This window comes from Petrocella sp., from assembly GCF_059865615.1.
The window spans coordinates 1-57,671 of sequence record NZ_JCBCDA010000075.1 but is presented as its reverse complement, the minus strand read 5'-3'; the positions used below and the strand labels follow the sequence as shown (position 1 = coordinate 57,671).

The following is a 57,671-nucleotide window of genomic DNA, read 5'->3' as shown; positions in this document are numbered from 1 at the left end:
ATTGTTCTTTTTCACATTTTTCTAGTTTGTGAAAATACAAAAACTCAAAAATTGTTGGATGCTTAACAAAATACTATATATATGTACTAAAAACGGCTGTTACATCCTGAATGTTCTGAATGTCTTCTGGGCAATTGGTTAACATGTAGTCCCCAATTTCCTGAATCATCTGGCTTCGAGTAACCCATAATAAAGCATCTACGTTTTTATAATGATTGTATATGGTACCAAGTGAATAACCAGCTTCATCTGCAACTTTTCGAACAGAGACACTTTGAATACTATTTTTATGTATCATTTTTCCAGCTATTTCGGCAAAATATTGTTGAATCATATGTTCTTTTTTTGTTTTTTGCTTGTTGTCATTGATAACACTCTTTCTTAAATAATGATATCGTCTCTATCATTAGCATATTTTCTAGTGGTGTAAAGTTTGCTATTCAAATGCATTTTCCACTGCTTTTTTTATTAATTGACTACTTAGGGTCACTCCTGAAATATCATCAGCCTCCAACGTCTGCTCTTGAATAATGTCTTCTACAATATAGGTTATTCGTAACTTTTTGGTTCATGATTGGCTCCTTATTTTTGTCTTGGTGGTTATGTCTAAATCTCGTTGGTTTTTGATGATGGATTATATTAATTAGTTATACAAATTAACTCTACTCTGAAAATATAACACTGTTATATTTGTTAATGCTTTAATTTGAACAACGTTAATCTATCAATTTTTGCAGATAAGAAAAACCATAAAAGTGCCAAACTTGTGTCTTATACAAGCAAAAAATAAAAAGAATCACAGTTTAGTTAACTGTAATTCTTTTTATTTTTTGAGTGAATGACCACAATCCTTTATGGTAAGGGGTAGTTCACTCATAATGTGTCCACATTCTTAAGACTTTAACGATTTGCTCTTGTTCGTTCACTGTATAAACCAACCTATGTTGAATATTTATTCTTCGTGAATACATACCATCCAGATTACCAACTAATTTCTCATAACTTGGTGGTGTTGTATATGGGTTTATTTTAAGTAAATCAATCAACAAATGTGTTTTATCCGACAGCCCTGCCGACTTTAAATTTTTAATATCTTTTAAAGCTTTTTTAGACAATAAAACTTTATACATTACCAATCAACCTCATCAGCATTAATAAATTCATCATCCGGTGCATTTTTCATTTCAATCAAGCTTTCTTTCATGCCTGGTATTGATGAAATATGAAGCGTTTCAATGAGGCTATTATAATCATTTTCACTTATAATAACTGCATTTCCTTCTTTAGCATTTACATGAACGGGTTCATCGAATTTAATCGTTTGATTTATGATATTATACAAATCTTTTCTAAGATTTGAGACACTTAACGTTAACATGTACTTCACCTCCTATAAATAGTATAGCGTACTTCATTACGTACGTCAATGGGTTTTATACTTAACTCATTATAAAAGATCACGCTATTAACAAAATAATTAATAGCGTAAGAAAAACACCTTTCGTTGTATATTTTGGTTTCTCACAAAACTTATAATATCACAACTTGGTGTTTTTCTTTTATCTTTCTTTATCTGACACTATCTTTAAGCTAACAATAGATTTTACAAATGAGAAAAGTAAATTAATTGTCACAACTGGACTATTCTAACAAAGTAACCCTCAGCTCTTGACTTTTTATGATGGGAATCAGTATCTGTTCCCCTGCTTGGATGGTAGTATCCTTCAAATGATTCATATTTATAACTTCTTTAATATACGATTCATGATCATAATAATCACGATTCATATACGCACTTGCAATCGACCATAAACTATCATCTTTTTCAATTTGGATGACGATGTAAGCCTTATCTTCTACATAAATATCACCTTGTACGCTATTTGATCCAAAGCTTACTTGAACAAGATATAAGAGTAATACCGCTGCAATTATAATACCGGCAATTGTTTTTATAAATTCATAGTTTTGGTAATTTCTGTATTGTCTACATTTTGCTATCGACTTCATCTCATCACTCCCGAACGTTTGTTTGTATTTCAATTATATACGAACGTGCGTTCTGTGTCAATGCTTTTTATAAAAAGCGAACAAATGTTTGATGTTTTTATAAAGCTATGCTATACTTATTTCATTAGAACATACATTCTAATATGATTATAAAAGGTAAATATATGAATGGGGTGAGCTTCGTGTCAAATGATTTAGGAGAAAAACAACAATTGATTTTAGATTTTTTAAAACAAGAGATATTAAGTAAAGGCTATCCGCCGTCTGTCAGAGAAATCGGTGAAGCTGTTGGATTGAAATCCACATCAACGGTACATGGCCATTTGGAACGTTTAGAGAAAAAAGGCGTCATTCGCAGAGATCCTACTAAACCAAGAGCTATTGAGATTCTAGATGATGAGTTTAATGTTCAAAGACGTGAAATACTAAATGTACCCATAGTGGGACGTGTCGCCGCAGGAGAGCCTCTTCTGGCTGTAGAAAATATTGAAGAATACTTTCCCCTACCGGTTGATTATGCGCCCAATCAAGAGCTATTTATGCTTCGTGTCAAAGGTGATAGCATGATCAACGTCGGCATATTTGAAGGCGACTTAATTATCGTTCAAAAGCAATCCACAGCAACAAACGGTGACATCGTCGTTGCCCTACTTGAAGATTCTGTAACCGTCAAGACCTATTACCGCGAAAGCGATCACATTCGTCTGCAACCGGAAAACGATCAACTAGAACCCATACGTGTCTACGATGATTCCATCTTAATCGAAGGTAAAGTCATCAGTTTGTTTAGACAATACATCTAAACTGAATGCTTCTACCTTGTTTCACTATAATTATATATACAAAAAATAGGTCTGCCTCAGAATAAAAATCTGATTCAGGCCATTTTTATGGAAAGAAATTATTTTTCTAAATGCGGAACCGAATGAGGAAAGAAAAAGTGCTGATCCATCACAGTTCTACATGGATGTAGAATATTGCTTAAATCCTGTAGGTTTTGGATTGTTTTGCTGCCTAGCTTTTTTCTTTATATCAATTAAGCCAACATCGACCGTGAAGTTCCTAGAAGCAGTGTGTGTGACTAGGCTCATAAGAAAGTAACCTCATGCATCATGTCAAGCTACAAGACATGATGCTAAAATAAAAACTTTCTTATGAAATTTGCTAGACAGCAGGAAGCTGTCCGTCGACTTTTGGTGCAGAACGCACCAACCGGAGGCCGTAGTCATACATACTGTGGAAGGGTTTTCATGGGACCCACCATTAAAATCCCGTTTATTCTATCCCCAGCTTGTATTAAGGCGTAAAAAAAACATCTAACTTCATTTAAAAAAGTCCCTAAGCTTTTTTCACTTAGAGACTTGGTTGACCCATTAATATAGGGATTACCCCAAGATTTGACAAAGAGCCTTAAAACCTTGCTACTATTTCACTAAAACGATTTAACATCCTCAATTATCTTCCCATCCGCCCAAATACGTTCTAAATCATAGAAGGAACGGTTTTCTTTATCAAAAATATGGACAATAATATCTTTAAAATCAAGAAGTACCCAACTCCCATTATGATTACCTTCAATGTTTTTGGTATCGAAACCGGCTTTGTTTAATTTCTCTTCAGTAAAATCCATTAAGGTTCTTACATGATTGGGGTTGTTACCATGCGCTATGATGAAATAATCTGCCATAACACTGATGCCTGAAATATCAATGATACGAATATCTTCACCTTGCTTGTCATCTAATGCATCGTATGCAATTTTTACCATTTCTTTAATAATTGACATAGTTATTCCCTTCTTAATTTCTTATAATAGTTATAAGTTTCTTTTGTTAATGGATCTATAGTTACCTTTTTGTGGTATAAATACTCCAGTGAGTCTTCTAGAATATAGAGCATAGCTTGGTCCAAGTCCTGATAAGCAATTCTACGAATCAAATCAAGTCGACCGCCATGTTTTCGTCCCGGTTCAATATAGTCACTTATGTAAACAATTTTTTCAAGCAAGTTCATACTAGGACGTCCTGTTGTATGGTATGTTATGGCATTAAGAATATCCGGATCTTCTATATGATATTTTTCTTTGGCAATAAAGGCACCAACCTTTGCATGTAACAAATCACCATTCATTTCTTCAGCCTTGCTTTTTGATATATGATATCTTTCACAAAGATCAAGTAGTTTCTCATTTGAATAGTGCTTGGCACAATCATGTAATAGTCCTGCAAGTGCGGCTTTATTGGGACTATAATGATGTACCCTTCCCAGTTCATAAGCAACTTTTGTAACATTAAGGGTATGCTCATACCTTTTAGGAGAAAGCTTTTTCTTAAGTTTGCGTGTGATTTTTTGGTCTGTAATAAGAACTTCAATGGATTTCATGATCATCACCTAGGTGTATAGTTTATGCTTATTAATATAATCACTGACAACGTCAGGTACGAAGTGGTTAATGGACTTGCCCTCAGCGATGCGTTTTCGAATTAATGTGCTTGACACTTCTATTTGAGGCATATGTACATTCATAAAAGAGGTGTTATAACATTCTCTCAGTCTGGCTTGTTGCTCCAAAGACTCTTCCTCATCATAGCCACTACGATGGACAATAACAAAATCACCGATTTTAAGTAGCTTCTTATGATTATACCATTTTTCAAGATTAAAAAGCGAGTCTGTACCTATAATTAACCAATACCTGTTGTCGGGAAATTCTTTTTGAAGCATTGCAAAAGTATCGACTGAATAAACCTTACCATTTCTGTTTATCTCATAATCCGAAATTCGAAAAGTAGGGTTGTTTTTAATCGCTAAACGACACATTTCCATACGATGGGCCACATCAATAATCATCTTGTTTTCTTTATGAGGTGGATTACCTGAAGGCATAAACCATATCTCTTCAAATAAATGATGATCGTTCGTACATTGGGCTGCTATTAAATGACCGATATGTATGGGGTTAAATGTCCCCCCCATGATAGCAATGTTGTTCATAACAGTCTCCTTCATAATTATTTGCTTTTATTTAGGTAAAATTATTTTAGGCTCATCTTTAGAAGGTCTATAAAGTACAAACTTGCGTCCTATGACTTGAACCACTTGGGCATGGGTTCTTTCACCAATCATTTCGGCAATATCTTTCACTTCATAAATACAATTTTTTAGTACATTGACTTTAATGAGCTCTCGTTTTTCAAGAGCCTCATTTATGCCCTCTGTTAGTTCCGGAGAAGCACCGCCTTTTCCAACTTGAAAAATCGGTTCTAAAGGGTTCGCCAATTTCTTCAAATATGCTCTTTGTTTAGAATTCATATATTTCTCCTTCAAGCTTATTTATAATAGTCAAATTGTAGATAATAGATTTTTACAGTGTCTCCTTCTTCTATACCCAAAGATTCAAGTTCTTTTAGAATGCCTTCTGTTTCAAGAAAATTCTGAAAGAAAATAAATCCTTTTTCATCTTCAAGGTTGGTATAGCCAAGCATACGTTCCACTCTACTACCTTCAACTGTAAAAACACCATCGGCGTCTTTAGAAACTATGATAGGTTCTTTCGGATCTTCGATATTTTTAATAAAAAACTCCTGTTCATATATTAAGTGCTCCTGTGGCATCGCTTTTAATATGCCATCAAGATGATACAGAAGCTCATTTAATCCTTTTCTTGCTACAGCAGAGATTGGAAATACTTTTATGCCTTCTTTTTCAAAGGTCTCTCTTAGTCGATCAAGAGCTTCATTTTCAAATAAGGCGTCAATTTTGTTGGCTGCAATAATCTGTGGTTTATTCAACAATTCAGGATTAAACTGTTCTAATTCATATTGCATTTTGCGTATGTCTTCTACAGGGTCTCTACCCTCAGTCGAAGCAACATCTACCACATGGAGTAAAACCTTCGTTCTTTCAACATGCTTCAAGAATTCATAACCAAGGCCGATACCCTCTGATGCACCTTCAATGAGACCAGGAATATCCGCAATAACAAATCCATCTCCATTAATATCGACGACTCCTAAATTTGGGTTTAATGTAGTAAAATGATAGTTTGCTATTTTGGGTTTTGCATTCGACACAACAGATAATAATGTGGATTTACCTACATTTGGATAGCCCACCAAACCAACATCTGCTATGGATTTGAGTTCAAGGATAATTTCTATTTCCTTATTTTCTTGACCCGGCTGTGCATATTTGGGTATTTGCATGGTAGGTGTCGCATAATGTTGATTGCCTTTACCACCTTTACCACCATTTAGCAGTTTATATACTTCATCTGAAGCAGAAAGGTCTTTTATAACTTTTCCGGTATTGGCTTCTTTAATAATGGTTCCTTTGGGGACTTTGATGATAAGATCATCCGCATCCTTGCCATGGCAATTACTGCCCATACCCATTTGACCGCTTCCTGCTTTAAAAACCCGAGCATGTCTAAAGGGATAAAGTGTATTTAAATTAGGATCAACGACAAAAACAACATCCCCGCCGCGTCCACCATCACCACCATCCGGTCCACCGTTTGGTACATATTTTTCACGTCTGAAGCTGACACAACCGTCTCCACCTCGTCCGGATTTTACTTTTAGTCTTACTTGATCTACAAAAATCATAACTTGCACCTTTTTTCCCTTGCTTAGCAACAAATCAACCGTTCTTTTTTATTATAACATAATGATACATATGCAACGCACACCATTAAATAAAAAAGTTTCAATAGCCTAAACCATTGAAACTTAAATAATTCTTATTGAGCTTTTGGATAAACAGATACTTGTTTTTTGTCTCTGCCTTTTCTTTCAAACTTAACAACACCATCTACCAATGCAAAAAGCGTATCGTCGCCGCCTCTTCCTACATTGTTACCAGGATGAATCTTAGTTCCACGTTGTCTAAATAGTATATTACCTGCTAACACAAATTGTCCGTCCGCTCTTTTTGCACCCAGTCTTTTGGATTCGGAATCTCTACCATTTTTGGTAGAACCAACACCCTTTTTATGTGCAAATAATTGAAGGTTCATTCTTAACATGGTTACACCTCCTCGATTTTAATATTTATATAATCATGTCCATATTCTTCATAAATCGATGTCATACCCAATTCAAATGTGTCAAGTAGTACTTGACTCGTGGGAGACATAGTTGTCTTCATAAGCATATCAATTTTTCCATCTTCATCATATTGAAGAGAAAATCGATCGTCTGTAAAAGACTTAATGGCATTGACTGTATTAATAGCAAGGACTGATACACTTGCACATACAATGTCTTTACCTTTTGTTTCATAACCTGCATGACCACTTACACAAAAACCAACATTACCGGCTTCTCTTTTATAAAGAATGATTGCGATCATACTTATAAAGTAATCGTGTCGATTTTAACTGCAGTGAAAGGTTGTCTATGACCTTGTTTTCTTTTATAACCATTGTTCTTAGGCTTATATTTGAAAACAGTGATCTTTTTGCTTTTACCTTCAGCCGTAACAGTTCCTGTTACTTTTGCAGTTGTTATAGTAGGATTTCCAAGGGTTACATCCCCTTCATTTGAAACCAACATAACTTGATCAAAAACCACAGCATCACCTTCAGCTAATCCGAGCTTTTCAACTCTTACGACATCACCTTCAGCTACTTTGTATTGTTTTCCACCTGTTGCTATAATTGCATACATTCTGGCACCTCCTCGTTTTTTAAGACTCGCCGGTTTTGGCGTCCAAAGACTTATAACCTGACCGTGCGGCATACCATGGTATAGATTATCACAGTTAGCAAACTATGTCAAGGTCTTTTGGTAAATCACTGTACTGCCTTTCATCAATATAACAACTGTTTCCAGAAATGTCTTTCTTTGCTATAATAAGAACAGTGAAATCATGTATTTGGAGGTATTATGAAAGAATTAAAAGTAACTTACGACAAAAAACTTGATAAGTACCATACCCTTTATCATCATCATGAAAATATGACAGCCTTCCGATTGGATATATACCGAAAACTGTCACAGAGAGAAGATCTATTCATAATGATTGAAACCCATCTTGGATCAATAAATCAACCCATCCCCCTAGAGTATGTTATGAGCATTGAAAAAAGTCTAAACCGCTTTAATCTACAACATCAAATAAGACCGATTCAGGTACGACATGGAAAATCTATACTAGGCATATTAAGTAAAGGTAAACCTATAGAGGATTTTGCAATAGCCTTTTTATTGCCAAAAGAACAGTTTAACCATGCTATTTTTGAGACCTTCTTCTGTGAATATGATCTAAAAATAAGTTATGGTATAAAAACAGACCCTACAAGTTTATTTGAAGACTATAGAAAAGGTTATGTGAAGTCTTTTGATGACCCCAACTATTTTACCCATCATCTTTTTGATTCAAGGATTTTTAACAAATTTCTTTCCACAGAAGTGCTGACACCTAAACTTAATTAGAAAAACTCAATATCTTCACTACTAATCAGTTCAGCAAACCAACTGGCCATGATCCTATGATGATGGTCAATAATCTGTTGTGCTGTGAGTGGAATGGAGTCAAATGTAGAATGGGCATCTTTGGCTAAGATATTATGATATCCAAGAGAAAAAGCTTGTCTGCAAGTCGTATCAATGCTACCTTCCGTCTGAACCCCTGTAATGACCAGATATTTAATATCTTCCCTTGTTAATAAATCATGCAATTTTGTTTTGTAAAATGCGTTTGGAGTATGATTCTCAATAACGTAATCCTTCTCCATCGGCTGAATATCTGGATGAATTTCCCATTCTTTTGTACCCTTAATAAAGCCTGAGTCTTCATCCGAATGTTGCAAATATATAACCATAGCACCTTCTTCATGAGCTCGGTCGATTAGTTTTCTGATGTTTTTTAGTAATGCCTCTTCTTTATATAATCTAAACTTCTCTTTATCAAAAAGACCTTGTTGAACTTCAAGTATCAATAATGCTGTCTTGTTATCCACGTGAAGCCCTCCTTTCACATGTTTCAATTCTAGTATAACATATGTGTCAAAATAAGTTTTATTGATACGATAGTTTTCCCTAGAGTACTAGAAACAGAAATCTGAGCTTTACAACTTATAGTCCAGTAATTGATTGAATTTTGGGAAATCTTCTTTTAAAATGTGAATATAATAAGCATTTCTTGATGATGCTGTTCTATCTTTTTTATGTCCTGTTAGAATTTTGTATTTGTATTTTATGCCGTTTTGATCAAGCAATCCAATTACACGGTTAAACTCATTTTCTAAAGTTGTAATGTATACTTCTTGCCAGTTACCGAAAAAAAAGTCTTTTAATTTCTTAAAAGTCGACATATGTCACCACCCTCATTTTAATACTCTCATTTTAACAAATATATATTATAAATTCAACAATTAAATTATGGTATCTAAATATCCCATAATTCAGATAGGGGCTGTTTGATTTTCTTTCTTGTCACCTCAACAAGACCGAGTGCTGTCATATCAATCACCGTTGTCTTTATTCTGTCAAAACTTGTTAGATATCTTAATCTTTGCATAAGCTTATTCTTATCTTCTAAATCTGACATATCAATAAAATCAATAATAATAATTCCGGATATGTTTCGAGCACGTAATTGATAGACAATTTCTTCAGCTGCTTCCATATTTGTGTTAAAAATCGTTTCTTTTACCTGTTTTTTACTTAATGTTTTCTCCGTATTAACATCAATAACCGTTAATGCTTCGGTAGGTTCAATTATAATAGATGCGCCAGACTTTAACCATACTTTTTTATGTAAAAGTTTGTCGATTTTACTTTGGACATTAAAATAATTGTACAAAGATATCTCTTGCTCTACCAGCATGAGTTTATGAAGGATTTCCGGATGATTTTCACATAAAAACTTTTCCACTTCATGATATAGGTTTTCATCATCATAGATATAATCGGTTACTTCATCTTCATGAAAATCTTTGAGCAAAGTCATATAAGGTGATCCTTGGGTATAAATACGCTGACCCGTACTTCTATAGGTTAAGGTGTTTAATATTTTGTCATATAACTGAATCAATTTTTGAACTTCATCAATCACCAGTTCATCTAGAACAAAACTACAATTGGTTCGAACAATAAAACCATACGACTTTGAAACATAATTCTTTATAAGGTTTTTAAGCCTTAACCGTTCATCATCCTCTGTAATCTTTGACGATATAAACACGGAAGATTTATCCGTTGTCAAAACAACATAACGACCTGTCAAACAAAAATCAGTTATGGCTTTTGCTAGTTTGGTTTTATGGGCATCCTTCTGAATCTGAATTAGAACCTCATCTCCCGGAACAAGTGCTTGGCCTTTTCCGACCTTTTTTGCATAATAAACATTTTTGGATTCTTGTAAAGATAAAAAAACATTGTCACTTTTACCTATGTCTACAAAAGCGGATAGAATGTTTTTTTTGACAGTCTTTACCGTACCCACATAGATATTGCCGATGTCTGTTTCAACTTCTCCGGAAAAAAGATGAACCTCAAGTACACGTTCCTTCTCATCCAAAAGAGCGCATAATATATTTTCATTGTAACGGGTAGTTACTAGTTTTTTACTCATTTCATCACAATCCTAACTTAACCTCTAACAAAGGCCGTAAACCATTATGGTCATGGTAGATTTCAACACGATGGAATCGATAATCACAACGCACATAGTTCAAATTGTTTAAAGCCAAGAGTTTTTCCAGCACCATTTCCGGCTTGATGTTAAAATGACTTCCATTGGCTACGGTCATTATAAGGTGTTTGTCTTTTAACAAGATATTTATAATACCCGGTCTCAAGTCAAAATCATTGATTTTTCCCTTTTTATTCTTCTTTCTTATAATCAGTGTTTCTTGAGACATCATCTCCGATAACATATCTTCTGTAATAATCGAATTTAAAACCTCTATCCTATAAGTGGCTGCTACAACTGAAGCCATGGCGGAGGTTTCTTTATTGTCTATTTCAACACCATCTAAAAAGAAGATACCATCAGGGGCTTTTAAATTAATAGCTTCAATCAACACATTAATGGCAACATCCTCAGTCAGCTTAACATCCATATACTCGCTTTCACTGCTTACACCAACAGCCAGTGCACTGGCAAAAGAAAATATCTGATGAGGATTAAAACCCTCAGAGTATGCAATAGGAATACCTGCCCTAGTGAACATTTTTTGAAAGGTCCGCATCATATCCAGATGACCAACAAATCGAATCGGTCCTTCTTTTTTGAACTTAAGCCTTACGAGCATAACAAATACCTCCTTCAAAACACATCGCACCACAGTTGGTACATCCCTCCATACAATTTACTGTGGTTTTTCCTTCCTTTGCGAGCAAAAACTCATCATATAAAAATGATTTTTTTACACCGATATCGATAAAATCCCAGGGAAGAATTTCTTCTAGTTCACGCCTTCTTTCATTGTAAAAGGCTGAATCCATATTTAATTCACCAAAGGCTTCGTTCCATAATGCTACATTAAAATGCTCTGACCATGCATCATAGCGAGCGCCTTTTTGATACACTTTCAAGATGACCTCGTTAAGCTTTCGATCACCACGGGCCAAAACGCCTTCTATTCGACTGGTGTCTGCATCATGGCTGTTATACTTGATGTTCTTCTTATTAATGTTCATATTAATGAGTTTAGCTTTTTCTAAAAAAGCATCGCTACTTGCTTGTCCCATCCATTGAAAAGGTGTAAATGGCTTTGGTATGAAGAACGAGGTGCTAAGTACAATCTGAAGCCTTTGCTTACGCATATCCCCTGGCAAGGTAAACCACTTATTTACAATATCCTGTCCCAGTTTAGGAATAGCTAAGACATCCTCTTCTGTCTCCGTCGGTAGACCAAGCATAAAATACATCTTAACCCTATTCCAACCGCCCATAAAAGCCTCGTAGGCACCTTGAAGAATATCTTCTTCGCTTATGTTCTTATTAATCACATCTCGCATTCTTTGAGAACCGGCTTCCGGGGCAAAAGTAAGACTGCTTTTTCGTACATCTTGTACTTTTCGCATCAGTTCTATTGAAAAGTCATCAATTCGTAGTGAGGGCAAGGACAAGTTCACATGGGCCAATTCTGGTGCTTCTATCAGATAAGATGCCAAAGTATTTAATTGAGAATAGTCACTGGAGCTTAAGGAAATAAGAGATATTTCATCATGCCCTGTATTTTTAACAATCTCTATGGCTTGTTCTTTTAATATTTCCAGATTTTTTTCACGTACGGGACGGTAAATGATACCCGCTTGACAAAAACGACAGCCTCTAGCACAACCTCTGAAAAGTTCAAGAACAACGCGATCATGCACGGTTTGGATATAAGGAACGATTGGTTGCATGGGATATCTTGACTTTGTCATATCCATCATGATGACTTTTCTAATTTGTGGCTTCGCCTTTGGATGATTAGGCACAAAACTTTCTATAGTACCGTCTTCATAATAAGAAACATTATAGAATGATGGCACATAAATGCCTTCTAATGTAGCGGCTATTTCAAGAAAAGCTTTTTTAGTCCCGCCATTTTCTCTGTGAAGTTTATAAGCATCCATTAAAGCATCTAGTTGAACTTCCCCTTCTCCTATATAGAAGAAATCAATAAAGTCACTAATGGGTTCAGGGTTGTAGACACAAGGTCCTCCTGCACAAACAAGAGGATGGTCTTCTGTTCGATCTTTACTTAGTAAAGGTATCTGAGCTAGATCCAGTATTCTTAAAATATTGGTATAGCACATTTCATATTGAATGGTAATCCCTATAAAATCAAACGTCTTAATGGGCTCTTGGCTCTCAAGAGCAAAAAGCGGAATGTTCTCTTCTTCCATAATACGATCTAAATCCACCCACGGCGAAAAAACACGTTCACACCAGAGATCATCCCGTTGGTTCAAAAGATTATAAAGTATGGAAAGGCCCAGATGACTCATACCAATGTCATAAACATCCGGAAAACATAAAGCAAAACGAATGGCTACTTCCTCGTCATTCTTATAGATGGCATTAACCTCGTTACCAATGTATCTAGCAGGCTTTTCTACTTGCAGTAAAATCCTGTCTTCTAAAAACAATTTATCCATAAAGTCTCCTTGTATTAAAAACTGAGTATATAGCTATTTGAGCTCTTATTTCCTTAAACTAGATGAGAGAGATTTAATTAAAGATTCTACCTCAACAGTAAATATTACATGATTCTAATGAAATAGTCAAACATTGAATCACACTTCTTATCTCCAGTCCTTCTCTTCAATAATATATAAATACATTTCAACCTTGATGAACTACGGCAATTGTGATATAACTATAGCTAGAGTCTTTTTATAAGTCTTAAATTAATAAGTAGAATTAAAGCTATTATAAAAGAATAACTTTGCTTCACAAGTTCATAGATATTTTATGTGAAGGTTCAATAATAATTTAGTACCTTAACGCGTTATTCTACAAAAATAAATATACTCAGGAGGTTATACATGAGAAGTGCATACGATGTTTTACTTGAGAGAGGTTTTATTGCTCAAGCTACCCACGAAGAAGAGATCAAAGAATTACTATCAAAAGAAAAGATAAGCTTTTATATTGGTTTTGATGCAACGGCGAACAGCTTAACCGCCGGACATTTTTTGACCATTATGGCAATGGCCCATATGCAACGTGCTGGTCATAGGCCTATAGCGCTTATTGGTGGTGGCACCACGCGCATAGGCGATCCATCCGGAAAAAGTGATATGCGTCAAATGCTTACTTCTGAGCAGATTGATGCTAATGCCGCTAATTTTAAGGTTCAACTTTCTAATCTTATTGATTTTTCTGATGGAAAAGCCATTATGGTTGATAATGCAGACTGGTTACTCAAGTTAAACTATGTAGATTTCATCCGTGAAATCGGAGTTCATTTTTCTGTCAATCGTATGTTAACAGCTGAGTGTTACAAATCAAGACTTGAAAAAGGCTTATCCTTTTTGGAGTTTAATTATATGCTTCTTCAATCTTATGATTTCCTTGAACTTAATCAGCGATATGATTGTGTTATGCAAATGGGTGGAAATGATCAATGGTCCAACATCTTAGGTGGTGTTGAACTCATTCGACGTAAAGAACAAAAACCAGCTTTTGGTCTCACCTTCAATCTACTAACAACCAGTGAAGGTGTTAAAATGGGAAAAACGGAAAAAGGTGCACTTTGGCTGGATAAAGAGCGTACTTCTCCCTATGAGTTCTTCCAGTATTGGCGTAATATTGAAGATGTTAAGGTAAAAGAATGTCTTGCCCTTCTGACTTTCTTACCTATGGAAGAAGTTAATCGTCTTGGCGCTTTAGAAGGGGCAGAGATTAATCAGGCAAAAGAAGTGCTTGCCTACGAGATAACCGCACTTATTCATGGTAAAGAAGAGGCCCAAAAAGCATTAGAAGCTACCAAAGCTCTATTTGGTGGTGGTTCCAAATTAGAAAATGTGCCACAAACTCAGATGGATAAAACATTATTTGAAACAGGAATGAATCTGTTGGATTTACTTCTAGAGGCTCAACTTATTCCAAGTAAATCTGAAGGTAGAAGAAATGTTCAACAAGGCGGCGTTCGTGTTAATGATGTACAAATTACAGATGTGGAATACCATATTACAAAAAAAGATTTTAACGAAGATGGTGAATTGATGATTCGAAAAGGAAAAAAAGTACATCATATGATAAAAATCTAATGACTTAATTTCATGGTTAAGGCGTCAAAACTATATAGTTGAACTTTCACATACCATCTATAGTTACGAATTTTTGACCCTATAACCTTTCATATTATTATTTCAAAGAAAGAGGCATAAATCCGTATTTTGGGATTATGCCTCTTTTTATATAAAATGACCCATTTTAATGGCTTATTTCAGTGCTTTAAGTAAAGCTTTCAAAAATTCCCAAGTTCTCATTGTAGACTCTATATGTAGGCGTTCGTTAGGTGAATGCACTTCTTCCATATCCGGCCCAAAAGATATAGCATCTAAATGAGGTAATTTTTCCAAAAAAGCACCCGGTTCTAAGCCGGCATGTATAGCTTTAACCAACGGCTTTTTATGGAACATATCCTCATAAACCAAGGCTGCCTTGTCCAGCAATCTAGAATCCGGTTTAAATTCCCATTCAGGGTAATCGGCCGTTGGTGTTAATGTTCCACCGATTTGCTTAGCAAACCACTCCAGTTGTGTCGTCATATGGTATTTTAAAGATCTTATGTTACTTCTAATGGCAAACAACATGACGACCTCATCACCCTCTACGGCACATTTGCCAAGATTCAGAGAACTTTCAACCATGCCTTCAAGATCCGCACTCATCGTTTGAATCCCTTTTGGGACATTAATAAGCGTATAGATTAACTGATCCGTTGTTTTTCTAGAAAAAACTTTCAACCCTTTCTTGTAGGGTAAAGTCGTAACTTCTACGGTTAACATCGGTTCAATGGTACGGTTTTCTTTTTTTATCTGTGCTGTGACCGCTGCATAAAGTGTCTCAAAGCTTGAATGTTCAGAACGTTCATATACTATCGTTGCTTTAGCCTCTCTGGGTATAACATTATCTTTTGACCCACCTGAAAAATCAACAATTCTAAAAGAACATCCTTTTCTCAAATGACTTAAGATACGTCCCATGAGATGATCCGCGTTGGCTCTATTTTTATCAATGTCAACACCAGAGTGACCACCTTTTAGATTCTTTATTTCTACGGTTTGAACCATTGCTTCTTCAAAAACCTTGACCGTATATACGATAGGCAATCTTAAAGTGGCCTTTAACCCTCCGGCACAGCCAACAGTAAACTCCCCTTCTTCTTCTGAATCTAGATTTATGAAGTAGGATCCTTTTAATAGGCTTTTATCCATTTTTAAAGCACCTGTTAAGCCCACTTCTTCATCGGTTGTCATAACCACTTCAAGAGGCGGGTGCAAAATATCCTCAGCATCTAATAAAGCCATAGCATAAGCAATAGCTATCCCATTGTCAGCACCAAGTGTCGTCCCTTTTGCGGTCAACCACACATCTTCAACTACCAGATCAATAGGATCTTTCTCAAAGTCATGATGCGTCCCTTCGTTTTTCTCACATACCATATCCAAGTGTCCTTGAATAATAGTAATCGGAGCATTTTCATACCCAATGGTTCCAGGCTTCTTAATGATAACATTAAGGTATTCATCTTGAATCACTTCTAGATTTCTTTCCTTTGCAAAAACAACCATATAATCACTAAGTTGTTTTTCATGACCAGAGCGTCTGGGTATTTGACTGATGGCTTCAAAAAATTGAAACACCTTTTTAGGTTTTAGACCTTCTAGCTTATTTGTCATATTCACACATCCTTTTATTCTGATGGTTTTATGTTTCCTAATTCTTAAAGCTGTGAATCGGAGCCGGTATTTTACCGCCACGATTGATGAACTTGGAACAATCAAAATTATTAACAGGCATAATGGGTGCATAGCCAAGCAAACCACCAAACTCTACAATATCACCAACATCTTTTCCTATAACAGGAATAATTCTAACCGCTGTGGTTTTTTGGTTAATCATACCTATAGCCATTTCATCTGCGATAATACCGGCTATTGTGCTTGCTTTGGTTGAACCTGGTATGGCAATCATATCTAAACCAACGGAACAAACACAAGTCATCGCTTCTAACTTTTCAATGCTAAGAGCACCCATTTTTACAGCATTAATCATGCCCTGGTCTTCGCTGACAGGTATAAATGCACCACTTAAACCGCCAACATTAGATGAGGCCATAGCACCACCCTTTTTTACAGAATCATTTAGCATAGCTAGGGCCGCTGTTGTTCCCGGAGCACCAACATATTCAAGTCCCATTTCACATAAAATATCTGCAATACTGTCACCTATTGCCGGCGTTGGTGCCAAAGAAAGATCTATAATGCCAAAAGGTACATTCAGTCTTCTAGCCGCTTCTTTAGCCACCATCTGTCCGACTCGAGTAATCTTAAAAGCCACCTTTTTAATGGTCTCGCTTAATACTTCCAAGCTTTCACCACGGCATTTCTCCACGGCCCGAAGAACAGCACCGGGACCACTAACGCCTACATTAATGACCACATCTGCTTCTGTTACACCATGAAAAGCACCAGCCATAAACGGGTTGTCATCCGGTGCGTTGGTAAATACCACAAACTTTGCACAGCCAATAGAATCCGCCTCTTTTGTTGCTTCTGCTGTCTCTAATATAATTTCGCCAATTAATTTAACGGCATCCATATTTACACCTGAGCGTGTTGATCCCACATTAACTGAACTACAAACATGTTTGGTTGAAGCCAATGCTTCAGGGATAGATCGAATTAACATTTCATCACTTGGTGTCATGCCTTTACTCACCAGCGCCGAAAAACCACCAATAAAGTTCACGCCCACCGTCTCAGCTGCCCTATCAAGTGTTTTTGCAATGCTGACATAGTCTTTGGTTTTACAACTGCTAGCTACCAGTGCAATCGGTGTGACCGATATTCTTTTATTGACAATCGGAACCCCATATTCTTTGGAAATACTTTCACCTACTTTAACCAAATCTTTGGCATAAGTGGTGATTTTATTATATATTTTTTCATTAAAAGTGTTCACATTTTCATCGGCACAGTCCATAAGATTAATACCCATCGTAATGGTACGAACATCCAAATTCTCCGATTCTATCATATCTTTTGTTTCATACACTTCAAAAAAATTAATCATATTACCACCTATATTCTATGCATTTCATTAAAAATGTCTTCAAGTTGCAACTTAATGATGACGCCTATGGATTCACCTAGTTTAGCTAGATTGTCCACATGAGCCTCTATGGATTCCAGATTGCTTGTTAAGTCAACAATCATCATCATGTTAAAGTAATCTTCAACGATGGTTTGTGAAATATCCAGAATATTAATATTATGATCAGCAAGATATGTACAGGTCTTTGCTATAATACCTACCGTATCTTTGCCAATTACCGTTATAATGCCCTTTTTCATGTTAATCCTCCTATATAATGTTTTATTTATTTTAGATATGCTACAAAATTATAAGTTCAGAATTAGAACACCTATTTGCTACGACTAGTTTAAGATTTTCTCTTAAATGCTTTAATGTATTTTTTAATTCAAATTCAATTGAAGCATATGCCACATCTGGCATATTATTTTCTTCACTAAGATGTCCAAGTACCACATGGCTCATGCCCTGATGATAGAGTTCACAAATCAGCTGAGCTGAACGATCATTGGACAAATGTCCCAAATCACTTAAAATCCGTTGCTTTAGAAAAAATGGATATGGTCCGACCTCAAGCATACGTATATCATGGTTCGCCTCAATAAAAAGCAAATTCGAATTGGAAAGATGCATCTTAACGTAGTCGTTATATGTACCTAAGTCTGTTGCTACACTGATTTTTTTTCCTTCTGAAATGAAGGTATATCCGATAGGGTCTACCGCATCATGAAAAGATCTGAAAGCGGTTACCTGAATGTCACCAATTAAAAAGGGCACATCCTCTACGACTGGGCGGAACAACATGGGGTCAACAACACCCAAAGAAGACTTATTTATAATGGCTTCAAAGGTACTTAGTTTTGTATGAATCGGTATGTGGTATTTTCTAGCAAGTACGCCAAGACCTTTTATATGATCTGAGTGCTCATGGGTGATGAGTATGGCTTGTATTTGTTCCATGGTTACACCCAGAAGGCTAAGGCCTTCTCTTGCTTTCTTACCACTTATCCCCGCATCAATCAATATATGGGTATCTTTACTGCTTATATAAATACAATTGCCACTACTGCCACTTGCAAGACTACAAATTCTCATTTTATGACCTCAACTTTCAACACCCATAAGATCAACCTTAAAAAGGTTAAAATGAATGATACTATACTATCACAAGCCTTAGCAAAAAGCCATATGAACATATAAAACCACCTCATCACAAAGAGGAAAATCTGATTCACGTAAAGATTATAGACTATCTAATAAATTCTCATGATCTACAATCAATCGACCTCGTCCATGATTTTTGGAATAGTACATAGCATTATCAGCTCGGTGCAGAAGACTTTCAACATCTTTGGCAACCGTAGGCAATGCGGACAATCCAATCGATGCATCTACCTTAACCTTTGTACTTCCTTTATATATAATCTCAAGTGCCTTAATTTCTTCATGGAGAGTGGTTACTATGGCTTCTGCTTCTTTAAGATTTTTCTTCGGTAGAACAACTAAAAATTCTTCGCCACCATAACGACCAGCGTGACCATCATGTTCATTTGCTATTCGTTGAATGATCTTTGAGACTGCCTTAATGACCTCATCACCAAAAAGATGGCCATAGGTGTCATTAATTTTCTTAAACCAATCAATATCTAATAAAGCCAATGAAAGAACGTCATCATTTTCAATATGATTAATAGCTTCAATTATTATGCTCTGAATATGTTCTCTATTATACATTCCAGTTAACCCATCTCTTATGGCAATTTCTTCCATTTTACTGTATAAATTGGCATTGTTAATGACTATATTAATCTGGCTGATAATACTCTTGAAAAAGTGCATGCTGTTATGATCAAACATATCTTTAGTATGATGCTCAGCAATCAATAAACCGTATGCGTTGTCCGACTTAACCAGTGGAACAATAATGAGCGACCCAACTTCCCTATGTTGAATAAAAGGGTATTCATGTATGTCTACATTTGAATCCATGAAAGGCTTTCCATTCTCATAGAATCGACTGTAAACGCCTTTTTCAATATCTGTTTTAAAAGATTCCAGAAAATCATATTCAATGACAGTATTTACCTTATAGAATTTTTCATTGGTTCCTTCATCTAAAACATAAAGCATACACGTATCAACACCAATGGCCCCAATAATCGAATCCGCTACCAACCCTATTAGTTCGTCAATATCCAATACAGAACTAATATATCTAAAAAGTTCAGACTGGGTGTACATTTCCGAACTAACACGGTTTAATTCAATATTTTTTTTCTCTATTTCCTGTTTTTGCGTCAATAAGACATGATGAAGCTTTTTGTATTTAATTTTTTCAATCTCTAGCGACTCTTTTTCGACTTTATTCTTCTGAATCTCAATGTTTAGATTTGCGAAGATTTTCTTTTGCTCATAAACATAGTCCGCAAATGAATTTAAGACAAAATAGAGTACCACCCATAAGATACACCAGTAAATGATGATTTCAATAGTCAATGCGGTAAGAATTATTGAAATAAAACCACTTATAACGAGAGGGAGTGCACCCATCCAAAGTAGGTTACTTTTTTCACTAGGTGTTTCCGGCTCCAAAATGACAATGAGTTCAATAAAATTAACAAAGAAAAGAAGGATGCTTAACCCTTGTACTATAAATCGTTCATCATGTAGATAATATGCATATAATGTCATATATAATAGATTGGCTACTTTATATATGGCTAGTTGGTGACCATAGTTAATTTTTATCAAGATTAAGCGACTGATTGTTATTGTAATAAAAATAATCATACCCCAAAAAGGAATAACAAGTTCCCTTTTATCAAAATAGCAAAAGAAAACATAAAACAATAGAATAATGATTAGGAGTGTATGACGTTTTAAGATTTTATGTTCATAATTTAGAATACGGTCCATGATTGATTTTCCACCTTAATCTTAGGATATTTGTTCCCAGTAAACCTCCAAATGATCACCATCATGTATTTCACCCATATAGGAAGCAGTGGCGTTGTTAATTTTACAAACCACATTACCTTGAGGCTTAGATAAGTCAAAAGGATACACATCAAAAATATCTACAAAGACATAGTTCGACTTACCTTCAAGTTTTATCGGCGTTTCATTGACGGATACATAAATACACTTCCCAGTTGTTTCAACCTCATCGGATTCATTTTCTCTATTATTTTGAGATTTTTTCTCTCTTCTTGTTATATGGTCAAGATCTGCAAGACAACTCTTTTCGTCTGACCGTTGACCATTAATATAATACTCGTATTGAAAATCGTCTAAATCATGCTTACGTAAAAAACTGATGAGAGATGGCAACTTCAACCTTATGACATCATTGTTTTTTATGTCATGGTTCATGGTCATTAAGCTTTCATTAACATATATTTCCGGAACCAAAGAATAGACTTTCTCATCAAAATAAACTTTAAGGTCTAATGTCTTCACCAATTGGTAAGTGGATAAATTGGCATCCTTCCCATTTTTTGCTTCAATAACCGTGATATAATCATGCATCTTTATTTTAGTGGTAAGATTCACCTCTTCATTATTCATTAGAATTTTGGCTGGAGTCCCTGGTTCACCTGTAATTCTCCTTTGATTTTGATTTACTTCAAACTCAAGTGCCTGTCCTTTTTTTGCTATGAATTTTTTAGGCTCTATACCTTTGTAAGCGACCACATCCATAATCGTTAAACGATTGTTGTCGTATATCTTTATGGGTTCATCATTTAAATAAACTTGGATAAAATCATGTTTATTATTTTCAAGTCCTGTTAGACAAATGCCAATTGGCGTAATCAGTTCTGGACCTTTCTTTATTTTGCTTTCACCAAAATCAACAATATCAAGTACTTCTTTGCCTCTTATTGCAACACGCTCTGGGCTGAGTCCCATAGACTGACTTAAAACTTTTGTAAAATACTTGACTTGTCCACCACCACCTACAATAAAGACCGCATTGGTTGCTTTGCCGTTGTTCAGCTCAATAATTCGATTTGCAATTTCAAAGGCAAGTTGTTGTGATACACCCTCTAATATTTGATTGATTTCATCCGTATCTACAGTATGTTTCATACCTATGACATCTTTAAAAGTTACTGTTTTTGCCTTTGTAGAAGCTTTTATTTTAATCTTCTCTGCTGTATTAAAGTCTACCAGATAATGGTGAACGATAGCTTCTGTCAGTTCATCGCCTGCCATAGGAATCATACCATAGGCAACAATACCACCCTCTTTGGTGATGGCAATATCAGATGTACCTGCTCCAATATCTACCAATGCAATGTTAAGCAATCTGAATTCTTCAGGTATTGCAACATGAATAGCTGCAATAGGCTCTAATGTAAGACTATAGACTTCCATATCAGCATTTTTGACAACGCTATATAAGCTCTCAATAACTTCTTGCGGTAAAAACGTGGCTAAGACGTCTGCACTTATTTTTTTACTTTTATGGTCTTTAAGTGAAGTTATTTCATAATCATTTAAATAGTATTTTGATACGGTATAACCTACGCAGTGATAACCCATTTCTTCCTCATCAAGATTTGTATTAACTTGCTGAAGGGCTTTTTCCATACCCAATAATTCAAGGGTGTTAATATGATGATCATCTATGATGATAGTTGGATCTATCTCTTGGTTTACATGAATTAAGGCAGTTTTAAGTACACGTCCTGCAGCTGCTATACAAGCTTTGTGTAAAGTAACACCTAGTTGTTTTTCTAGGTTCTTTTTAACTTGCAGTATGGTTTCAGTTGCTTTTCCTATATCATGAATCTGACCGTCTATCATAGCTCTTGTATCATGCTCTACCATAGCATAAGCCATCACTTTAAAATGGATTCCAGTTCTGTAACCAACAACGCCGACTACAGACCTGGTCCCAATATCTAATCCGAAAACATAATTATCATTTAGCTTGTTATTGTTTTTAGCCATAAAACACCTCGATTATATAGTTTTGACACCTTAACCATGGTTAAAAATCTAAGTATAAGTTTTCAATCCCGTGAAACATCCATTCTGTATTAGGATGAATCGTACCATAAACTTTTTTTCCACTCATAACCGCACCATCTAAGAAATATAAAGATATATAAGGCACTTCTTCAATCATATAGGCTTCGAAGTTATTTACGGATGCCTTTAACTGGTCCATTGTATAGGCAAAGGTGATACTGTTAATCAATTGATCCATGGTTTCTGATCTATAACGGATATGATTTTGTTGACCGTTGCTTGAAAACAATGAGCCAAAATCAGGAACTTGAGACATCTTCCATCCACCATATAGTAAGTCAAATTCTCCATTAACCACTTTTTCATAATATTGAGTTGGTTCAGCAATGTCCAAGTTAATCTTGAAACCTAAAGCTTCAAAGTCTTTTTTTATAATATCGGCAGTATGGACACGTAAGCTATTTTCTTTATTGACCAGCATGGTAAGCTCTATAGAAGTTTGCTTCGCTTCATCAGCATAATCAAAAAAACCATCTCCATCAAAATCAACATATTTACTTTCCACAAGACGTTTAGCAACATCCAAATCATACTTGTAGTATGGTTCGTGTTCGGTAGCATACCAGCTACCAGGTATGATGGGCGCATTCACCATCTTGCCGTGATTTATAAAACGGTCATATAATATAAATTCTCGATTGACAGCGTAAGCAAAAGCCTGTCGTGTTTCCTTATCTAAAAATAATGGACGATCAAAATTAAAGCCAATAAAGTCATAGTAACTCGAAGTATAACTTGTAATATTTTGTTCTTCATTACTTGAGTATTTCAACCAGTTGAACTTACTTGGATTCATGATATCGATTAGTTTTTGATCAAACAAGGTTTCCATGGCCTGGCTGTCATTCATAATAATACCTTTAATGTTCTCAATGTAAGGGCCATCACCATGCCAATCCAAGTAAGCTGTTAAATCAAAATTCTGCATTTGTTGATAATTAACAAATTGATAGGGTCCTGTACCTATTGGATACATTTCATCATACTCTGCAGATGATACATATTGCCTCGAAATAATTGGAAAAGTCAAATCACTTAATGCAAAAGCATATCCTTGTTCAAAGTAAATCTTTAACGTAAGCGCATCAACAAGAGTCATGTTCTTAATCGTTTTAACTTGATTTTTATAACCGGTAATGTTAGAATCCTTGATTTTATTAATGGTGTAGACAACATCGGTAGATGTTAATTGCACACCATTATGAAACAACACATTGTCTTTTAGTTTAATGATTAGTGTTGCACCTTCATTTTCAAAACTATAAGAATCAACAAGTACAGGTATTGGCATCAGTGTCTCATCTAAAACAAAAAGCGGCTCATAAATCAAACCAAGAACCTGAATTACACTTTGTTGATCATTTCTTAAAGGATCAAATGTCTTCGGTGCGTAGCTTGCAATTCTAAGTGTACCCCCAAAAGCAGGTTCAATAGTCTTGATAGTATCTCCATCTGTTGCTTCATCAGAATCTGTTTGGGCCTCTTGAGATTCATTTGTCGTTACATCGACTTGTGTGTTTTGCTGATCATCGATTCCAAAGCAACCGGTTAAAACCATCACAAGTCCAGCTACCCATAACAGTTTAGTGATTTTTTTCATATTCTGCCTCCCTAATCTCGTTTATCATTTTTTCTAGATCATCCTTAATACTTTCTATTCCTTCAGATGTGTCAACAATATAATCTGCATAATCTGCATAGTCATTTCTTTGTGACTTAAGAATATTTTCTGCCATTCTTAAGTCAATGGACCTGACATTTATGAGTCGATCAAGCCGCAAGTTTTTATCGGCTTTTAAACAGACCATGGTATGGACAAGCCTTGAAAAACCCGCCTCAATCATAACCGCAGCTTCAAGTATAATAAATTTTTTATCTGTTGTCTTAACTTTTTTTTCAATCATTTTAAACATAGCACCATGCATGATTTGGTTTAGTTCCAATAAGGATTGTTTATCCGTAAATACGATTTTTCCAAGTTTTGAACGGTTGATTTCTCCATTTTCAATGACATCGCAACCAAATTTTTCGGATATACTATTAATAATCTCTTGGTCCTTTAATAATTCATGGGCTACTTGGTCCCCTTCTATGAACTTTGCATCTAGTTTTTCAACCAAGTACCTGCTCATATGAGTCTTCCCTGTTCCTGCGCCACCAATGACGCCTATAACATAATTATTTTGATTCATACCAGTTTTTTCCTATATGGGCATCTACGGTTAAAGGCACACTGATTAATACAGCCTGTTCCATTTCTTCAACCAATAGTGATTGAATATATTCTTGATCTTCTATCGGTGCTTCAATCAAAAGTTCATCATGCACTTGAAGAATCAATCTTGCTTTACTTTTTTCTTTTACAAGTCTCTTTTCTACATTAATCATTGCAATCTTAATCACATCGGCTGCACTTCCTTGTATCGGCGTGTTCATTGCAACTCTCTCTCCAAATGATCTTTGAACATAATTACTTGATGCAAGTTCAGGTACAGGGCGAATACGGTTATACATGGTTTTTACATAACCATCATTTTTTGCTTGGTTGATGCATCCATCCAAAAAACTTTTTACTTTTGGATACTTTTCAAAATACTGGTCAATATAGGCGCCCGCTTCTTTTACACCTATATTCAAATCTCGACTTAAACCAAAAGCACTAATACCATAGACAATCCCAAAATTAACAGCTTTTGCGTTACGTCTTTGAAGGTCTGTTACTTCTTCAAAGGGTATGTGAAATACTTGAGAAGCTGTCATTCTATGAATATCCAGTTCTTCTCTAAACGCTTTTATAAAAGAAGCATCTTCAGAAAGATGAGCCAGTAACCTTAACTCTATTTGAGAGTAGTCTGCATCAATAAATATAAAGCCGTCTTGTGGCACAAATACTTTTCTTATTTCCCTTCCCAATTCCAATCGTATAGGGATATTTTGCAAGTTAGGATCCTGACTACTGATTCGACCGGTAGAAGCGACTTTTTGGTTAAAAGTTGAATGTATACGCCCATCTTCCTGTATATACTCAAACAGCCCATCTGCATAGGTTGATTTTAATTTTGTCAGTTGCCTATACGATATAATCGCCTCAACAATAGGATGGAAAGGCTTAATTCTTTCTAAAATATCCACAGAAGTTGCATACCCTGTTTTAGTCTTTTTAGCAAAAGGTAAGGCCATTTTTTCAAAAAGAATAACTCCCAATTGCTTAGGAGATGAGATATTAAAAGATTCTCCAGCCATCTCAAATATTTCTTTTTCCAATATTTCAATACTATGCATAAGCCTTTTTGCAAAAGCTTTTAATTGTTCACCATCTACTTTTATGCCTCGCTTCTCCATACGATATAAAACATATAACAATGGTAATTCAATGGTGTTGTATAAGCCCATCAGATTTTTTTCATCTACCTCTTTAACAATCTTAGGGTAGGCTTGTTTGATTGCGTGTATTGCCAAGACACTTCGATTTATGAGATCATCTTCATCGATATCTATTAATGACTTAAGGGATTTTCCTTTACCTAAAAATCCGTCATCCCCAATATAAGATATGCCCCCATATTCTGTAGCAATTTTATCGATTTCATAATGACTTGAAACAGGATTAATCAAATACATCATCAAGGATAAATCGGTCATGGATTTTGCACATAGGCTCATCGGCGCATCAATCTGATGTAACTGAAGTTTAAAATCATAAGTAATCTTTTTAATTGCTTCATTTAGGATTAAATCATTAATCGCTTTATCAATATGGCTTTTATCTATAAGTCTACTATCCGTATAATAATAGGTTGACTGATCACAAATAAAAGCTAGGGCCGTAAGGCTGTTGTCAAAAACAAGGTGATAATAACACGCTTTGGCTTCACTTAAGAGTCGGTCCAAGTTAACCGAATCACTGATTTTTTCAACTTTCATATCTGGTTCTTTTTCCATTTTCATTGCCGTAAACTTACCTAGTAGCGAATTCATGTTCAATTTAACAAAATAATCATAAGCCTCTTTTGTATAAATCTCGCCAATCTCACTATGATCAATACTAAAGTCTAGAGCCACATCAGTAATGATTGAAGCCAGTTTGCGACTTAACACCGCTTGATCAATATAATCTGATATTTTGCCTTTTAAACCTTTAGCAAAGCTTTCTCGGTCCTCATAAGCTGCTTCTATCGTATGATACTTGGAAATAAGTTTTAATGCTGTTTTCTCGCCAACACCAGGAATGCCAGGAATATTATCAGATGCATCGCCCATAAGTCCTTTTACATCGATGAACTCTGTAGGGGTTACACCATATTTATCCATTACATCCCGATCAAAATACTGCTCATAGGTAGTTGTACCGCTCTTGGTTTTTGGTATAATGATTTTTGTACGCTCTGTAGCCAACTGCAACATATCTTTGTCTCCTGATAATAGGGCCACTTCATAACCACTCTGTTCTCCGGAATATGCTAATGTTCCAAGTACATCGTCTGCTTCATAGCCTTGGATTTCACATATAGATATCTCCATGGCTTTAAGCACTTCTTTAACAAGCTTCATTTGTGGACGCAGTTCTTCCGGCATGCTTTTTCGTGTACCTTTATAATCCGGATAAATTTCATTTCTAAATGTTGGTCCTTTTAAGTCAAAAGCGATGACCACATGACTGGCTTTTTCATCTTCTAATATTTTTGTCACAATATTAATAAAACCATAAACAGCATTGGTAAATACCCCTTCACTGTTGCTTAATAATGGTATACCGTAAAAAGCTCGGTTCATAATACTATTTCCATCCACCAGTAAAAGTTTTTTCATACTCTCCCCCGATTTCTAAATGTACAAGGCTGTCAAGTTACCATGAGTCCCTTAGTATTATAACAAACATCTTTCTTATTCACCACAACAAAGTGGCCTATAAATAATAAAAGTGCGTTTATAAAAGGATTTTAACTATTGACTTTGTGTAAAACCGCGTTTTTTCCAATAAAAAAGATGCCTTCTCATAGAAAACATCTTTAGAGTTAAAAATTTAATTTGATATATCCAATAAGCAATCCAATGGTTAGAAAGCCACCAACCATAACGATAATCCAACCTGTATCTTTTTGGATACCATATAATGGTTTGTCTTCCTGATTACGGTCCTCTTGGAGCAAATTATCACTTGTGGCTTTTTGACTGCGCTCGTTTTCATTCGATGCTCTTGACAAAGAGGCATCTTCAAATTCACTTGCATCCATAGCCACACTAATTTCACCGGAATCTTCACTCATTTCAGATATGGACAGCATTTCCTCAGAGGCTTCATCATTATTGAAACTTTTGTTTTGATTAAGTTTGTTAATGCCAATCAAACCAAATACTAAGACAAACACCACAACAGCAGCAATATTAAGTTGCTTAATAAAATAAATGTTTTGTTTCTTTTTAGGGCGTTTTTCTATTTTTTTCATTAAAGTTTCATGAAAATCAGAAGGCAACTCAACTTCACCTGTTGATTGAAGTACTTGATGGATAGACATGAGAACTTCATACTCTTTACTACAAACATCACAATTTTCAATATGAGTCATCAATAGTGCTTCATCACTACGATTCAAACTTCTGTCTATGTATAGATGTATCCATTCTTGAACTTTTATACACACCATCATCTCGCCTCCTTTCACTATTTTAGACGCTTTAACTGGCAGTTTGTTCCCGTTTTTTAATAATTATATCTTTTAAAGCTTGTCTTGCTCTAGAAATCCTTGATTTGGTCGTACCCAGATTACATTCCAACATCTTTGCAATCTCATCATAACTATAACCGTACATGTCTCGATAGATAATTAAGATCTTTTGTTCTTCTTTAAGCTGATTCATGGCATTGCGAACTTCCATGACCGTTTCATTCTGCAGAAGTTCTTGTTCAGGCGTCAAGTTGGGGTCTACAAACTGCCTTGTAATATTTTCATCTTCTGAACCTACCCTAACTTCCATTGTGGTGGTGTGTTCCAAGTGGCGCTTTCGTTTTCGATACTCGTCAATACAGGTGTTCATAGCCAATCTATGTAGCCAAGTACTAAAGGCTGATTCAAATTTGAATTTATCAAGGTTATTATATACTTTGATGAGCACCTCCTGAGAGGCATCGTAGGCATCTTGTTCATTCTTAAACATTTGTATCGCAATGTTGTATACTTTCTTCTCATACGGAAGGATGAGCTTCTCAAATGCCTTAGAATCACCATTTACAGCATTCTTTATTAACTTGTATTCGGATTTGTTTGACACTTGATCACCTTCTTTTTAATATACCTACACATGCTTTCATTTATACAATATCGAATATAATTATAGCATAAAAAATTATATGCGACACTATTATTAACGTAACATTCCCATTACAAATCAATTAAAAATAAATCTATTGCGTTTTACTATTTTATATGATATTATATAAAAACGTCATCAGCACTTACATAATATACAACTGCGGATATGGCGGAATAGGCAGACGCATCAGACTCAAAATCTGACGCTGGTGACAGTGTGTGGGTTCGACTCCCACTATCCGCATTAAATTAAGGTTTCAATAGATTTCAATTAATATTAATTACACCAGACACATCCGACCTTTTAAGAAATTAAACAAGGTTAGACGTGTTTTTTTATGCGTCTAGGGTAAAACAAAAAAAACCTCCTAAGAGATTTCTTTTATTCCTACACGTATTGAATCAGCATCCTTATTTTTACTATGATAAAATTTCCTAATTGATACGTTTAATAGTTGGTTAAGGCGTCAAAACTATATAGTTGAACTTTCTCATACCATATATAGTTACGAATGTATCAACGTAATCTATATATGGTATGAGAATTTAATGAAACTTAGTTTTGACCCTTTAACCATAGTTACATATATTTCTTATTGCCCCACATATTGGAACGTCTTAGTTCTAAGAATTCACTATAAGCTAATTCTAATATGTGCTTTTCATTAGTGAACTTAAGCATATGAATGGCTTCATGATACTTATAGTACCCTGAATCAACAAAGTACTCTTCTTTTTGTGGTTTGGTATAGTAATTATTCGCTTTCATCAAATACCAATTGACATCTTTTTGAATTTGTTCATTTGCAGCCATAAAAGAATACTGACTTTTACCAAGATATTTGATGATTTGAGCGCTTACACCCGCCTCCTCTGCAACTTCTCTAAGGGCGGTCTCCTTATACTCTTCATTTGGCTCAACTGTACCTTTAGGCAATACCCATGCATCATACCTATTTTTATAGTTTTTATACAGTAACAATATTTTGCCTTTATGAATTACAACCCCACCACAACTTACAGCTTCTTTCATAAAATCAGCCTCCTCGTTTATGGGTGCTCTTCACTTACTTGACTTACGTTGATTGCCAAGCCATTAAAAAGATTGATTGAACTTAGTATACCTTCATTCTTAATAACTTTCAACCCTTTTAACCTTTTCACTGTTTTTCAATTAGATATGCTTCAAGTAATGCTTTCGCCATCGGTACCGCATGGGTGGATCCTGTTCCTACATTTTCAATAACGATGGCTAAGGCAATCTTAGGTTCTTCAATAGGTGCGTAACCTACATACCAAGCATGGGCAACGCCTGTCGAATTTTCAGCTGAACCGGTTTTACTTGCAACAGAGTATTGACTGTTGTTAAGTTGTTTTGCTGTTCCCTCTTCACTGGTTTTCTTCATGAAACTTTCAATCAGAGCAACATGTTCTTTGGATATAACCCTACCGGCATCTACTGACTTGTGTTCACGTACAATCGATTCATCTGTTGCAACAACTTGACTAACCAAATAAGGCCTAATCAAGTGACCATCATTGGCCAATATAGACACCATGATGGCATTACTTAATGGTGTGACCAGGGTCTTTCCTTGACCTATAACAGTCTCTGCTCGTTCAGAAGCTGACATATGATCCTTGATACCATACCTGCTATTGCTTGTTTCTAATTCCAACTCTATCTTTTGATTATACCCAAACATCTCAACCAAACGATGAAGCTGATCTATATCCAATTGTTCACCGATATGTGCAAAAGATGTATTGCAAGATAAAGAAAAGGCATCCCCAAGGGTCACCTTTCCGTGAACCCCATTGTTATAACAGTGAATGGTTTTTCCACCAAAAGTATCTTTTCCTAGACATTCATAAATGAAATCATCTGCTTCATGATTCTGTAAATAAGCCAAAGTTGTTAAAATCTTAAATGTAGAGCCCGGTGGATATAAGCCTTGAGTGCCACGGTTCAATAAGGTTGCTGAAGCTTCATCCTTAAGATAAGTACTATAATTATTAGAAATCATGTTAGGATCAAAATCCGGAGTCGATATCATAGCAAGTATTTTCCCTGTATTAGGTTCAATAGCAACGATAGCACCTTTGTTATTGCCAAGCAAATTTCTACCCAACTGTTGCAGTTCCAAGTCAAGCGTTGTAACGACTGTATGGCCTTTAGGTAAGTCATTGGTAAAACCTTTCATGAACTTATCCAAGAAATTCTCTTTTGTACGAATCAAATCTAAATAGCTATACGCTTCAATGCCTGTTTTTCCGTAGCCCATATAGCCAATCACATGGGAAAATAAGGATTCATAGGGATACATGCGCATTTGTTGATGATCCTGAATCTTGCTTGTTGCCAATATATGTCCATTGCGGTCTACTATATCGCCTCTAATAACACTACTTTCAATAGCTTTAAGTCTTGGATTATAGTCATTAATAACTAAATTATCACTTTGAAAACCAACATAGTATATAATGTTTAGGGCTAAAATAAAGAACATAGTAACAATTAAGGTTCTTATTCTTTTTAAAGGTTTATTTCTTTCTTCTAGTCTTTTTCTTAAGTTCATAAGTCTTTAAGCCTCACAGTTTTCTTCATCAAGGAGCATCTGTTCAATTAGTTTTTCATTTTTACGTAAGATTTCTTTTTTTAGATGTCTATCTTCATTCATTTTTATACCCTGTAATATACCCAACATAATAAAAGTGGATACAAGGGATGAACCACCATAACTTACAAAAGGCAGTGTTACACCGGTTAGGGGTATAGCCTTGGTCACACCACCTATAATTAAAAAACTCTGGACGGCTATAATGATTAAAATACCTGAGCCCATCAAAAAATTAAAATCGTTTCGAGATTTTTCAATCATTTGTATGCCAAATAGAAAAAAATATACAATCATAATGATGATACCAAGTCCAATAAGCAAACCTAGCTCTTCCACAATCGCCGAGTAAATAAAATCAGTTGTAACCACCGGTATTCTGTTGGGAAGACCCAGTGTCAATCCACGCCCAAACAGTCCGCCATTACCTATTGCAAATAAGGATTGTGTTATCTGATAACCGGTACGATCAATATCGGAAAAAGGATCGATCCAAGTGTCAATTCGAACTCTCACATGCCAAAAAAATCGGTAAGCAAAAAAACCGCCTAGCATCGTCATGATGGTACCACCAATAATATATAAACGATTCCTTGTATATACATAACTCATCAATATGAAAACTGAGTAAAATATAAGTGCTGATCCTAAATCTCTTTGATAGACTTGAATAATTACCATACCAAGAGTAATAGTACCGGTTACAAATAAAGATAACTTTTCATGTTCATGAAATTGGGTTAAAGTAGAAGCTAAAAAAACGATGTATAATATCTTAACAATTTCAGAAGGTTGAAAAGTAAAACTACCGATACGCATCCAGTTTGTTGCGCCATTAATGGTTTCATTGGTCATGACCAGCATTAGGATTGCTAAAATTACCGATGGCACACCTAGATACTTGATAAAATTTAATCGACTGTACAAATAGACAACACCAAAAACGACTAAGTAAGCCAAGCAAGCAAGATAGAATTGTTTGAGACCCAAATTTATACTCAGCCTACCTAACAGGATAAAGCTGATAACAAGTAAGAACTGACCAATACTCCATAATGGGAGAATGGTTTTATTCATATAATGGTTAACAATATGACCGGACAATAGAATCAAGCCAATCTGTCCTAAATAAATCATAATCACTTTATATTCAAAACCATAATGATAGAGTAACACTGTATAAGCCACCAAATGAAAAAATAGGATAATAACCGTCTGAAGCCTATGATAATCATAGGCGCGTTCAGTGTTTTTATGTTTAATAAGAAAAAACTGAATGGCTAAAATACTAATATAAGCCATGGTTAAGAGTGATAAGCATAAACCTACCAAACCAACATAAAATTCAAACATTTATTCAACACCTTTTGTATAGTGACCTCTAGTAAATACCATTGACATTTCTTGTGCCGGTATTGTCGACTTACACGTTACAGCATTTAAGACTTTTACCATGTCTTCTTTGCTTTCATTCAAAAATTCAACTCGAAAATACTTAAGACCCATTTCCTTCATTTCATCAATTTTATCAATTAAATAATGAGGTACACCGTTGTAAATCTGATTGTAACACAGCTTACATACTGTCTCTACCGGCACTTTCATGCCTTTACGGTCTTCTAAATATATAATCTTACCGTTTTCTTTATTACAATCATCTAAGGATTTTCTTAAACATTGTGCTGTGGTCATGACATTCATATGACCATAAACAATATACTCTGCCTTATTAAGAGGTAGTTGTTTTATTTCGTATTTGTTTAATTCTAATGATGGTACGTACCCATCTGATAATTCTTTGAACATCAAATGGTTGGCTGTATGTTGATTCATAATGGAAAAAGCATAATCATAAACTAGTTTTTTACCAAAAGGTAATGTATGATAGTAAGCATCTATGGATCTTAATAGGAAGCCATCAATTTCATCAACCAAACTTTCTTTCAAGATAGAAATCATCGTTTCTTTCTCATACCTTAAGATTTTTGGAACTGCAATGTATACCTGCGTAGGCCGATCTTTGTAGAAGTTGATAATCTCTAGAATCTGTTCTTCACTGAAATTCAAATGTTCAATGTAAACCTTTTGTACACTATAGTCTTTTAGTATTTCAAATTGATAAAATTCCCTTAACAAAACAGTTATATTTCTGTGATATGAAGGTGTGTTTTCAATTTTAATAACACTCACGGGCATATATGGTCTTTTTTTCACGATTGTATTAAGACCGAGCCATTTTTCAAAACCTTCACGGCGAACGGCATTTAACTGTCCCATGGACATAAAAACGTCACCAGAAATATGAACCCGAATATGTTTTATCTTTATAGGATATTGTGCTACCTTTGAGAACTGCTTTTCAACGCGCTCCGGCACAAGGCTTTGGCTTTTTGCTTCTTGAACCAAATCACCTATCACACGAACTTCTCGATTTTCATCTTTGATGATCATTTCAATCGGTTTATCCACTTGCATCACGATCTCAATATCAACATCCATCTGATGTATATTTGATTGGTTTTCTAACAGTCTGTTCTCAAGTTCTATACTTTTTATCCGTCTTACTTCTTGACCTATCTGTATAGGATGGTCCGAATAGATAATATAGTCACTTTTCGTATTTAGTTGTGCTATCCAAGAATAATAGTCACCTTGATCAAAAGCTATTTCCAGACAATCTCCAATTCTTATTTTTTCAAATAACGTCAATGAATACTGATTCCCATTTTTCGCCTTAACTTTACCGATAACTCTACCTTGGTGCTTTGGCTGATCAAAAGTAATCATAGAAGGACCATTATGTTGAAAATAGTAACCATTGGTGAAATTGCCTCGATTAAAAATCTGAAACATATCATCCAAATCACTTTGTTTAATATTAATAATACCTTTTTCTAAATATGTATCTCGATAATGTCGGTAGAGACCAGTCATCAAACCAACGTATTCCTTTGATTTCATACGGCCTTCAATTTTAAAAGAATCAATGCCGGCATCGATAAGTTCCGGCAAAACTGTCAATGTCTCAATATCTTTAGTACTTAACACATGAGACTTATCCCATTCTCTATCATTTATGATGGTTTTATAACCTAATCGACAAGGCTGTGCACATCGGCCTCGATTCCCACTTCTACCACCCATAAATGAGCTCATGAGGCATTGACCTGAATAGCTATAACATAATGCACCATGAACAAAAGTCTCAATCTCAATTTTAGTGTTTTTCTTGATGTAAATGATTTCTTCAATAGATAATTCTCTTGCCAAAACCACCCTTGTAATTCCCATATCTTCAAGGAACTTAACACCTTCAATACTATGACTATTAAGCTGAGTACTGCCATGGATTTCTATGTCGGGAAAGACCCTTTTCAACAATGAAATAACACCAATATCCTGAAGAATAAAGGCATCAACACCTATATTATACACTTCCAAGATATGATTTATAAGTATATCAATCTCTTTTTCTTTGAATAAAGTATTAACTGTATAGTAGATTTTGACACCAAAAATCCTTGCATATTTAACAGCTTTTTCTAATGTCTTCAAATCAAAATTTTTAGCATACGCCCTTGCACCATAATTTTCGCCTCCTAGGTAAACAGCGTTGCATCCACTATGTACTGCCGCTATAAATGCTTCATATGAACCTGCAGGTGACAGTATTTCCGGTCTAAACATGTTATCTTAAGCCTCTTTCATTATGTAACATCAAATCACAATCAAAAGTCCATCAATGTTTGTACTTTTACAAAACAAATCCGGACTTTTTAGGTATCATTTTGTTTTAATTGTTTTCTTCAAAAATTCGGATGTACTCATCCAGTTCCCTTTTATGGGTCTTTACTTCGTTTTCTAACAGTGTGATTTTTGAAACCAAATCATTTTTTTCTTGATCCAACTTGATAATATTTTCTTTTAGACTGGCAATTACCTGGTCCCTATCTTTTGATTCATTCTTCATGAGATTATTCAAGTCTCGTTCTTTAAAGAGTTCATCTGCAATATTAATGGCAAGAAGTACGTTTAATAATCTCGTATTTAAGAGCTGACCATTGTCGGAATGTTTTATCTCGTCCATCTTATTATTAATGTATAGAGCTACTCTTTGGATATATTCTTCACTTTCATCACCGGATAAGGTATAGACATTACCGTTAATCAATACTTTAGTATTATTCTTTGGCGACACTCAAAAGCCCCCCTGACTTTATTACGGCTATCCAAAAGGATATACCAATTATTGTTATTTCAAATATCCCAATTAAGGGAATACGAAGTAATTATTAGAAAAATTATAGCATATAATTTTAACCTATTCAATTAGCTCCACCAGAATGATTCAATAAAACATTCACAACATATCGGTCAGTCTCTACTGTTTCCTTATTCCATACCAATACTCGATGGGATATGCTGGCATCTACCTGGTCTATGGATTCAATGGTCTCATAGTCAATAGCCGCCCTTCTCTTATACTCAATCAAGGTCATTTTGATTAATTTAAACAAGGCATCTTCTTCTCCATACAGATAGAACATAAATACGCCTTGCCTTACCGATTCCTCAATGACTTTTTTGGCCTGCGTCCTGACTTTGCCAATAACCTCATACCCATCAACTATAAAATCATACAAAAGACGCGCCTTCAAGAGATCACCGGTTGAAGTTATTTCGTAGATATAATGGTTCGGTGTGATTACTCTGGATACAATATGGTTTTTATCAATTAACTTTTGCAACAGACCATTCACTGTTCCAAGTGAATAACCTGTACGTTTGGCTAATTGTCGCTGACTGATATCTGGTATTTCTTCAATTGTAAGCATTATACGTAATGTCTTATCCATAATGAATTCACCATCTCACTCTGTTATTCTTCTTTTACAACATAACCAAGATGTTTATAACAATACGGTGTTACCATTCGACCTCGGGGCGTTCTATTTATGAACCCAAGTTGCATTAAGTATGGTTCATACACCTCTTCAATGGTATCCGATTCCTCACCAATGGTTGCTGCAATTGTATCAAGACCAACAGGCCCCCCATTATATTTTTCTATCATTGTTTTTAATATTTTGATATCATTTTTATCTAAACCACTCGCATCCACATCCAATAAATCCAATGCGTATTTTGCTACCTCTAAAGTAATGATACCATCGTACTTGACTTGTGCAAAATCCCGAACTCTTTTCAAAAGTCGGTTAGCCAGTCTTGGTGTACCTCTTGATCTTCTGGCAATTTCTTTTGCACCTTGATGATCAATTTCAACCTCTAAGACCTTAGCTGAACGATTAACGATTTTAGTTAGTTCGTCATTATTATAAAACTCCAACTTATGAATGACACCAAAACGATCCCTTAATGGCGATGACAGAAGCCCCATTCTTGTAGTAGCACCGATTAACGTGAACTTGGGTAAGTCCAAACGTATGGATCTTGCTGAAGGCCCTTTCCCAACTAATATATCAATAACATAATCTTCCATCGCCGGATACATCACTTCTTCCACTTGGCGATTAAGCCTATGAATCTCATCTATAAACAGTATATCATTTTCTTGTAGATTATTGAGTATGGCTGCCATATCTCCCGGTTTTTCAATAGCAGGTCCAGATGTCACCTTGATATTGACCCCCATTTCATGACCGATAATATTGGCAAGAGTTGTTTTTCCAAGACCTGGCGGACCATAAAATAGAACATGATCCAAAGGTTCTTCTCTAAACTTTGCAGCTTGTATAAATACTTTTATATTATCCTTAGCCTTCTGCTGACCTATATATTCATCCAGTAACTTCGGCCTTAATGTGGTCTCAATATGGATATCCTCTTCGACGAGCTCAGTAGTAATAATCCTGTTGTTCATATTTTTCTCCTCACAATCAGCCATAATATTCAAATCACAGTTCTAGAACATGGCTAATTTTTTTAAGGCTTCTTTTATAACGGCCTCAACGCTATTTAAATCATGTAACCCTTTAACCGCTTGTATGGCTTCATGACTTGAATAGCCTAAAGCAAGCAAGGCTTCAACACCTTCGTCAACATACCTAAGTGACGGATTTATAGTTTTTTCCATAACAGATTCATCCATACCATCTTCAAAATCAATGAGTTTAAGCTTATCCTTCAAATCAAGAATCAGTTTCTGAGCTGTTTTTTTTCCAATGCCCGGTGCCAAACAAATGCGGTTCAGATCATTACTCATAATAGCTACCCTAAGTTCATAACCGGTCATAACAGATAAAATACCCATGGCGCCTTTTGGTCCAATACCATTAACAGTAATCAACTTCTTAAAAATCTCCATGTCATCTTTAGTAATAAACCCAAACAAAACCATAGCGTCTTCTCTTACATATAGATAGGTATAGATTTTAATGGATTCACCAATATTTGGTAATTCTTTAAAAATGGAGCTTGGTACCTGAATAGAAAATCCCACGTGATTGGCTTCAATCACAATCATGTCTTCTGAAACCTCTTCAAGCAGTCCTTTTATATATGATAGCATATTTCCGCCCTTTTCCTGTCCAACACCGGAATGGTGTTCATTTCTTATACGCTAAGGACAATTCCCTTTACGTTCAACCACATCACCTTCAATGGCGTTCAATAATTAAATGCCTATATATAATAATACTTAAAAGATTTGAAATAGTCAATCCTTCAGCCCAAAAACGCATTCATAGTTTTTTAATTTTTTAATTAACCGCTTAGTTTGACCCCATCAAATAGATTGTGTTATAATGAATCCATTCAGACATACCCGTTGAATAAATCTAATGAATTTTCAATAAAGGAGAACAAAATGAGCGAAGATAATATGAAAGATTTAAGTAATAATGATTGTGGAGATGGCTGTGGATGCGGACATGATCACGATGAACACCATCATGACACCATCACATTAACCATGGAAAACAACGAACAGGTGGAATGTGCCGTACTTGGTATTTTTGAAGTTGAGGATCAAGAATATGTAGCTTTACTTCCTGAAGACAGTGAAGATGTCTTCATATACATCTATAAAGAAGATGAAGAAGGCGAAATCGAACTTGCAAACATAGAGTCACAAGAAGATTTTGATAGAATTTCAGCTGCTTTCCTAGAAATCATGGAAAGTGAAGAAGAAGAAGAAGAAGAAGAAGAAGAAGTATAGTTAACATAGCATAGACTTTCCTAGAGAAGAATAAAGAAAAAGCAAGGACCTGTAAGAGTGTCTTTGCTTTTTTATAATGGATAGAAAGTTAAGTTAATTAAGAGAACCTTCGTTTTACCACTTTTTCCAATAATTATTCTAGGTCATCCCTATATTTAAGAGAAAGGCCCTTTAGAAACCTTCTAGCATATTTATCACCGCATTCACGATAATGTTTGTGTCCTTCTTTTCTAAACAAAGCGCCTAACTCAGCTTTCCCTATAGTCTCACCTGCCAACTCGAAAATCTCCATAACATCATCACTTGAAAGAGCTAAGGCGATTTTTAATTTTTTTAGCATAACATTATTGACACTTCCTGAATCCTTCATGGCTAGAATTGGTTTTTTACTTTGTTCTGTTCCTTCTTGACGCCCTCTTTTAAATATAATCAAACCATTAAAAAATGCTTCTAATATTTTATGATTACATTTTATATGAGCGTCTTCCGTTGCCTCTGATGTTGCGTCATGACTTTCCACTTCATCATAGTAGCTGTCTTTCGAACGTGTTAACAATTTCAACACTTCTTCTTTAGTAAATTCAATACCACCAAATTTGAATATATCTATCATTTCTGTATTTTTTATATCTAAAGCATAGCGCACCCGTATTAAAATATCATTATTGTCCATTTTATCCTCCGATGATTTATAGTGTGTTTATTATAACATATATGGTTAAGGTGTCAAAACTATATAGTTGAACTTTTGCATACAATATATAGTTATGAATGCATCAACGTAATCTATATATTGTATGTAAATTTAGTGAAACTTAGTTTTGACCCTTTAACCATATATAGAACAAATTGCGAAAATTTGTGAACCTTAGTTTTGAAGATTTAGGAAATAATCAGATAAAGCCTTATAGTGTTCCTTAATAATCCGATCCACATGACCAGGGTTTTTAATGTTTATTTCTACAAAAAGATGACCTTGCTTACCTTTTCTATTTTTGTATCCTTTATCCTGTAATCTAATTTTTCTACCGGACTGTATTAACGGTGGTATAGTGACAACAAGATCACCCTCAAAGGCTTTAACTGTTTTCTCACACCCCAAATATGCATCCCAAGGATATATATCTAACTTTGTATGAAGGTCAAGCCCCTGAAGAACCATATTTGAATATGGTTCAATCTCAATAATTAGAATCAGATCACCAGGTTCACCCCCTGTAAGACTTGCTTCACCTTTTCCTTTTAATCTAATTTTTTCTCCAGGTTCAATTCCTTTTGGTATTTTCACTGCAATTTTTTGATGACTTCTACCTTGCAATCCAAAAGTTTTTTCAACACCTAGGGCTGCTTCTCTTAAATTAATCTTTAAGGTCGCTTCAATGTTGTTAGCCTTTTGATGCATATTGCCTCTATAGTTAGATCTTCCACCAAAACCGGAAAAAATATCATCACCAAAAAACATTTTGAAAAAATCACTGTAATCACCATCAACATTACTATAAGACCTTGATTCGAAACCATATTGTCTCGGATCAAAATCATCAGAACTATGTAGGTTAAAGTCCTGTCCCAGTTGGTCATATTTTTCTCGTTTTTTTTCGTCACCTAAAACATCATAAGCTTCTGAGATTTCCTTGAATCTTTCATCGGTTTTACCCTGATTATGACTGCTGTCCGGGTGATATTCTTTTGCAAGTTTACGATAGGCTTTTCTAATTTCTGAAGTTGTTGCTGATTTACTAACGCCTAAAGTATCATAATAATTTTTATATTTCATACCATCACCACTTTTCACGAATTAGCACTCTCATACTACGAGTGCTAATTCAATTATAAGACAATTAGGATAATGTGTCAACAAGACTCATTTGTAAAGAACGTTCATTAGTAATAAAATTGACATCGGTGAAATATTAACAACTATATCAATCCGTATTTTTTTTATACAATATGTGTTAAAATAAGCTTGCAAAGCTTTTGATAAATCTTAAATACGGAGGTTAACCATGTCACTTAATCTTGCTTTTTTCACTCTTTTGGTTCTTTTATCCATATATTTTATCATCATTGAAATATACACCATTTTTTTCATGCTCACAGGTCTATCCCATACCCGTTCCGTTTTTCAAGTCATCTCTCTTTTAACCAACTCCGGTTTTACGACTTCAGAAAGTGAGATTATCGTTAGTTCAAGACGTAGACGTCGTTTGGCCATCCTAATTATGATTACCGGGAATTTTTTCAACGTCATTGTGGTGTCCGTATTAGTTAATATGATTATCACTTTATACCGTGATCCATTTTTCAACTTGTCTCAAGCGTTGTTGGGACTTAGTTTATTTTTAATGTTTGCCATCCTATATAAACGTCTGCCTTTTATTCGTGCGCGTTTTGACAAACTAATCAAAAAAATTGCCAATAAGTGGATGTACTCAAAAAAATCCAACCCCTTATTGGTGTTGGATAATTTTAGTGGTTATTGTATTGTCGAAATCAAAATCATCGAAGTCCCTTTAGTACTAAAAGATAGAACCATATTTGAGTCCAGACTTAGTGATGATTATGGTATACGGGTTTTGTTCATTAAGCGTGGTGATCATTATATTGGCGACATCGATGACAGCCAAGTTGTACTTCTTTTGGATAGAATTATTGTTTTTGGTCCTTTGCATAACATTAACAAAATATTCGATCCAAAATACAATCAAAACAGTAATAAAAACAAACACCACCATATGTCCTAGAATTCTTTATGGGTACACCAAGTCAAACTCTTCAAATACAAGCAGTAAATCCTCTGTAAACACCCTATCAAAAGTGGCCAATTCTTCCGTGAAAAATTGCCGATGAACCGTTTGCCAATACTTTAAAGACTGGTCACCTTCGCCTTCAATAGCGGCTAGATTATCATCCACTTCTTTAAAAGGCAAAATCGTAATTTTTTTGTTCGAATGATGCATTGTGCTACACCATGAAAATCCGTCACAATACTATAACAATCTTCAGTTGGTAACGCTTCCTGTTCTATCTCGTATAGACAGAACAAAGATGCGGTAGCTCTTTTAATGCCCTTTTTAACAAGTTCAGCTAAATTATGAGCGCTTTCTTCATTGTTACAGAAAAACCAAGATGTATAGGTTCTATCATCTAAATCATCAGAATCATCAATAAAATCTAAATAATTTTTCCACATTTTGTCTACTGATGGGTGAATCATACGCTATCCTCATTCTTTCAAATTATTTTCTCATAGCTAATAACTGATTTATTGAATCCACCGTGAAGGTATCGCCCACTTCAAAAGGAACTTCTAAATCGTCTATATGAATGAGCAACGTTTTCAGATGTGACATCTCAGGTGCATCTTCCAATCTTATGTTTTTTATTTTTCTCAAATCCATATAAGTTCGACAATAACCATAATCTGCTTTATCCATTTTTTTTACTGCTTCTTTTCGATTAACAACAATCAATTCCTTTGTATTTGCCAAAAAAACTGTGTCTTGAAGCTCATATTTATTATGAGTGTTAAATAGTTTTTCAGCCGGTGATGGGTTATTTTTTGATAGTTGTATAAAAGGTTGATATTCAATAATTTTTACCGAACTGTCATTGACTTCATTACTTATGAGATTCTTATATAATTCAGAATCAATAGACTTTTCTTCAGTAAATGTATCCAAATCCAATACCGGCATGGATGTTAACATTTTATCGCGAACTTTTTTGATGAAACCGTGACTGATGTCGTAGGAAACCGAATTATACTCAATAACATGTTCTTGTTCCTTCGTAACTATGATGATTTGACTATCTAATAATTCGTTGGTATGAACCAAATAAACAATATCTTCAAATGGAATATGGTATACCTCTACCTTCTTATTCCGAATTTGTTGAAATACGATTTTATGTGCTAATAAAGATACGACAGCATCATACAAACGCATACCCGGATGTGCTTTACGTCTTTCTATTTTTCTTGGCACCTTAAAACTATACTCTGCATCTAATATTGTCTGTTTAAAGTCAATGAATTGAAGTGGTATCTCATCTTCTGTTGTGATTTCAATAATCCACGATCCAAAACTATGATATTCTTGTTCGAGTTTGTTCATATTGAACCTCCTTGCTAAACCGGATTGATTTTTAAGGACCTCTTTTGTTGTTTTACATAATAGTTCATATAGTGTCTTTTTTTCTTCATCATCAAGTGCTTGAAATATAATCTCTAGAAATTGTTCTTTTCTCGCTTTTCTTAGATTGATGATTTCCTGACCATTTTCAGTAAGTTGTAGATTATAGGTTCTTTTGTCTTGTGGATGAATGCTTCTAGTCAATATACCTTTAGCTTCTAGGCGATTAATTGTACTTGTTATCGTGCTATTAGGAACATCAAGATACAGAATCACCTTTTTGATAGCAATAGATGACTCAAGTTCAAACAAATTAAGCACATCCATATCTATTGCATTTAACTTTTTCTCTAGAGGATTTTGCAATGGCATATCCATGTCTAGATTTTTGTAATGTTGAATCAGATGCTGGATATTTTCTCTAGATTGTCTTATCCACAAATCCATTTGATTTCCCAAGGAATCACAACCTTTTCATTTTCGATTCTCGTATATTACGATTGTCGTAATATAATTTTAACACATATAATGAAAGCGGTCAAGTTAACTGACCGCTTTCATTTCTTCATTTGTAATCTCTAATATCCAAAAGCTGACCTTGAGTCATAGCTTCAATTTCCATAACTTCAAGTATTTTCTTTGCAGCGGCTTCCGGTGACAAAAGAGATCCCTTTTCTTTATAATCAATAAAACGCTCTACGTAACTAAAATCTTCCTTAGTTGATGCTCGTATTACTCCTTGCATTTGTGTGTCTACTACACCGGGTGCCAGAGATATAATCTTTACCGGAAAAGCGGTTTTCTTCTGTTCCAAAGCGACACATCTTGTAAACATATCCATAGCCGCCTTCGTACTGCAATAGCAACTCCACCCATCATAAGGATGCTTTCCTGCGCCAGAAGAAATATTGACAACATGTTTATCTATTTTCAATGATTTTAGCTTTTCAATGAACTTTGATGTCATGAGTATAGGGGCCATGGTATTAATATTAAAAGCCTCCATAATTTCATTATCCTCACACTTTTCTATTACTTTAACAGGCGTTACAACACCAGCATTATTGATCAAACAAATCGATAATGCCTGTTTAAGATCAATAAAGCTAAACACAGCTTCCATTAACGACGTTAATTTTTCTACATGACTTATATCCCATGTTATATGGTGCCAGTTATCATTCTTTAGACGAACCCTATCTTCAATCTTATCACTTTGGGATCTAGATACTCCAATGACATGATGCCCTTTAATTAGTAATTCCAAGGCAAGCGCTTCTCCTAGCCCTTTGGACGTTCCTGTAATAATATAATATTTCATCACTACCTCCAACTATTGTATGTAAAAGTTCAATTATAATAGTTTAGACATTTTGACCATTATTGAGAAATCTCAGATGTTTGAAAGTTGAATAGAAAATTTATATAATTTTCTGTCACAACGGATGTGTCCGTAAGCATGTCAATTACATGTTGTTTATAAGGGGTAAATACCACAAGAAAATACAAAGGCCATATTATTTTTTGTAAGTACCGACCAAACATTTCCCTTACTAAAACCGTTGACCAAGATAGTTTATCTTCTTTGAAGCAAATAACACGAAGACCAAACACCATTTTCCCTAGTGTTTGTCCTTGGTTCAATTTTGTCATTAAAACAAAATATGTTAAATATATAATAACAGATAATGTTGTTTTTACTACACCTTCTTTGAGAAAGAACAGCATTATTCTATGTATACTTCCAATAAGGATAAGATCCAGTAGATAAGCAAAAAAACGCATCCAAAAACCTGCATATACAATTTTGGGGTATTTGTTGAATTCCTCCATACTAATATCCTCCATATATATACATAAATCCTTGTTTGTTGCTGATTCCTGATATATTAATATCACCTAAAGAACCCATGTTCTTCTCTCTTATCAACATGGTAACTTCTGACATGAACTGGTTGACGAATGGAAAATCCGAACTTGAATAAGAAAAAATTTGAGCATTTTCAAGTTCATAAGTACGCTCTAAATCTATAATTGCTTGGTCATAATAACCTATAGCATCTATTAGACCGGCATCTAGGGCTTGCGTTCCATCATAAATCCGTCCATCTGCCAGCTCATAGACAAGGGATCTATCCATTTTTCTACCTTCTTCTACAACATCTACAAACCTTTCGTACATGCTGTCAACCAGATTTTGTAATACACTTAAGTCTTCTTCAGTCGCAGGACGTGTCGCTGACCCAACATCTTTTAAGTCGCCACTTTTAACGGTCGTATCCTTAATACCATACTTTTCCATAAGTCCGGATAGATTAAGTCCGGACATGATAACGCCGATAGATCCTGTTATGGTTTCTTTTGAAGCAAATATTTTATCTGCATCTACTGAGATATAATAACCGCCACTCGTCGCCATACTTTCCATCACCACATAAATGGGAATATCTCTTACTTCCTTCATTTCCTTAATCTTATCTCTTAACTGTGCACTTTCATAGACACCACCACCTGGGCTATCCACTCTTATCACCACAGCTTTAATAGAAGTATCTTCAATAATCCGATCCAAATCACTTAAGATTTTTTGATGATTATAGCTAAGTGGTGCAAAATAGTTCTGTTCAACTTGAATCATGATACCTGTCACATCAACAATAACAATTCTTTCATCTAATAAACCCTCTCTTAGAATGTTTTCTGACATTGCATCTTGCATTATAGTGTCCCAAAACGATGTTTTTTCCACATCTTTTGTCAATACATTTCCCACTGCTGAAATTATAAGTGATGAGAAAAAAACCACCACTGATAATCCAATAGCTAACCATCTCTTTGCATTCATAATAATCTCCTTGTCATCTCACTGATTTTTTATATATGTTCTATCATACCAAATATCTATTAGAATGCAATTAAAAAATCAATAACTAGAGATTGATAAACGATGCATCATATTAAAAAACATCTTTTTATTACCCACAAAACTAAAGTGTGGGTAACCACCATAGGTGTTTTTATAAAGATAACCGCAATACCAGCGGTTATCTTTTCCTGTTTTTTTAATGGTCATAATACTTGTCCTTTCACCCTCATCTTCAATAGAACAACGGCTCCTATGAAATTCATGACCACGCATTGGATCACCTTTCTCACCCAAAAAACAAGTTTGATCTAAAGTGATGTCAATGTATCCAAACCTTTGAAGCTTGGACGTCATTTTTATTTCACCTTTAAAAATACCCACCATTTTATAACCTTCTATAGCCACATTCAAATACATAAAGCCACCGCATTCTGCAAATATATGACCACCTTTTTCAGAAAACAGCCGAATAGCCTCAAGCATTTCATGATTATTTGACAGGGTTTCTTTATATAACTCAGGATAACCACCACCTAGATAAAGCAGATCACAATCCGGTAGACTTAAGTCCGAAAGCGGTGAAAAATAAACGACTTTCCCGACAGATTTTAACATCTCCAAATTTTCTCGGTAGAAAAAAGAAAAAGCCTTATCTTTAGCTACACCTATAACAAGATCTTTTTTTTTAACCTTATGACGATCCGTTTCTATTTTAGGCATTTTTTTACACATGGTTAAGATTGTGCCTAAGTCAATGGTCTTTTCGATAAGCTCTGCTAATTGATCCAGATTCGAATCCAGTTTTGTCATTTCTTCACTTTGAATAAGACCAAGGTGTCGACTCTTAAATTCTAACTCTGGGATTGTAGGCAGATATCCAAGGACTTTGATACCTACATGGTTTTCTATTTGAACGCGTAACATATCATAATGGGCCTCTGTAACCTTGTTTAAGATGACACCGGTTATGCTACCCTGACCAAAATCGACCATACCTTTTATTTTGGTCACCGCCGTAAACATTTCCCCTTTTGGGGTATAGATGAGTATCGTATTCACCCCTATCTTCTTCCCGATGGCATAACTGGAATTTTCAAAAGTATTATAGATACCGTCATAGTAACCCATGGCTCCTTCAATGACACAATAATCTATATCTGGCTTGACATAAGAAAGTGCTTCTAGTATTCCTAAGTCGCCTTGTAGATGCAGGTCCAAGTTACCGGCAGCATTTTTTGCAGCGACTTCTAAAAAGCCTTTGTCAATATAGTCTGGTCCCGTTTTAAAAGGGCTTATAGTATACCCCTTATTATGCAATGCTCGAATAATGCCCGAAGTGACCGTTGTTTTTCCCGAACCACTAGAAGGTGCCGCAAGCAAAATACCTTTCATTTTAATACCTCCATCTATTGTATGTGCATTTAGTGAGACGTAATTAATATTATATGTGGTTAAAGGGTCAAAACTAAGTTTCACTAAATTTACATACAATATAGAGATTACCTTGATGCATTCATAACTATATATTGTATGCAAAAGTTCAACTATATAGTTTTGACACCTTAACCATATGTGAATCAATAAAACTTAGTTTTAATCATATTAAATAGACTTGCTTCTGAATCAACCGGTGAAATATTTAATTGATGACATACCTTAAGCACCCAAGGCATCTCCATATCCGCTGTTGCCATAAGATCATACTGACCTAAAATATCCTTAGGCTTACCCTCTGCTAAAAAATGCCCCTTTTTCAAAAGATAGACATAATCACAAGTCTCGTAAATAAAATCCATATTATGGCTGGCCATAATGATGGTTTTCCCTGATTTGGATAAAGCCTTAATCAAAAATACCATTTGTTGTTTCATATAAGGATCCAGTCCTGCTTCAGGTTCGTCAAAGATAATGACTTCCGGACTTAGTGCTAATACACCGGCAATGGCAACCCTTTTCTTTTGTCCATAACTTAAGTTGTGTATCAGCTTATCCTTGCAGCTTTCTAAGGCTGTTGCTTCTATGGCTTCTAAAATACGTCTTTCAATGATCTCAGAAGACATCTTAAGGTTTCTTGGACCAAATGCGATATCTTCTTTGACACTAGGAAGGAAAATCTGTTTTTCCGCACCTTGTAATACAATGTTTATTTTCATGCGTAGCGCTTGAAGACTTTTTTTGTCATATTTTATAGGTTGATGATTATAGGTCAAATGACCGGTACTGGGTTTTAAAAAACCTGTTAGGCACTTAAACAGAGTCGACTTACCGGCACCATTAGAACCAATCACACCGATAATTCGACCTTTTTGGGTTGAGAAATCCAAATCACTAAGAGCCTTTGTTCCATCGGCATAAACATAGCTTAAGTTCTTACATTCAACCATATAAATACTCTCCTTCATAGAGGCGCATCTGCAGACCTTCTTCCATTTCTTGGGCTCTTATAATTGTATTTAAGAATAATTGACCAAGTAAAAGTGACAAGCTTTTAAATGCATTTCCAACGCCATAATAGCCACTTCTTAATTCCTGAGCCATAATCATATCCATCCCTTCTTCATAGATTAGAAAAAGAAATCGATAGGTCAGAAGCAATATTTCGACAAATAGTTTAGGCACTTTAACCCACCTTAAAAACCGACCAATTTCCCAAATAGAAGTAGTCAAAATCAGAAAAAGCATGATTGAAAAGGAACTCATCACCCTGATCATGACTTCAATTCCCATCCATAAACTTTCACGTGTTATATAGATCCAAGGAGAGGCTTGTCCAAAGGTCATCAATATTTCTTGTCCTTGTACTCTGGTCACTACTATCACCCCGAGTAGACTAGGCACTAAAAAGATAAGTGACAGAAACCATATATGAAGAAAACTTTTCATATGTCTATAAATACCAATAAACATCAAACTAGATAAGATGATTAATAACGCACCATATATATAGATTTGATTCATCCATTGAGACCATGTTAATAGAAAAAAAGACATACCAATCCTAATTTTATAAGGTATATGCTTAAATGGATTGCCTTCTATGATGCTATCTATTCTTAGCATGATCCTGTCTTCCCTTCATCCTACCAAAATAATAAGCGATGAATCCGGCACCAATCGCCGCTTGCATGGAGAAGAAAAAGCTTTCAACTTCTCCACTGGCAGGTTCAAACAAAGGTATAAACCAAGGCTCATAATCCGGGTATTCAAGTAAGATTTGATCTTGTGCTGCACCATCTGCACCACCATATTCACTATTTGGATTGATGATTAGGGGTATTATAGCCAGTAAAATAACCATACTTATTAAAACCAAGTTTTGTTTTGATTTCATATTAATTCCTCCATTCCCACAAGATGAATCTGTTCTTTGTTTTCCCAAAGTAGATTGAAAATAATAACCGTTAGAAACCCTTCTAATATAGCTATTGGTAATTGAGTCAGACTAAAAATACTTAAGTATTTTAGGGTTGAAATCATGACCCCTTCTTGTCCTGAAAAAGCTGTACCCAGTTGAACAGACGTCATAACGTAGGTCAAAAAATTACTAGAAAAAGCGGCAATAAAGATGGCAACTCTTTTTGATAGACCGGACTTTATAGCAAGTTTATAAGCCAAGAATGCAGCAAAAGGACCTACAACACCCATAGAAAATCCATTGGCTCCCAAAGTAGTAATACCGCCATGAGAAAGAAGCAGCGCCTGAAGCAGCAATACAATCGCAGCAATAAAAGCCATCATAAGTGGACCAAATAAAATAGCACCCAGTCCAATACCGGTGGGATGAGAGGAACTGCCAACCACTGAAGGGATTTTTAGGGCAGAGATACAAAAAGTAAAGGCAGCAACCAAACCAATAAGCAACTTGTTATCATGACCTTTCCTAAGACCTTTTTTTAGTTTCATAATACCCATAATAAGAAAAGGCATATACAAAACCCACCAAAAAAATGCGTATGCTTTCGGTAAAAAACCTTCCATGATATGCATGGCATGTACCTCACTTACAGCTCCTGTTATCATGAGCAAGATGACGATTGTAATAATCCTTGATTTTCTCCAATAATGCTTCATAAGATTCTGTTACCTCCCTATAATTGATATATGGTACTTTCACCACAATAGCCTTCACATTTTCTAGTTGACAAGCTTTTAACTTCTCAAGATAACCACTGCCTTCCCCGCCCTCCTTAAACATCAAATAAGAAATATGATAGGTCTTAAGTAGTAACCTATTCATTTCAACACTAAAAGGACCCAGTAATGCGATGATTTGATTGGGTTTAAGACCCATATGCTCGCATTGCTGCAAACTTTCTGTTGAAGGTACCACCCTTGCTACGATGCGTTCTAGACCAAGGACTTTAATGGCCTCTTCTAGTGTTTTACTTCCGGTTACCATGATTTGCCCTTGTTGACCTGATAAATAGTTTAAGGCTTCTTCTTCATTCTCAAAAAACTTACCATAAGAAGCTTCATCTTTTTGTGTTTTTCTAACAAACCGTGTATAAGTAATACCGGTGGCTTTTGCTGCCTCAATGGCCTGCTGACTGACTATAACTGCATGTGGATGGGAAGCATCAATTATCCAATCAATTTTTTCTACTCGAATTAAAGCTTCCATAGACATGGCATCCAGTCTTTTTACTATGAGCCTGTCAGCACAAGTACCATAGGTGTCTTCTCCCAGTTTTGTAGCCACACTTAATATAAAAGGTAGATGATGGTGCTTTAGCATTTCACATATTTGACGACACTCATGGGTGCCACCAATCACATAGATCACAAGCGATACCCCCTAGGTGTGACCATTTTCCCATGGTGCATATGGGTGTTTTGATTACCGATTATAACCATGGTACGCATGTTCACATCCCGAACGTCAAATTCTTTTAAAGTCGAATAGGCTACCTCTTCCTCCTCACGTCCGGCATCAGAAACCCTTCCAACCACCAAAGCATCACCTTGTATGTCTTTAATAATTTCAAGGGCGTCTTCTAAATGATGTGGACGGCCTTTACTTCTTGGATTATAAAGACATATGACGAAGTCACCTTCTGCAGCCAGACGCACCCTTTTCATAATCAGATCATAAGGCGTCATCAGGTCACTCAGACTTATGGAAACAAAATCATGCATCAATGGCGCGCCAAGTCTTGCTGCTGCTAAACTTGATGAGGTAACACCAGGGATGACACGAATCTCATCTTCTGGATCTGAGAGTTCATAAATAAGTCCAGCCATGCCATAGACGCCTGAGTCTCCGCTACTAATCACCACAACATTTTCTCCCTTTCTTGAGGCTTCAAGAGCCGCTTGACACCGTTTCACTTCACCGGTCATTCCTGTTGTTATTATTTTCTGAGCTTTGCTATTTTGGTCGATCAGTGGTTGAATCCAATCTATATACGTACGATATCCGACAATAACCTCTGCTGCTTTAATGGCTTCAATGGCTTCTATTGTTAGATTTTGTGTTTGTCCAGACCCAATGCCTATAACTTTAATCATACAATCCTCCCAAGGGCAAAGGTACTGCCTTTCATTTTACTACCATCATGTATCATATTACCTTTTGATGCTAGCCAAGCGGATGGTCCTGCGACAGAACCTATACCTAGGGTCTTAAGCACCCATTCCGATTTATCAAATTCATCATGAACACTTTCCAAATCTTGTACAGTAAAGAAAAGTGATTCTAATGACCATGCTTGGCACAAGGCTTCCAAACAAGGTTCCTGGCTTTTTATCTCCACACTGGTTAAGAGGGCAATGGCCGATGGATGGACATGTACCGTTTTAAGGTAGTTATCTAGCTCATTAAAATAGGCCTTTATATCCAAGTTTTTTCTTGTCCCTGTTCCAAGGCATAAGACTTTTGGAATAAAAAAGAGATCCTTTTGACTCAGTTTATTAATCTGCCTCGTATCATAACCAATATAGACTTTATAATCTGCTGACATATCAATAAAAGTCTGAAAATCCTCCATGAATGTAAACCCTTTTAAATAAGTCGTCAAACACGTATCGCTAGCTCTAATATCACAGTAAAGGCCAATCGATTTGCCTTTTATTAGGGCCATATTGATTTTTAAGATGTCATTTTTATATTTAGGTACATCACAATGACATGCTTGAAGCAGTAGATCTAAGTTGCCGACATCATTTACATCTGTTGAAGTGGTGATGATCGGTAGTGCCTTAATAAGTTTACCAATATCTTTTGCGTAAGCATTGCCACCCCCCAGATGTCCGGACAGTAAGCTGATGACATAACGACCTTCCTCATCTATGACTAAGACTGCTGGGTCTTTATACTTATCTTCTATGAGCTTACCAATGGCTCTAACAGCGATACCCGTTGCACAGATAAAGACCATACAGGTCACCTGGTTAAAGCATGCCTTCACACAGGCCATAATACCACCGTGTTCTTTAATGATTTCACTGGTGTAGTGGTCGCCCTTAAGTCGATGGTTCAGTAAATCGCCTTTTGGGGTCAAAGAGAAAATCACCATTTTATTGACTTGTTTATGATTTTTTTTATGATATAATCTAAGTTCTGTATTCATGCTTAAAATCCTTATGATAAAGCTTTGAAACGTTAAATTCATGGCCCAAAAAGTCGCCAACCATGATGAGGGACATTTTATGGATGTTTTTTTCTTTGGCAAGTGCCGGTAGGGTCATGAGTGTGCCTCGAATAATCTCTTCCTCCGGCCAAGTTGCTTTAAAGACTATGGCTGCAGGTGTGTGTCCATCATAGCCCCCTTCAATGAGTTCCTTACAGACTTCATCTACATAAGTAGAAGATAGAAAAATCACCATAGAGGTCCCATGTTGTGCAAAGGCTTTTAATGACTCTTTCTCCGGTACTGGAGTTCTTCCGCCACGTCTTGTAATAATCAGACTTTGTGACACTTCAGGTACGGTATATTCCACCCCCAAAGAAGAAGCGGCCCCTAAAAAACTGCTGACCCCAGGTATAAGTTCATATTCAATGCCCAGTGCTTGTAAACCTTCTATTTGTTCTCTTAAAGAGCCATATATAGAGAAATCACCAGTGTGTAAGCGCACCACTTTTTTTCCTGATTTAACACCCTTAGCACAGGTTGCTAAGATTTCATCTAAATGCATGAGGGAACTATTATGTATTTCTACATCCGCCCTGCAATAGTCAAGCAAAGCTTCGTTGACCAAAGATCCTGCCCAAATAATCATATCGGCTTCTTTTAAGACCTTATAGCCTTTAAGAGTAATCAGTTCCTTATCCCCCGGTCCTGCACCTATAAATACTACTTTCATAATCGCCACCCCTTATTAATAATAATGGTTGTAAAATAACTGATTTTTTCATGGGTAAACAAATCCTCTGGATGATAAATCACTTGGTTTGCTTTTCCATAGTTAGAAACAATAAGGCTAAAGGGCATTAAGTCATGTGCCTTAAGCATCTCAAGGATGGCATCAAATTGCTTATATACTTTCATAAGGACGATGCTGTCATGTTCTAATACAAGGCTCTCAATTGCTTCTATTTTTCCGTTACAGGGATGTATGAATAAAGGCGTATTCCCTTCAGCCAATGGTCGATTAAGACCGGAGGCTATAGCGCTGTATGAAGCTATCCCTGGTAGGGTTGTAACAGACACTTGATCTATAAGATATTTAAGTAAGTAGATATAGGTACTGTATAACATAGGATCACCAATGGTTATAAAACCTACCCTATGACCTTGATCTATATAGCCTTTGATTTCTAATGATATGGCCTCGATCGCTGGTGAAAGTTCTGCTTCATCTTGTACCATGGGAAAATGTTTAGGAAGGATATGAATATCTTTTTTCAAATAGCCTTCTACGATCTTTAAAGCCTCACTTTCCCCTTTAAGGCGACCATAAGGTACAATAAGTATATCCAGTTGTTGAAGCGCTTTAACCGCCTTTAAAGTCAGGAGTTCAGGATCTCCCGGTCCGACACCTATTCCAATAAATTCTGACATTTTCTCCTCCAAACACCTTTTAATATATAGCATGGGTTCTCTGGTTTAAAATAATGTAAATCACCAAGTAAGCTCAATCTGGCACTTGATAAGCTACTACCTTCAACCTCCACAAAGCCATAGTCATACAAGGCTTTCATCCCTTCATTCAGGTTCTCAATCGTAATCACATTCATCACCAATACCGCTTCGTCAGTGAGTACTTCTTTGGTAAGCCAATAAATAATCTCCTTCATATGGCCACCTGTACCGCCAATAAAAACTCGGTCACAAGATGGTACATGGCCTGTATCCAGAGGTGCTACCCCTGATATAAGTGCCACCTCCTTTAAGCCATATTTTTTTAGATTCAAATCAATCAGTTCAAGGGCTACAGGGTTCTTTTCAATGGCAAATACTTTCAACTGTCTGTTATATCTAGCCGCTTCAACAGTAATTGAACCAGTACCAGCCCCAATGTCCAAAAATGTGTGCCCCGCTTCAAGTTGTAAATAGGCTAAAGTCACCGCCCTTACTTCCATTTTCGTCATAGGGACTTTGTCTCTAATAAAGTCTTGATCCATCATTAAGTAATATCACCACATTCATTTCATATTTTTTTCTTGTTACTGTTTTAGCATCGGTTTTTTGAATACTTTCGTTATCATAGGACAGATTCTCACCTATAATCATTATTGGGTTAAAACCTCTTATTATGGCTTCTTGCCCTATCTCATAGGGACCCATGGAACTGTCCGTAACAAGAGCTACCTTTGGCATTTTAAAAAGCAGATCAAAATCCGGACGTTTTCCGTGAGCACTAGTTATATATAGATCATTCATGTCCAACTTGATGCTAGCAAACAAGTACTGTATGGCACTAATGCCAGCTGTTACATGAACAGCGTCTTTACCAAAACAATGAATCAAGCGTTTTGACAAACCATATATAGAAGGGTCCCCACTGGCCAATACAACAACTTCATCTAATTGATTTAGAATAAGCTGCTCTTTAATCTTGGCTTCCAAATCTTCCATCCTGCCGGAATAGACAATAGGTTTTATAATATTCATCCCAGTTGAAGCCAGTTGTCTTTTTGTGCCGATGACGCACTGACCTTTTTTAATCTGATTTTGTGCTTCAATTGTTAATCCGGATGCTTTTCCCGGTCCGATTCCTACCACATTAATCATCATCCATCGTTTTGGCCAGCAGCCTACCTTTCATATTATATAGTGCAACTTCTACCTTCAATTGGTCATATGTATAATGCTCTGCCTTTTCTTTTATCACCCTAGCAATGCTCTCATAAACAGGTTGAAGTCCGGCTTCATCAATCAATGCCACCGCTTCGTCTGTCGTGATGCTTTCTCTTACTTGATCAATCAGATTATAATCCCCTCTTATTTTGGCCAAATGGTTACAAAGCACATCCATTCTTCCATCCGAAACCCGGTTATGGGTATGAAAATTGCCACCAGCAACTTTAATAAGTTTACCAATATGTCCCACAAGAACGACCTCACAAACACCCAATCTACAAGCTTCCATTAACATATGTCCGACAAAATTGCTCATCATGACAATCTGGTCTTTACTATAATTTAATGATGCCATGGCAAATTTCTCGCCGTGGTTGCCCGGTACCAAGACAATCTTTTTCTGACCTAAATTCACTTTTTGAGACAGCTCTATTTCCAGTGATTTTTTCCAAGCTTCTTCACTCATAGGCTCTACGATGCCTGTAGAACCTATAATCGAAATACCACCTTCAACACCCAGTCTAGGGTTAAAGGTACGTTTTGCCACTTCTTCGCCTTTTGGCACATGTATGGTCACTTCCACTTGGTAACCACGACCTAATATTTCTTTAATACCTTCTTCAATCATCTTAAGAGGCACCGGATTGATGGCCGGCTCTCCGATATTTCTTTGTAAGCCATTTTTTGTTACGATCCCAACCCCAACGCCGCCTAGAACCTGAATGCCTTGACTCTTACTATGACCAAGCACGACGACTTCAGCAGATAAGATTAAGCCATTGGTTACATCTATATCATCACCACCATCTTTAATGACAGAGGCACAGTAAGCATGTCCCTTAGTCCAGGCTTCTTCTACCTTTAGTGTGACAATTTCTTTACTTGGAAGTGTCACTTCAACATCTTTAGGTATCTTCCCCGTTTTCCAGTACATGGCGGCTGCCTTAGCCGCTGCAGCAGCGGTAGTCCCTGTGGTAAAGCCTCTTCTATAGATTTTGCCATCAATGATGACTTGCATCTTATCCATAGCGATGGTCTGCTTCATATAGGATGGCATTTACAATGGCCGCTGCTACATTGCTTCCGCCCTTCCTACCTCTTGCTGTTATGGAAGGTATGCCTGAAGTCATTAATGCTTCTTTCGATTCGGCTGCTCCGACAAAGCCAACCGGCACCCCAATAATCCCTATTAGATTTTCATCATTTTTTTCATAGATTTCTAAGGTTTTAAAAAGGGCAGTTGGTGCATTTCCAAAAACATAGAGCTTAGGACCCGCTTCTTCTGCTCCTCTTATAACACTGGCCATAGATCGGGTTATACTGGCTTTTGATGCATACCTTGCTGTTGCGTCCTCGGAGATGTAACATCTTATTTTACAGCCCATCTTTTCTAAGACCTTTTTATTAATACCGCTATAAGCCATATTGGTATCGGTGATGATTGTGAGACCATTTTTCAGACCTTTAATTACTCGGTCTATGAACCCTTTTGAAATATACACATTATCTAAATAATCAAAATCCGCTGACGTATGTATAATCCTTCGCAGAATTGCTTTTTCTATTTGATCTTCTGTTGGGTAGCCACCATAATCCACTTTCACTTGCTCATCGATGATTACAAAACTCATTTTTTCTATTGCTTCCGGATTTTTTATATAATCCATTAGATTGCCACTCTTTCAATGATTAAATCTGCCATTTTTTGATCAAATCCGATGTTTTCCAGTAATCGGATCTTTACTTCCGGATAAAGCTGAGTCATTTCTTCTAATTTCTCCGGTATGTCCATTCGAATATGGTTACCATTAAAAATAAAAAAAGGTAATATGGTCAAATCTCTTACATTCATCTCATGAAACTTCAAAAAGGCCATCTCAACACTTGGCAACATCATCTGCAAATAAGCCTTCTCCACTTGGTCATAATTTACAGATGTTGACACAGCCTCCAAGTATTTGGTCATAATTTGATCAGTTTCATCTACTTTGCTTCCGTGGGCCAAAATCATAAGTCCTTTTTTCATGGCGTTTCTCCCTTTCTTTTATAAAATAAAAAAGCATCAAATTCATAATCTTCTTTAGATTAAGTGAATTTAATGCTTTTAGAAATAAAATCTATTTCTTAGAACAAAGAGGCTAAGCCTCGCTTTTCAAAGCAAATTGTTCACGGCGGGAAAGACTTCCTTGAAGTTAATGCTATGCTTAAAAGCATTAACATACCATCGTCTTTCCTAGAGATTTAAAAAACCAGTCCCTTTGGACTGGTCTATAAATAATCGCACGCGATTTTCACAGAATCCTCCTCCCGAAGATTATAAGTAAATACATAGCGTGGCAGGTCTCCTGGCTCGGGGATCATCCTACTTTCTCGCCTTCCCAACTAAGTCAGTGGCATTTGAGATTTCGTACTCCCTTACAGTAGCGGGGGCTGCAAAGGCTTCTACCTTTTTCCCTATTAACCTGTCTTTAAACAGGACCGCACTACAAATATGAATTTTTTT

62 protein-coding genes, 1 tRNA gene, 1 pseudogene and 1 riboswitch are annotated in these 57,671 nt (G+C 35.7%); of the genes and pseudogenes, 6 read left to right on the top strand and 58 right to left on the bottom strand.

The window, feature by feature from the left end:
- Positions 1–73 precede the first annotated feature (73 nt).
- From AC6F8J_RS09070 to AC6F8J_RS09055, 4 genes are all read right to left on the bottom strand, one after another.
- Positions 74–334: a TetR family transcriptional regulator gene (locus tag AC6F8J_RS09070; RefSeq protein WP_500722714.1), complete on the bottom strand. Its 261-nt coding sequence runs from the start codon at positions 332–334 to the stop codon at positions 74–76.
- A 535-nt stretch (positions 335–869) separates the two neighbouring features.
- The gene (locus AC6F8J_RS09065; RefSeq protein ID WP_500722712.1) at positions 870–1,130 is read right to left on the bottom strand and encodes a Txe/YoeB family addiction module toxin; all 261 of its coding nucleotides are present in this window, start codon (positions 1,128–1,130) and stop codon (positions 870–872) included.
- A complete protein-coding gene (locus AC6F8J_RS09060) occupies positions 1,130–1,378 on the bottom strand; it encodes a type II toxin-antitoxin system Phd/YefM family antitoxin (RefSeq protein ID WP_500722710.1) in 249 nt (82 codons plus the stop codon). Before AC6F8J_RS09060 ends, AC6F8J_RS09065 begins: the two co-directional genes overlap by 1 nt.
- 263 nt (positions 1,379–1,641) lie before the next feature.
- Positions 1,642–2,010: a LysM peptidoglycan-binding domain-containing protein gene (locus AC6F8J_RS09055; protein ID WP_500722708.1), complete on the bottom strand. Its 369-nt coding sequence runs from the start codon at positions 2,008–2,010 to the stop codon at positions 1,642–1,644.
- Positions 2,011–2,174: 164 nt separating this feature from the next.
- Between AC6F8J_RS09055 and lexA the strand changes: the two genes are divergently transcribed.
- Positions 2,175–2,813 carry a transcriptional repressor LexA gene (gene lexA, locus AC6F8J_RS09050; RefSeq protein ID WP_500722705.1) on the top strand — a complete coding sequence of 213 codons (639 nt, stop codon included), beginning with the start codon at positions 2,175–2,177 and terminating at the stop codon, positions 2,811–2,813.
- A 629-nt stretch (positions 2,814–3,442) separates the two neighbouring features.
- On the opposite strand, the gene rsfS is transcribed toward lexA, so the two are convergent.
- The 8 genes from rsfS to rplU form a co-directional block, all read right to left on the bottom strand.
- Positions 3,443–3,796 carry a ribosome silencing factor gene (rsfS, locus tag AC6F8J_RS09045; RefSeq protein ID WP_275842869.1) on the bottom strand — a complete coding sequence of 118 codons (354 nt, stop codon included), beginning with the start codon at positions 3,794–3,796 and terminating at the stop codon, positions 3,443–3,445.
- Positions 3,797–3,798: 2 nt separating this feature from the next.
- Complete coding sequence (yqeK, locus tag AC6F8J_RS09040) at positions 3,799–4,392, bottom strand: bis(5'-nucleosyl)-tetraphosphatase (symmetrical) YqeK (RefSeq protein ID WP_500722703.1); 594 nt, start codon at positions 4,390–4,392, stop codon at positions 3,799–3,801.
- Positions 4,393–4,401: 9 nt separating this feature from the next.
- Complete coding sequence (gene nadD / locus AC6F8J_RS09035) at positions 4,402–5,004, bottom strand: nicotinate-nucleotide adenylyltransferase (protein ID WP_500722701.1); 603 nt, start codon at positions 5,002–5,004, stop codon at positions 4,402–4,404.
- Positions 5,005–5,031: 27 nt separating this feature from the next.
- Positions 5,032–5,322, bottom strand: coding sequence for a ribosome assembly RNA-binding protein YhbY (gene yhbY / locus AC6F8J_RS09030; protein WP_275842866.1), 291 nt, complete (start codon positions 5,320–5,322; stop codon positions 5,032–5,034).
- Positions 5,323–5,339: 17 nt separating this feature from the next.
- Entirely contained in the window at positions 5,340–6,614 is a 1,275-nt protein-coding gene (gene obgE / locus AC6F8J_RS09025) for a GTPase ObgE (RefSeq protein WP_500722733.1), read from the bottom strand.
- A 137-nt stretch (positions 6,615–6,751) separates the two neighbouring features.
- The gene (gene rpmA / locus AC6F8J_RS09020) at positions 6,752–7,036 is read right to left on the bottom strand and encodes a 50S ribosomal protein L27 (protein WP_125135586.1); all 285 of its coding nucleotides are present in this window, start codon (positions 7,034–7,036) and stop codon (positions 6,752–6,754) included.
- A gap of 2 nt (positions 7,037–7,038) precedes the next feature.
- Complete coding sequence (locus AC6F8J_RS09015) at positions 7,039–7,362, bottom strand: ribosomal-processing cysteine protease Prp (protein WP_275842865.1); 324 nt, start codon at positions 7,360–7,362, stop codon at positions 7,039–7,041.
- Between the two features lie 2 nt (positions 7,363–7,364).
- Positions 7,365–7,679, bottom strand: coding sequence for a 50S ribosomal protein L21 (rplU, locus tag AC6F8J_RS09010; protein ID WP_275842864.1), 315 nt, complete (start codon positions 7,677–7,679; stop codon positions 7,365–7,367).
- A gap of 219 nt (positions 7,680–7,898) precedes the next feature.
- Between rplU and AC6F8J_RS09005 the strand changes: the two genes are divergently transcribed.
- Positions 7,899–8,447, top strand: a complete 549-nt coding sequence (locus AC6F8J_RS09005; protein ID WP_500722698.1) for a hypothetical protein — start codon at positions 7,899–7,901, stop codon at positions 8,445–8,447.
- Here AC6F8J_RS09005 and AC6F8J_RS09000 read toward each other — a convergent pair.
- From AC6F8J_RS09000 to AC6F8J_RS08980, 5 genes are all read right to left on the bottom strand, one after another.
- Positions 8,444–8,974 carry an isochorismatase family protein gene (locus AC6F8J_RS09000; RefSeq protein ID WP_500722696.1) on the bottom strand — a complete coding sequence of 177 codons (531 nt, stop codon included), beginning with the start codon at positions 8,972–8,974 and terminating at the stop codon, positions 8,444–8,446. The two genes, AC6F8J_RS09005 and AC6F8J_RS09000, sit on opposite strands and share 4 nt — an antisense overlap.
- Before the next feature lie 108 nt (positions 8,975–9,082).
- Entirely contained in the window at positions 9,083–9,328 is a 246-nt protein-coding gene (locus AC6F8J_RS08995) for a hypothetical protein (RefSeq protein ID WP_500722694.1), read from the bottom strand.
- A 74-nt stretch (positions 9,329–9,402) separates the two neighbouring features.
- Positions 9,403–10,590: a ribonuclease E/G gene (locus AC6F8J_RS08990; protein ID WP_500722692.1), complete on the bottom strand. Its 1,188-nt coding sequence runs from the start codon at positions 10,588–10,590 to the stop codon at positions 9,403–9,405.
- A gap of 4 nt (positions 10,591–10,594) precedes the next feature.
- Positions 10,595–11,272 (bottom strand): TIGR03936 family radical SAM-associated protein, encoded by a 678-nt coding sequence (locus AC6F8J_RS08985; protein ID WP_500722690.1) that lies wholly within the window; start codon positions 11,270–11,272, stop codon positions 10,595–10,597.
- Positions 11,256–13,109, bottom strand: coding sequence for a TIGR03960 family B12-binding radical SAM protein (locus AC6F8J_RS08980; protein ID WP_500722688.1), 1,854 nt, complete (start codon positions 13,107–13,109; stop codon positions 11,256–11,258). The genes AC6F8J_RS08985 and AC6F8J_RS08980 overlap by 17 nt, the downstream gene beginning before the upstream one ends.
- Positions 13,110–13,499: 390 nt before the next feature.
- Between AC6F8J_RS08980 and tyrS the strand changes: the two genes are divergently transcribed.
- A complete protein-coding gene (tyrS, locus tag AC6F8J_RS08975) occupies positions 13,500–14,726 on the top strand; it encodes a tyrosine--tRNA ligase (RefSeq protein ID WP_500722686.1) in 1,227 nt (408 codons plus the stop codon).
- Between the two features lie 174 nt (positions 14,727–14,900).
- On the opposite strand, the gene AC6F8J_RS08970 is transcribed toward tyrS, so the two are convergent.
- The 11 genes from AC6F8J_RS08970 to AC6F8J_RS08920 all read right to left on the bottom strand — a co-directional run bounded on the left by AC6F8J_RS08970 (position 14,901) and on the right by AC6F8J_RS08920 (position 29,088).
- Positions 14,901–16,364, bottom strand: coding sequence for a beta-Ala-His dipeptidase (locus tag AC6F8J_RS08970; protein ID WP_500722684.1), 1,464 nt, complete (start codon positions 16,362–16,364; stop codon positions 14,901–14,903).
- Positions 16,365–16,401: 37 nt separating this feature from the next.
- Complete coding sequence (locus AC6F8J_RS08965; protein WP_500722682.1) at positions 16,402–17,760, bottom strand: DUF711 family protein; 1,359 nt, start codon at positions 17,758–17,760, stop codon at positions 16,402–16,404.
- An 8-nt stretch (positions 17,761–17,768) separates the two neighbouring features.
- The gene (locus tag AC6F8J_RS08960) at positions 17,769–18,041 is read right to left on the bottom strand and encodes an ACT domain-containing protein (RefSeq protein ID WP_500722681.1); all 273 of its coding nucleotides are present in this window, start codon (positions 18,039–18,041) and stop codon (positions 17,769–17,771) included.
- A gap of 40 nt (positions 18,042–18,081) precedes the next feature.
- A complete protein-coding gene (locus tag AC6F8J_RS08955; protein WP_500722679.1) occupies positions 18,082–18,876 on the bottom strand; it encodes an MBL fold metallo-hydrolase in 795 nt (264 codons plus the stop codon).
- A 147-nt stretch (positions 18,877–19,023) separates the two neighbouring features.
- Positions 19,024–20,697 carry a diguanylate cyclase gene (locus tag AC6F8J_RS08950; protein ID WP_500722677.1) on the bottom strand — a complete coding sequence of 558 codons (1,674 nt, stop codon included), beginning with the start codon at positions 20,695–20,697 and terminating at the stop codon, positions 19,024–19,026.
- A 21-nt stretch (positions 20,698–20,718) separates the two neighbouring features.
- Positions 20,719–22,737, bottom strand: coding sequence for a cell division FtsA domain-containing protein (locus tag AC6F8J_RS08945; RefSeq protein ID WP_500722675.1), 2,019 nt, complete (start codon positions 22,735–22,737; stop codon positions 20,719–20,721).
- Positions 22,738–22,777: 40 nt separating this feature from the next.
- A complete protein-coding gene (locus tag AC6F8J_RS08940) occupies positions 22,778–24,418 on the bottom strand; it encodes an ABC transporter substrate-binding protein (protein ID WP_500722673.1) in 1,641 nt (546 codons plus the stop codon).
- Positions 24,402–25,010, bottom strand: a complete 609-nt coding sequence (gene coaE / locus AC6F8J_RS08935; protein ID WP_500722671.1) for a dephospho-CoA kinase — start codon at positions 25,008–25,010, stop codon at positions 24,402–24,404. Before coaE ends, AC6F8J_RS08940 begins: the two co-directional genes overlap by 17 nt.
- Entirely contained in the window at positions 24,997–27,627 is a 2,631-nt protein-coding gene (gene polA / locus AC6F8J_RS08930) for a DNA polymerase I (protein ID WP_500722670.1), read from the bottom strand. Before polA ends, coaE begins: the two co-directional genes overlap by 14 nt.
- Positions 27,628–27,833: 206 nt before the next feature.
- Positions 27,834–28,466: a zf-HC2 domain-containing protein gene (locus AC6F8J_RS08925; RefSeq protein ID WP_500722668.1), complete on the bottom strand. Its 633-nt coding sequence runs from the start codon at positions 28,464–28,466 to the stop codon at positions 27,834–27,836.
- 28 nt (positions 28,467–28,494) lie between these two features.
- Complete coding sequence (locus AC6F8J_RS08920) at positions 28,495–29,088, bottom strand: sigma-70 family RNA polymerase sigma factor (protein ID WP_500722667.1); 594 nt, start codon at positions 29,086–29,088, stop codon at positions 28,495–28,497.
- A gap of 201 nt (positions 29,089–29,289) precedes the next feature.
- Here AC6F8J_RS08920 and AC6F8J_RS08915 point away from each other — a divergent pair.
- Positions 29,290–29,373 (top strand) — tRNA-Leu (locus AC6F8J_RS08915).
- A 336-nt stretch (positions 29,374–29,709) separates the two neighbouring features.
- On the opposite strand, the gene AC6F8J_RS08910 is transcribed toward AC6F8J_RS08915, so the two are convergent.
- The 8 genes from AC6F8J_RS08910 to ruvA all read right to left on the bottom strand — a co-directional run bounded on the left by AC6F8J_RS08910 (position 29,710) and on the right by ruvA (position 38,276).
- Positions 29,710–30,162 (bottom strand): NUDIX hydrolase, encoded by a 453-nt coding sequence (locus tag AC6F8J_RS08910; protein WP_275843367.1) that lies wholly within the window; start codon positions 30,160–30,162, stop codon positions 29,710–29,712.
- A 127-nt stretch (positions 30,163–30,289) separates the two neighbouring features.
- On the bottom strand, positions 30,290–31,708 hold the full coding sequence (locus AC6F8J_RS08905; RefSeq protein ID WP_500722665.1) for a penicillin-binding transpeptidase domain-containing protein: 1,419 nt from the start codon (positions 31,706–31,708) through the stop codon (positions 30,290–30,292).
- A gap of 6 nt (positions 31,709–31,714) precedes the next feature.
- The gene (locus AC6F8J_RS08900) at positions 31,715–33,100 is read right to left on the bottom strand and encodes an FtsW/RodA/SpoVE family cell cycle protein (protein ID WP_500722663.1); all 1,386 of its coding nucleotides are present in this window, start codon (positions 33,098–33,100) and stop codon (positions 31,715–31,717) included.
- Complete coding sequence (locus AC6F8J_RS08895) at positions 33,101–35,434, bottom strand: U32 family peptidase (protein ID WP_500722662.1); 2,334 nt, start codon at positions 35,432–35,434, stop codon at positions 33,101–33,103.
- Between the two features lie 106 nt (positions 35,435–35,540).
- A complete protein-coding gene (locus tag AC6F8J_RS08890) occupies positions 35,541–35,945 on the bottom strand; it encodes a cell division protein ZapA (protein ID WP_500722660.1) in 405 nt (134 codons plus the stop codon).
- A 127-nt stretch (positions 35,946–36,072) separates the two neighbouring features.
- Positions 36,073–36,603: a winged helix-turn-helix transcriptional regulator gene (locus AC6F8J_RS08885; RefSeq protein ID WP_500722658.1), complete on the bottom strand. Its 531-nt coding sequence runs from the start codon at positions 36,601–36,603 to the stop codon at positions 36,073–36,075.
- Between the two features lie 23 nt (positions 36,604–36,626).
- Entirely contained in the window at positions 36,627–37,628 is a 1,002-nt protein-coding gene (gene ruvB, locus AC6F8J_RS08880; protein WP_500722656.1) for a Holliday junction branch migration DNA helicase RuvB, read from the bottom strand.
- 42 nt (positions 37,629–37,670) lie between these two features.
- The gene (gene ruvA, locus AC6F8J_RS08875) at positions 37,671–38,276 is read right to left on the bottom strand and encodes a Holliday junction branch migration protein RuvA (protein WP_500722654.1); all 606 of its coding nucleotides are present in this window, start codon (positions 38,274–38,276) and stop codon (positions 37,671–37,673) included.
- A 297-nt stretch (positions 38,277–38,573) separates the two neighbouring features.
- Between ruvA and AC6F8J_RS08870 the strand changes: the two genes are divergently transcribed.
- Positions 38,574–38,924 (top strand): DUF1292 domain-containing protein, encoded by a 351-nt coding sequence (locus tag AC6F8J_RS08870; protein ID WP_500722652.1) that lies wholly within the window; start codon positions 38,574–38,576, stop codon positions 38,922–38,924.
- Positions 38,925–39,057: 133 nt separating this feature from the next.
- On the opposite strand, the gene AC6F8J_RS08865 is transcribed toward AC6F8J_RS08870, so the two are convergent.
- Positions 39,058–39,597, bottom strand: coding sequence for a DUF1456 family protein (locus AC6F8J_RS08865; RefSeq protein ID WP_500722651.1), 540 nt, complete (start codon positions 39,595–39,597; stop codon positions 39,058–39,060).
- Between the two features lie 195 nt (positions 39,598–39,792).
- Complete coding sequence (locus AC6F8J_RS08860; protein WP_500722649.1) at positions 39,793–40,701, bottom strand: DnaJ C-terminal domain-containing protein; 909 nt, start codon at positions 40,699–40,701, stop codon at positions 39,793–39,795.
- A 229-nt stretch (positions 40,702–40,930) separates the two neighbouring features.
- On the opposite strand from AC6F8J_RS08860, the gene AC6F8J_RS08855 reads away from it, so the two are divergent.
- Positions 40,931–41,668, top strand: coding sequence for a hypothetical protein (locus AC6F8J_RS08855; RefSeq protein WP_500722647.1), 738 nt, complete (start codon positions 40,931–40,933; stop codon positions 41,666–41,668).
- A gap of 6 nt (positions 41,669–41,674) precedes the next feature.
- Here the strand turns inward: AC6F8J_RS08855 and AC6F8J_RS08850 are convergent.
- The 20 genes and pseudogenes from AC6F8J_RS08850 to AC6F8J_RS08755 form a co-directional block, all read right to left on the bottom strand.
- Positions 41,675–42,117 (bottom strand): annotated as a pseudogene (locus tag AC6F8J_RS08850) (ASCH domain-containing protein).
- A 46-nt stretch (positions 42,118–42,163) separates the two neighbouring features.
- Entirely contained in the window at positions 42,164–43,507 is a 1,344-nt protein-coding gene (locus AC6F8J_RS08845) for a MarR family transcriptional regulator (protein WP_500722645.1), read from the bottom strand.
- A 118-nt stretch (positions 43,508–43,625) separates the two neighbouring features.
- The gene (locus AC6F8J_RS08840) at positions 43,626–44,381 is read right to left on the bottom strand and encodes a (S)-benzoin forming benzil reductase (protein ID WP_500722643.1); all 756 of its coding nucleotides are present in this window, start codon (positions 44,379–44,381) and stop codon (positions 43,626–43,628) included.
- A 59-nt stretch (positions 44,382–44,440) separates the two neighbouring features.
- Positions 44,441–44,893: an RDD family protein gene (locus AC6F8J_RS08835; RefSeq protein ID WP_500722641.1), complete on the bottom strand. Its 453-nt coding sequence runs from the start codon at positions 44,891–44,893 to the stop codon at positions 44,441–44,443.
- A gap of 1 nt (position 44,894) precedes the next feature.
- On the bottom strand, positions 44,895–45,905 hold the full coding sequence (gene sppA / locus AC6F8J_RS08830) for a signal peptide peptidase SppA (RefSeq protein ID WP_500722639.1): 1,011 nt from the start codon (positions 45,903–45,905) through the stop codon (positions 44,895–44,897).
- A gap of 78 nt (positions 45,906–45,983) precedes the next feature.
- Entirely contained in the window at positions 45,984–47,318 is a 1,335-nt protein-coding gene (locus tag AC6F8J_RS08825) for a cobyrinic acid a,c-diamide synthase CobB (RefSeq protein ID WP_500722637.1), read from the bottom strand.
- Between the two features lie 185 nt (positions 47,319–47,503).
- A complete protein-coding gene (locus AC6F8J_RS08820) occupies positions 47,504–48,310 on the bottom strand; it encodes an ATP-binding cassette domain-containing protein (protein WP_500722635.1) in 807 nt (268 codons plus the stop codon).
- Positions 48,303–48,986 carry a cobalt ECF transporter T component CbiQ gene (gene cbiQ / locus AC6F8J_RS08815; protein WP_500722633.1) on the bottom strand — a complete coding sequence of 228 codons (684 nt, stop codon included), beginning with the start codon at positions 48,984–48,986 and terminating at the stop codon, positions 48,303–48,305. Before cbiQ ends, AC6F8J_RS08820 begins: the two co-directional genes overlap by 8 nt.
- Positions 48,970–49,257 (bottom strand): energy-coupling factor ABC transporter substrate-binding protein, encoded by a 288-nt coding sequence (locus AC6F8J_RS08810; RefSeq protein WP_500722632.1) that lies wholly within the window; start codon positions 49,255–49,257, stop codon positions 48,970–48,972. The genes cbiQ and AC6F8J_RS08810 overlap by 17 nt, the downstream gene beginning before the upstream one ends.
- Entirely contained in the window at positions 49,254–49,997 is a 744-nt protein-coding gene (locus AC6F8J_RS08805; RefSeq protein WP_500722630.1) for an energy-coupling factor ABC transporter permease, read from the bottom strand. Before AC6F8J_RS08805 ends, AC6F8J_RS08810 begins: the two co-directional genes overlap by 4 nt.
- Complete coding sequence (gene cobK, locus AC6F8J_RS08800) at positions 49,924–50,709, bottom strand: precorrin-6A reductase (RefSeq protein ID WP_500722628.1); 786 nt, start codon at positions 50,707–50,709, stop codon at positions 49,924–49,926. Before cobK ends, AC6F8J_RS08805 begins: the two co-directional genes overlap by 74 nt.
- Positions 50,706–51,434: a precorrin-3B C(17)-methyltransferase gene (cobJ, locus tag AC6F8J_RS08795; RefSeq protein WP_500722626.1), complete on the bottom strand. Its 729-nt coding sequence runs from the start codon at positions 51,432–51,434 to the stop codon at positions 50,706–50,708. The genes cobK and cobJ overlap by 4 nt, the downstream gene beginning before the upstream one ends.
- Positions 51,431–52,495: a cobalamin biosynthesis protein gene (locus tag AC6F8J_RS08790; RefSeq protein ID WP_500722624.1), complete on the bottom strand. Its 1,065-nt coding sequence runs from the start codon at positions 52,493–52,495 to the stop codon at positions 51,431–51,433. Before AC6F8J_RS08790 ends, cobJ begins: the two co-directional genes overlap by 4 nt.
- Positions 52,479–53,228 carry a precorrin-4 C(11)-methyltransferase gene (cobM, locus tag AC6F8J_RS08785; RefSeq protein WP_500722623.1) on the bottom strand — a complete coding sequence of 250 codons (750 nt, stop codon included), beginning with the start codon at positions 53,226–53,228 and terminating at the stop codon, positions 52,479–52,481. Before cobM ends, AC6F8J_RS08790 begins: the two co-directional genes overlap by 17 nt.
- The gene (cobI, locus tag AC6F8J_RS08780) at positions 53,225–53,926 is read right to left on the bottom strand and encodes a precorrin-2 C(20)-methyltransferase (RefSeq protein WP_500722621.1); all 702 of its coding nucleotides are present in this window, start codon (positions 53,924–53,926) and stop codon (positions 53,225–53,227) included. Before cobI ends, cobM begins: the two co-directional genes overlap by 4 nt.
- Entirely contained in the window at positions 53,905–54,492 is a 588-nt protein-coding gene (gene cbiT, locus AC6F8J_RS08775; protein WP_500722620.1) for a precorrin-6Y C5,15-methyltransferase (decarboxylating) subunit CbiT, read from the bottom strand. The genes cobI and cbiT overlap by 22 nt, the downstream gene beginning before the upstream one ends.
- Positions 54,470–55,102 carry a precorrin-6y C5,15-methyltransferase (decarboxylating) subunit CbiE gene (gene cbiE, locus AC6F8J_RS08770; protein ID WP_500722619.1) on the bottom strand — a complete coding sequence of 211 codons (633 nt, stop codon included), beginning with the start codon at positions 55,100–55,102 and terminating at the stop codon, positions 54,470–54,472. The genes cbiT and cbiE overlap by 23 nt, the downstream gene beginning before the upstream one ends.
- The gene (gene cbiD / locus AC6F8J_RS08765; RefSeq protein WP_500722617.1) at positions 55,092–56,225 is read right to left on the bottom strand and encodes a cobalt-precorrin-5B (C(1))-methyltransferase CbiD; all 1,134 of its coding nucleotides are present in this window, start codon (positions 56,223–56,225) and stop codon (positions 55,092–55,094) included. The genes cbiE and cbiD overlap by 11 nt, the downstream gene beginning before the upstream one ends.
- Entirely contained in the window at positions 56,188–56,835 is a 648-nt protein-coding gene (locus AC6F8J_RS08760; RefSeq protein ID WP_500722615.1) for a precorrin-8X methylmutase, read from the bottom strand. Before AC6F8J_RS08760 ends, cbiD begins: the two co-directional genes overlap by 38 nt.
- Positions 56,835–57,194 (bottom strand): CbiX/SirB N-terminal domain-containing protein, encoded by a 360-nt coding sequence (locus tag AC6F8J_RS08755; RefSeq protein ID WP_500722613.1) that lies wholly within the window; start codon positions 57,192–57,194, stop codon positions 56,835–56,837. Before AC6F8J_RS08755 ends, AC6F8J_RS08760 begins: the two co-directional genes overlap by 1 nt.
- A gap of 292 nt (positions 57,195–57,486) precedes the next feature.
- Positions 57,487–57,666: riboswitch (cobalamin riboswitch) on the bottom strand.
- Between the last annotated feature and the right edge of the window lie 5 nt (positions 57,667–57,671).

Bases quoted from the DNA above. Each gene is read 5' to 3' on its own strand.
- rsfS (WP_275842869.1), bottom strand. From the start codon at position 3,796: ATGTCAATTATTAAAGAAATGGTAAAAATTGCATACGATGCATTAGAT.
- AC6F8J_RS09065 (WP_500722712.1), bottom strand. From the start codon at position 1,130: ATGTATAAAGTTTTATTGTCTAAAAAAGCTTTAAAAGATATTAAAAAT.
- AC6F8J_RS08995 (WP_500722694.1), bottom strand. From the start codon at position 9,328: ATGTCGACTTTTAAGAAATTAAAAGACTTTTTTTTCGGTAACTGGCAA.
- polA (WP_500722670.1), bottom strand. From the start codon at position 27,627: ATGAAAAAACTTTTACTGGTGGATGGAAATAGTATTATGAACCGAGCT.
- AC6F8J_RS08940 (WP_500722673.1), bottom strand. From the start codon at position 24,418: ATGAAAAAAATCACTAAACTGTTATGGGTAGCTGGACTTGTGATGGTT.
- AC6F8J_RS09005 (WP_500722698.1), top strand. From the start codon at position 7,899: ATGAAAGAATTAAAAGTAACTTACGACAAAAAACTTGATAAGTACCAT.
- nadD (WP_500722701.1), bottom strand. From the start codon at position 5,004: ATGAACAACATTGCTATCATGGGGGGGACATTTAACCCCATACATATC.
- AC6F8J_RS08955 (WP_500722679.1), bottom strand. From the start codon at position 18,876: ATGAGAATTTGTAGTCTTGCAAGTGGCAGTAGTGGCAATTGTATTTAT.
- AC6F8J_RS08985 (WP_500722690.1), bottom strand. From the start codon at position 11,272: ATGCTCGTAAGGCTTAAGTTCAAAAAAGAAGGACCGATTCGATTTGTT.
- ruvB (WP_500722656.1), bottom strand. From the start codon at position 37,628: ATGAACAACAGGATTATTACTACTGAGCTCGTCGAAGAGGATATCCAT.
- AC6F8J_RS08895 (WP_500722662.1), bottom strand. From the start codon at position 35,434: ATGTTTAGACCGGAAATACTGTCACCTGCAGGTTCATATGAAGCATTT.
- yqeK (WP_500722703.1), bottom strand. From the start codon at position 4,392: ATGAAATCCATTGAAGTTCTTATTACAGACCAAAAAATCACACGCAAA.
- cbiQ (WP_500722633.1), bottom strand. From the start codon at position 48,986: ATGCTAAGAATAGATAGCATCATAGAAGGCAATCCATTTAAGCATATA.
- AC6F8J_RS09060 (WP_500722710.1), bottom strand. From the start codon at position 1,378: ATGTTAACGTTAAGTGTCTCAAATCTTAGAAAAGATTTGTATAATATC.
- AC6F8J_RS08910 (WP_275843367.1), bottom strand. From the start codon at position 30,162: ATGAAAGAAGCTGTAAGTTGTGGTGGGGTTGTAATTCATAAAGGCAAA.
- AC6F8J_RS08990 (WP_500722692.1), bottom strand. From the start codon at position 10,590: ATGAGTAAAAAACTAGTAACTACCCGTTACAATGAAAATATATTATGC.
- cobI (WP_500722621.1), bottom strand. From the start codon at position 53,926: ATGTCAGAATTTATTGGAATAGGTGTCGGACCGGGAGATCCTGAACTC.
- AC6F8J_RS08825 (WP_500722637.1), bottom strand. From the start codon at position 47,318: ATGAAAGGTATTTTGCTTGCGGCACCTTCTAGTGGTTCGGGAAAAACA.
- AC6F8J_RS09070 (WP_500722714.1), bottom strand. From the start codon at position 334: ATGATTCAACAATATTTTGCCGAAATAGCTGGAAAAATGATACATAAA.
- cobM (WP_500722623.1), bottom strand. From the start codon at position 53,228: ATGAAAGTAGTATTTATAGGTGCAGGACCGGGGGATAAGGAACTGATT.
- AC6F8J_RS08805 (WP_500722630.1), bottom strand. From the start codon at position 49,997: ATGAAGCATTATTGGAGAAAATCAAGGATTATTACAATCGTCATCTTG.
- tyrS (WP_500722686.1), top strand. From the start codon at position 13,500: ATGAGAAGTGCATACGATGTTTTACTTGAGAGAGGTTTTATTGCTCAA.
- AC6F8J_RS08960 (WP_500722681.1), bottom strand. From the start codon at position 18,041: ATGAAAAAGGGCATTATAACGGTAATTGGCAAAGATACGGTAGGTATT.
- AC6F8J_RS08905 (WP_500722665.1), bottom strand. From the start codon at position 31,708: ATGAACTTAAGAAAAAGACTAGAAGAAAGAAATAAACCTTTAAAAAGA.
- AC6F8J_RS08810 (WP_500722632.1), bottom strand. From the start codon at position 49,257: ATGAAATCAAAACAAAACTTGGTTTTAATAAGTATGGTTATTTTACTG.
- AC6F8J_RS08980 (WP_500722688.1), bottom strand. From the start codon at position 13,109: ATGGATAAATTGTTTTTAGAAGACAGGATTTTACTGCAAGTAGAAAAG.
- rplU (WP_275842864.1), bottom strand. From the start codon at position 7,679: ATGTATGCAATTATAGCAACAGGTGGAAAACAATACAAAGTAGCTGAA.
- AC6F8J_RS09055 (WP_500722708.1), bottom strand. From the start codon at position 2,010: ATGAAGTCGATAGCAAAATGTAGACAATACAGAAATTACCAAAACTAT.
- AC6F8J_RS08760 (WP_500722615.1), bottom strand. From the start codon at position 56,835: ATGGATTATATAAAAAATCCGGAAGCAATAGAAAAAATGAGTTTTGTA.
- AC6F8J_RS08950 (WP_500722677.1), bottom strand. From the start codon at position 20,697: ATGGACCGTATTCTAAATTATGAACATAAAATCTTAAAACGTCATACA.
- AC6F8J_RS08860 (WP_500722649.1), bottom strand. From the start codon at position 40,701: ATGAAATATAAAAATTATTATGATACTTTAGGCGTTAGTAAATCAGCA.
- lexA (WP_500722705.1), top strand. From the start codon at position 2,175: ATGAATGGGGTGAGCTTCGTGTCAAATGATTTAGGAGAAAAACAACAA.
- cobJ (WP_500722626.1), bottom strand. From the start codon at position 51,434: ATGATTAAAGTTATAGGCATTGGGTCTGGACAAACACAAAATCTAACA.
- cbiD (WP_500722617.1), bottom strand. From the start codon at position 56,225: ATGCCATCCTATATGAAGCAGACCATCGCTATGGATAAGATGCAAGTC.
- cbiT (WP_500722620.1), bottom strand. From the start codon at position 54,492: ATGATGGATCAAGACTTTATTAGAGACAAAGTCCCTATGACGAAAATG.
- cbiE (WP_500722619.1), bottom strand. From the start codon at position 55,102: ATGATGATTAATGTGGTAGGAATCGGACCGGGAAAAGCATCCGGATTA.
- AC6F8J_RS08855 (WP_500722647.1), top strand. From the start codon at position 40,931: ATGTCACTTAATCTTGCTTTTTTCACTCTTTTGGTTCTTTTATCCATA.
- coaE (WP_500722671.1), bottom strand. From the start codon at position 25,010: ATGAATCAAAATAATTATGTTATAGGCGTCATTGGTGGCGCAGGAACA.
- AC6F8J_RS09015 (WP_275842865.1), bottom strand. From the start codon at position 7,362: ATGATCGCAATCATTCTTTATAAAAGAGAAGCCGGTAATGTTGGTTTT.
- AC6F8J_RS08835 (WP_500722641.1), bottom strand. From the start codon at position 44,893: ATGGAGGAATTCAACAAATACCCCAAAATTGTATATGCAGGTTTTTGG.
- AC6F8J_RS08970 (WP_500722684.1), bottom strand. From the start codon at position 16,364: ATGACAAATAAGCTAGAAGGTCTAAAACCTAAAAAGGTGTTTCAATTT.
- AC6F8J_RS08755 (WP_500722613.1), bottom strand. From the start codon at position 57,194: ATGAAAAAAGGACTTATGATTTTGGCCCACGGAAGCAAAGTAGATGAA.
- sppA (WP_500722639.1), bottom strand. From the start codon at position 45,905: ATGAATGCAAAGAGATGGTTAGCTATTGGATTATCAGTGGTGGTTTTT.
- AC6F8J_RS08840 (WP_500722643.1), bottom strand. From the start codon at position 44,381: ATGAAATATTATATTATTACAGGAACGTCCAAAGGGCTAGGAGAAGCG.
- ruvA (WP_500722654.1), bottom strand. From the start codon at position 38,276: ATGCTATCATATATAAAAGGACTGCTTGAAGAGGTTTCAGAAGACATG.
- AC6F8J_RS08945 (WP_500722675.1), bottom strand. From the start codon at position 22,737: ATGGCTAAAAACAATAACAAGCTAAATGATAATTATGTTTTCGGATTA.
- AC6F8J_RS08870 (WP_500722652.1), top strand. From the start codon at position 38,574: ATGAGCGAAGATAATATGAAAGATTTAAGTAATAATGATTGTGGAGAT.
- rpmA (WP_125135586.1), bottom strand. From the start codon at position 7,036: ATGTTAAGAATGAACCTTCAATTATTTGCACATAAAAAGGGTGTTGGT.
- AC6F8J_RS08865 (WP_500722651.1), bottom strand. From the start codon at position 39,597: ATGGACAATAATGATATTTTAATACGGGTGCGCTATGCTTTAGATATA.
- AC6F8J_RS08885 (WP_500722658.1), bottom strand. From the start codon at position 36,603: ATGGATAAGACATTACGTATAATGCTTACAATTGAAGAAATACCAGAT.
- yhbY (WP_275842866.1), bottom strand. From the start codon at position 5,322: ATGAATTCTAAACAAAGAGCATATTTGAAGAAATTGGCGAACCCTTTA.
- AC6F8J_RS08900 (WP_500722663.1), bottom strand. From the start codon at position 33,100: ATGTTTGAATTTTATGTTGGTTTGGTAGGTTTATGCTTATCACTCTTA.
- AC6F8J_RS08845 (WP_500722645.1), bottom strand. From the start codon at position 43,507: ATGGATTTGTGGATAAGACAATCTAGAGAAAATATCCAGCATCTGATT.
- AC6F8J_RS08790 (WP_500722624.1), bottom strand. From the start codon at position 52,495: ATGAATACAGAACTTAGATTATATCATAAAAAAAATCATAAACAAGTC.
- AC6F8J_RS08925 (WP_500722668.1), bottom strand. From the start codon at position 28,466: ATGATGGTGTGTATAAAAGTTCAAGAATGGATACATCTATACATAGAC.
- AC6F8J_RS08965 (WP_500722682.1), bottom strand. From the start codon at position 17,760: ATGATTAATTTTTTTGAAGTGTATGAAACAAAAGATATGATAGAATCG.
- AC6F8J_RS08820 (WP_500722635.1), bottom strand. From the start codon at position 48,310: ATGGTTGAATGTAAGAACTTAAGCTATGTTTATGCCGATGGAACAAAG.